At 49.6% G+C, this 56,807-nt stretch carries 50 protein-coding genes; 36 read left to right on the top strand and 14 right to left on the bottom strand.

Going from position 1 to position 56,807, the window contains the following annotated elements:
• Window positions 1-386: 386 nt before the first annotated feature.
• Together Q0499_RS07360 and Q0499_RS07355 are read left to right on the top strand one after the other, a co-directional pair.
• Window positions 387-3,314 carry a chemotaxis protein CheB gene (locus Q0499_RS07360; RefSeq protein WP_299197799.1) on the top strand — a complete coding sequence of 976 codons (2,928 nt, stop codon included), beginning with the start codon at window positions 387-389 and terminating at the stop codon, window positions 3,312-3,314.
• 21 nt (window positions 3,315-3,335) lie between these two features.
• On the top strand, window positions 3,336-5,552 hold the full coding sequence (locus Q0499_RS07355) for an EAL domain-containing protein (protein WP_299197797.1): 2,217 nt from the start codon (window positions 3,336-3,338) through the stop codon (window positions 5,550-5,552).
• 51 nt (window positions 5,553-5,603) lie between these two features.
• On the opposite strand, the gene Q0499_RS07350 is transcribed toward Q0499_RS07355, so the two are convergent.
• The 7 genes from Q0499_RS07350 to Q0499_RS07320 all read right to left on the bottom strand — a co-directional run bounded on the left by Q0499_RS07350 (window position 5,604) and on the right by Q0499_RS07320 (window position 13,169).
• Window positions 5,604-6,059, bottom strand: coding sequence for a TerB family tellurite resistance protein (locus Q0499_RS07350; RefSeq protein ID WP_299197795.1), 456 nt, complete (start codon window positions 6,057-6,059; stop codon window positions 5,604-5,606).
• A 130-nt stretch (window positions 6,060-6,189) separates the two neighbouring features.
• Window positions 6,190-7,152 (bottom strand): 2-oxoglutarate and iron-dependent oxygenase domain-containing protein, encoded by a 963-nt coding sequence (locus Q0499_RS07345; RefSeq protein ID WP_299197793.1) that lies wholly within the window; start codon window positions 7,150-7,152, stop codon window positions 6,190-6,192.
• A 92-nt stretch (window positions 7,153-7,244) separates the two neighbouring features.
• Window positions 7,245-8,336 carry a BMP family ABC transporter substrate-binding protein gene (locus Q0499_RS07340; RefSeq protein ID WP_299197791.1) on the bottom strand — a complete coding sequence of 364 codons (1,092 nt, stop codon included), beginning with the start codon at window positions 8,334-8,336 and terminating at the stop codon, window positions 7,245-7,247.
• 257 nt (window positions 8,337-8,593) lie between these two features.
• Window positions 8,594-9,520, bottom strand: a complete 927-nt coding sequence (locus Q0499_RS07335; protein WP_299197788.1) for an ABC transporter permease — start codon at window positions 9,518-9,520, stop codon at window positions 8,594-8,596.
• Between the two features lie 4 nt (window positions 9,521-9,524).
• The gene (locus Q0499_RS07330) at window positions 9,525-10,634 is read right to left on the bottom strand and encodes an ABC transporter permease (RefSeq protein WP_299197787.1); all 1,110 of its coding nucleotides are present in this window, start codon (window positions 10,632-10,634) and stop codon (window positions 9,525-9,527) included.
• Window positions 10,631-12,178, bottom strand: coding sequence for an ABC transporter ATP-binding protein (locus Q0499_RS07325; RefSeq protein ID WP_299197786.1), 1,548 nt, complete (start codon window positions 12,176-12,178; stop codon window positions 10,631-10,633). Before Q0499_RS07325 ends, Q0499_RS07330 begins: the two co-directional genes overlap by 4 nt.
• Window positions 12,179-12,521: 343 nt before the next feature.
• The gene (locus tag Q0499_RS07320) at window positions 12,522-13,169 is read right to left on the bottom strand and encodes a TetR/AcrR family transcriptional regulator (protein ID WP_299197785.1); all 648 of its coding nucleotides are present in this window, start codon (window positions 13,167-13,169) and stop codon (window positions 12,522-12,524) included.
• Between the two features lie 216 nt (window positions 13,170-13,385).
• Here Q0499_RS07320 and rfbD point away from each other — a divergent pair, with 216 nt between their 5' ends.
• Window positions 13,386-14,318 (top strand): dTDP-4-dehydrorhamnose reductase, encoded by a 933-nt coding sequence (gene rfbD / locus Q0499_RS07315; RefSeq protein WP_299197783.1) that lies wholly within the window; start codon window positions 13,386-13,388, stop codon window positions 14,316-14,318.
• A gap of 6 nt (window positions 14,319-14,324) precedes the next feature.
• Here rfbD and Q0499_RS07310 read toward each other — a convergent pair whose 3' ends face one another.
• Complete coding sequence (locus tag Q0499_RS07310; RefSeq protein WP_299197781.1) at window positions 14,325-14,696, bottom strand: SirB2 family protein; 372 nt, start codon at window positions 14,694-14,696, stop codon at window positions 14,325-14,327.
• A 91-nt stretch (window positions 14,697-14,787) separates the two neighbouring features.
• Here Q0499_RS07310 and moaA point away from each other — a divergent pair, with 91 nt between their 5' ends.
• The 4 genes from moaA (at window position 14,788) to Q0499_RS07290 (ending at window position 18,322) form a co-directional block, all read left to right on the top strand.
• On the top strand, window positions 14,788-15,801 hold the full coding sequence (gene moaA / locus Q0499_RS07305) for a GTP 3',8-cyclase MoaA (RefSeq protein ID WP_299197778.1): 1,014 nt from the start codon (window positions 14,788-14,790) through the stop codon (window positions 15,799-15,801).
• A gap of 126 nt (window positions 15,802-15,927) precedes the next feature.
• Window positions 15,928-17,052 carry a 1-acyl-sn-glycerol-3-phosphate acyltransferase gene (locus Q0499_RS07300; RefSeq protein WP_299197776.1) on the top strand — a complete coding sequence of 375 codons (1,125 nt, stop codon included), beginning with the start codon at window positions 15,928-15,930 and terminating at the stop codon, window positions 17,050-17,052.
• Window positions 17,049-17,528 (top strand): cyclic pyranopterin monophosphate synthase MoaC, encoded by a 480-nt coding sequence (moaC, locus tag Q0499_RS07295; RefSeq protein ID WP_299197774.1) that lies wholly within the window; start codon window positions 17,049-17,051, stop codon window positions 17,526-17,528. The genes Q0499_RS07300 and moaC overlap by 4 nt, the downstream gene beginning before the upstream one ends.
• The gene (locus Q0499_RS07290) at window positions 17,525-18,322 is read left to right on the top strand and encodes a lysophospholipid acyltransferase family protein (protein WP_299197772.1); all 798 of its coding nucleotides are present in this window, start codon (window positions 17,525-17,527) and stop codon (window positions 18,320-18,322) included. Before moaC ends, Q0499_RS07290 begins: the two co-directional genes overlap by 4 nt.
• A 92-nt stretch (window positions 18,323-18,414) precedes the next feature.
• Here Q0499_RS07290 and fabB read toward each other — a convergent pair whose 3' ends face one another.
• Both fabB and fabA read right to left on the bottom strand, forming a co-directional pair.
• Entirely contained in the window at window positions 18,415-19,632 is a 1,218-nt protein-coding gene (gene fabB, locus Q0499_RS07285; RefSeq protein ID WP_299197770.1) for a beta-ketoacyl-ACP synthase I, read from the bottom strand.
• An 80-nt stretch (window positions 19,633-19,712) separates the two neighbouring features.
• Window positions 19,713-20,228, bottom strand: coding sequence for a bifunctional 3-hydroxydecanoyl-ACP dehydratase/trans-2-decenoyl-ACP isomerase (gene fabA / locus Q0499_RS07280; RefSeq protein ID WP_091361787.1), 516 nt, complete (start codon window positions 20,226-20,228; stop codon window positions 19,713-19,715).
• A gap of 136 nt (window positions 20,229-20,364) precedes the next feature.
• Between fabA and Q0499_RS07275 the strand changes: the two genes are divergently transcribed.
• Window positions 20,365-20,997: a thiopurine S-methyltransferase gene (locus Q0499_RS07275; protein WP_299197767.1), complete on the top strand. Its 633-nt coding sequence runs from the start codon at window positions 20,365-20,367 to the stop codon at window positions 20,995-20,997.
• Between the two features lie 540 nt (window positions 20,998-21,537).
• On the opposite strand, the gene ispB is transcribed toward Q0499_RS07275, so the two are convergent.
• Window positions 21,538-22,506 (bottom strand): octaprenyl diphosphate synthase, encoded by a 969-nt coding sequence (ispB, locus tag Q0499_RS07270; RefSeq protein WP_299197766.1) that lies wholly within the window; start codon window positions 22,504-22,506, stop codon window positions 21,538-21,540.
• A 231-nt stretch (window positions 22,507-22,737) separates the two neighbouring features.
• Between ispB and rplU the strand changes: the two genes are divergently transcribed.
• From rplU to proB, 4 genes are all read left to right on the top strand, one after another.
• Window positions 22,738-23,049: a 50S ribosomal protein L21 gene (rplU, locus tag Q0499_RS07265; RefSeq protein ID WP_299197763.1), complete on the top strand. Its 312-nt coding sequence runs from the start codon at window positions 22,738-22,740 to the stop codon at window positions 23,047-23,049.
• A 16-nt stretch (window positions 23,050-23,065) separates the two neighbouring features.
• Window positions 23,066-23,323, top strand: coding sequence for a 50S ribosomal protein L27 (gene rpmA, locus Q0499_RS07260; RefSeq protein WP_299197761.1), 258 nt, complete (start codon window positions 23,066-23,068; stop codon window positions 23,321-23,323).
• Window positions 23,324-23,483: 160 nt separating this feature from the next.
• Window positions 23,484-24,680, top strand: a complete 1,197-nt coding sequence (gene cgtA / locus Q0499_RS07255; RefSeq protein WP_299197759.1) for an Obg family GTPase CgtA — start codon at window positions 23,484-23,486, stop codon at window positions 24,678-24,680.
• A gap of 71 nt (window positions 24,681-24,751) precedes the next feature.
• Window positions 24,752-25,876: a glutamate 5-kinase gene (proB, locus tag Q0499_RS07250; RefSeq protein WP_299197757.1), complete on the top strand. Its 1,125-nt coding sequence runs from the start codon at window positions 24,752-24,754 to the stop codon at window positions 25,874-25,876.
• An 85-nt stretch (window positions 25,877-25,961) separates the two neighbouring features.
• On the opposite strand, the gene rpsT is transcribed toward proB, so the two are convergent.
• Entirely contained in the window at window positions 25,962-26,228 is a 267-nt protein-coding gene (gene rpsT / locus Q0499_RS07245) for a 30S ribosomal protein S20 (protein ID WP_299197755.1), read from the bottom strand.
• A 356-nt stretch (window positions 26,229-26,584) separates the two neighbouring features.
• Between rpsT and murJ the strand changes: the two genes are divergently transcribed.
• The 18 genes from murJ (at window position 26,585) to thiO (ending at window position 47,442) form a co-directional block, all read left to right on the top strand.
• A complete protein-coding gene (gene murJ, locus Q0499_RS07240; protein WP_299197801.1) occupies window positions 26,585-28,105 on the top strand; it encodes a murein biosynthesis integral membrane protein MurJ in 1,521 nt (506 codons plus the stop codon).
• Between the two features lie 93 nt (window positions 28,106-28,198).
• Window positions 28,199-29,131, top strand: coding sequence for a bifunctional riboflavin kinase/FAD synthetase (gene ribF, locus Q0499_RS07235; RefSeq protein WP_299197753.1), 933 nt, complete (start codon window positions 28,199-28,201; stop codon window positions 29,129-29,131).
• Between the two features lie 37 nt (window positions 29,132-29,168).
• Window positions 29,169-31,973, top strand: coding sequence for an isoleucine--tRNA ligase (gene ileS, locus Q0499_RS07230; protein WP_299197750.1), 2,805 nt, complete (start codon window positions 29,169-29,171; stop codon window positions 31,971-31,973).
• 10 nt (window positions 31,974-31,983) lie between these two features.
• Window positions 31,984-32,478 carry a signal peptidase II gene (gene lspA, locus Q0499_RS07225; protein WP_299197748.1) on the top strand — a complete coding sequence of 165 codons (495 nt, stop codon included), beginning with the start codon at window positions 31,984-31,986 and terminating at the stop codon, window positions 32,476-32,478.
• Between the two features lie 12 nt (window positions 32,479-32,490).
• The gene (locus tag Q0499_RS07220) at window positions 32,491-32,958 is read left to right on the top strand and encodes a peptidylprolyl isomerase (RefSeq protein ID WP_299197746.1); all 468 of its coding nucleotides are present in this window, start codon (window positions 32,491-32,493) and stop codon (window positions 32,956-32,958) included.
• Between the two features lie 153 nt (window positions 32,959-33,111).
• Window positions 33,112-33,645 (top strand): type IV pilus modification protein PilV, encoded by a 534-nt coding sequence (gene pilV / locus Q0499_RS07215; protein ID WP_363317779.1) that lies wholly within the window; start codon window positions 33,112-33,114, stop codon window positions 33,643-33,645.
• The gene (locus Q0499_RS07210) at window positions 33,642-34,388 is read left to right on the top strand and encodes a PilW family protein (RefSeq protein WP_299197742.1); all 747 of its coding nucleotides are present in this window, start codon (window positions 33,642-33,644) and stop codon (window positions 34,386-34,388) included. Before pilV (Q0499_RS07215) ends, Q0499_RS07210 begins: the two co-directional genes overlap by 4 nt.
• A complete protein-coding gene (locus Q0499_RS07205) occupies window positions 34,388-34,972 on the top strand; it encodes a PilX N-terminal domain-containing pilus assembly protein (protein WP_299197740.1) in 585 nt (194 codons plus the stop codon). The genes Q0499_RS07210 and Q0499_RS07205 overlap by 1 nt, the downstream gene beginning before the upstream one ends.
• Window positions 34,973-34,974: 2 nt before the next feature.
• Window positions 34,975-37,728: a PilC/PilY family type IV pilus protein gene (locus Q0499_RS07200; protein WP_299197737.1), complete on the top strand. Its 2,754-nt coding sequence runs from the start codon at window positions 34,975-34,977 to the stop codon at window positions 37,726-37,728.
• A complete protein-coding gene (locus tag Q0499_RS07195) occupies window positions 37,728-38,153 on the top strand; it encodes a type IV pilin protein (protein WP_299197735.1) in 426 nt (141 codons plus the stop codon). The genes Q0499_RS07200 and Q0499_RS07195 overlap by 1 nt, the downstream gene beginning before the upstream one ends.
• Before the next feature lie 22 nt (window positions 38,154-38,175).
• Complete coding sequence (locus tag Q0499_RS07190; protein WP_299197733.1) at window positions 38,176-38,667, top strand: GspH/FimT family pseudopilin; 492 nt, start codon at window positions 38,176-38,178, stop codon at window positions 38,665-38,667.
• 226 nt (window positions 38,668-38,893) lie between these two features.
• Window positions 38,894-39,391 carry a GspH/FimT family pseudopilin gene (locus Q0499_RS07185; protein ID WP_299197731.1) on the top strand — a complete coding sequence of 166 codons (498 nt, stop codon included), beginning with the start codon at window positions 38,894-38,896 and terminating at the stop codon, window positions 39,389-39,391.
• Entirely contained in the window at window positions 39,385-39,834 is a 450-nt protein-coding gene (gene pilV, locus Q0499_RS07180) for a type IV pilus modification protein PilV (protein WP_299197729.1), read from the top strand. The genes Q0499_RS07185 and pilV (Q0499_RS07180) overlap by 7 nt, the downstream gene beginning before the upstream one ends.
• A gap of 3 nt (window positions 39,835-39,837) precedes the next feature.
• Window positions 39,838-40,791: a PilW family protein gene (locus Q0499_RS07175; RefSeq protein WP_299197727.1), complete on the top strand. Its 954-nt coding sequence runs from the start codon at window positions 39,838-39,840 to the stop codon at window positions 40,789-40,791.
• Complete coding sequence (locus Q0499_RS07170; protein ID WP_299197725.1) at window positions 40,788-41,231, top strand: PilX N-terminal domain-containing pilus assembly protein; 444 nt, start codon at window positions 40,788-40,790, stop codon at window positions 41,229-41,231. Before Q0499_RS07175 ends, Q0499_RS07170 begins: the two co-directional genes overlap by 4 nt.
• Before the next feature lie 30 nt (window positions 41,232-41,261).
• On the top strand, window positions 41,262-45,851 hold the full coding sequence (locus tag Q0499_RS07165) for a PilC/PilY family type IV pilus protein (RefSeq protein WP_299197722.1): 4,590 nt from the start codon (window positions 41,262-41,264) through the stop codon (window positions 45,849-45,851).
• The gene (locus tag Q0499_RS07160; protein ID WP_299197720.1) at window positions 45,848-46,249 is read left to right on the top strand and encodes a type IV pilin protein; all 402 of its coding nucleotides are present in this window, start codon (window positions 45,848-45,850) and stop codon (window positions 46,247-46,249) included. Before Q0499_RS07165 ends, Q0499_RS07160 begins: the two co-directional genes overlap by 4 nt.
• A gap of 101 nt (window positions 46,250-46,350) precedes the next feature.
• The gene (gene thiO, locus Q0499_RS07155; RefSeq protein WP_299197718.1) at window positions 46,351-47,442 is read left to right on the top strand and encodes a glycine oxidase ThiO; all 1,092 of its coding nucleotides are present in this window, start codon (window positions 46,351-46,353) and stop codon (window positions 47,440-47,442) included.
• A 226-nt stretch (window positions 47,443-47,668) separates the two neighbouring features.
• On the opposite strand, the gene nadE is transcribed toward thiO, so the two are convergent.
• Both nadE and Q0499_RS07145 read right to left on the bottom strand, forming a co-directional pair.
• Window positions 47,669-48,502, bottom strand: a complete 834-nt coding sequence (gene nadE / locus Q0499_RS07150; protein ID WP_299197716.1) for an ammonia-dependent NAD(+) synthetase — start codon at window positions 48,500-48,502, stop codon at window positions 47,669-47,671.
• Window positions 48,503-48,663: 161 nt separating this feature from the next.
• Window positions 48,664-49,593 (bottom strand): outer membrane protein assembly factor BamD, encoded by a 930-nt coding sequence (locus Q0499_RS07145; RefSeq protein ID WP_299197714.1) that lies wholly within the window; start codon window positions 49,591-49,593, stop codon window positions 48,664-48,666.
• Between the two features lie 187 nt (window positions 49,594-49,780).
• Between Q0499_RS07145 and rluD the strand changes: the two genes are divergently transcribed.
• From rluD to clpB, 6 genes are all read left to right on the top strand, one after another.
• The gene (gene rluD, locus Q0499_RS07140; RefSeq protein ID WP_299197711.1) at window positions 49,781-50,749 is read left to right on the top strand and encodes a 23S rRNA pseudouridine(1911/1915/1917) synthase RluD; all 969 of its coding nucleotides are present in this window, start codon (window positions 49,781-49,783) and stop codon (window positions 50,747-50,749) included.
• A complete protein-coding gene (gene pgeF, locus Q0499_RS07135) occupies window positions 50,746-51,474 on the top strand; it encodes a peptidoglycan editing factor PgeF (protein ID WP_299197709.1) in 729 nt (242 codons plus the stop codon). The genes rluD and pgeF overlap by 4 nt, the downstream gene beginning before the upstream one ends.
• A gap of 87 nt (window positions 51,475-51,561) precedes the next feature.
• Entirely contained in the window at window positions 51,562-51,789 is a 228-nt protein-coding gene (locus tag Q0499_RS07130; protein ID WP_299197707.1) for a FeoA family protein, read from the top strand.
• On the top strand, window positions 51,789-53,756 hold the full coding sequence (gene feoB / locus Q0499_RS07125; protein ID WP_299197705.1) for a ferrous iron transport protein B: 1,968 nt from the start codon (window positions 51,789-51,791) through the stop codon (window positions 53,754-53,756). The genes Q0499_RS07130 and feoB overlap by 1 nt, the downstream gene beginning before the upstream one ends.
• A 16-nt stretch (window positions 53,757-53,772) precedes the next feature.
• A complete protein-coding gene (locus tag Q0499_RS07120; RefSeq protein ID WP_299197703.1) occupies window positions 53,773-53,961 on the top strand; it encodes a FeoB-associated Cys-rich membrane protein in 189 nt (62 codons plus the stop codon).
• Window positions 53,962-54,128: 167 nt separating this feature from the next.
• Window positions 54,129-56,705 (top strand): ATP-dependent chaperone ClpB, encoded by a 2,577-nt coding sequence (gene clpB / locus Q0499_RS07115; RefSeq protein WP_299197701.1) that lies wholly within the window; start codon window positions 54,129-54,131, stop codon window positions 56,703-56,705.
• Window positions 56,706-56,807 lie beyond the last annotated feature (102 nt).

The raw sequence follows: 56,807 nt of genomic DNA, 5'->3' as shown, positions 1-56,807 counted from the left end.
GATGGTAAGGTATTGAAATTGTTATGCTTTCACTCACTCACACAGTCGAATGAGCGCCTTTCTAGGTGTTTATTACCCTTCTAAGGGGCTATGTAATACGAAAGTGTAGATGTTGTTGATCTGAAAGCCCCTGTTTTAGGGGCTTTCTTGTTTTCATCTGTTGAATAAAGTGTGTTAATGAACCACTATTTATCGTTTAAAAATAGCAGTTTTTTTGCTTAAACCAGATTTGAAATGCTGGCAGTAGATGCTTTATGTATTTGTAGTGATCTGGCTCTATTGCTTGTAATCAACCGGAAAATTAAACTGGGCCAGCAATATACTGTAAAAAGATGGGTATATGATTGACCTGGTAGTAATCTTTTAGCTAGTAAAAAGATGTAGATATGACTTCTAAACAAAAAAGTAGTAGCCGTTATTTCGTTGGAATTGGTGCATCGGCGGGTGGTTTGGAGGCTATCAGTTCTTTTTTCAAGCATATGCCGCTAGATACTGGTCTGACCTTCATTGTCATTCAGCATTTATCGCCTGATTACAAAAGTATGATGGATGAGTTGCTATCGAAAGTGACCGCTATTCCCGTTCATGTGGTCAAAGATGGCGTTGAGGCTCTGGCAAATAATATTTATTTAATCCCTCCCCGCCAGAATATGACTATTTTCCACGGCAAGTTGTTGCTAGAAACACAGGACCGTGCAGATACGATGGTGAATCTGCCTATCGATCTTTTTTTACACTCATTAGCCGAAGATCAGAAGCATAATGCAATCGGTGTGATTCTATCAGGTACCGGCAGTGATGGTACCCGAGGCTGCCGTGCCATTAAAGAAGCCGGTGGGCTTGTCATGGCCCAGAGCGAAGCGTCTGCTAAGTTCACTGGGATGCCTAAAAATGTCGTTGCTAATGGTCTGTCAGATTTTGTGTTACCGGTTGAAGACTTGCCAGAGCAGCTATTAAATTTTGTAAAACACCCTCTGGAAGCAAAGCTTATTTCAAACGAGGTTGTACCGAAGGATACCAGCTCGCTGACTAAGCTATTCGCTATGCTGCGGCAGAAGACAAAGATTGACTTTACCTTTTATAAACCGCCGACCATCATGCGAAGAATTGATCGAAGGATGTCAATCAATCAGGCCTTCTCTATCGATGACTATGTTCAGTTTGTCAGTAATAATCCAGCTGAGTTAACGGCTCTCTACCGTGAGTTATTGATTGGTGTTACCAATTTCTATCGGGATCCTGACGTTTTCGACTCCATTCTAAATGAATATTTGCTCGATTATATCAGTAAGATGGAGGGCGATGAGCTGCGTATCTGGGTAGCAGGGTGCTCCACCGGAGAGGAAGCTTATACCTATTGCATGCTGGTTCAGGAGATCCTCGAACGACTGGATAAAACAATAGACCTGAAGTTATTTGCGACGGATATTGATCAGGAAGCGCTGAATAAAGCCAGTCAGGGCATTTACCCGGAAAGTATCGCTGCTGATTTGCCTAAGATTCTGATTAATAAGTATTTTATACGTAAGGATGATCACTATCAGATAGCCAGGCACTTACGTGAAATGGTGGTATTTGCACGACATGATCTAATCAAAGACCCGCCGTTCACAAACATGAACCTTGTGAGTTGTAGAAACCTGCTAATTTATCTACAACCTGTGTTGCAGCAACGCATCTTTGAAAGCTTTAATTTTTCTCTGAAACAGGGCGGAATGCTGGTGCTTGGCAGCAGTGAATCATTAGGCCAGGCCGAGGCTTTTTTTGAAGTCATCGATCACCGGAAAAATATATTCAGGTCTCGTGGACATCGTCGTTCACTGCTTACCTCAGAGCGATACAAGCTTCCGGAACCTCAGACAGGTATCACACAACCTGGCAGGTCTCATGCATTTGAAAATCGAAATAATGATGAGTTAAGAGTTCTCGAGTCTTATATTGATTCACTTGCTGGAGAGTTTATACCTGTAAGTTTTATTGTGAATGATTCTTTTGAGTTAATACGTGTAACCGGAAATGCAAGAAATTATCTGGCACCGCTGTCCGGGAAAGTGAGCACAGATGTAACGAAAAACCTTATAAAAGACCTGAGTGTTCCTGTTGCAACCGGTCTGACTAAAGTATTTAAAACCTCATTGGCTATGAAATTCTCCAATATCAGAATTAAAGTCGAGGGTGAAAATAAAAAAGTAAATGTCGACATCAAGCCTTTAGAGATAAGGCGTCATGTGCCGATCATGGCTGTGGTCATTATCTCAGAAGTGAAAACGTTAGATCTTAGCCCTGACAACGAGAGCATTAAATATGACGCGGATGCTGAAGTTCATCAAAGGGTTTCCGATCTGGAGCAGGAACTTCAGTTTAGTCGCGAAAATTTGCAGGCGACCATTGAAGAGTTAGAAACTTCGAATGAAGAGTTGCAGGCAACTAATGAAGAGTTGCTTGCGAGTAATGAAGAACTGCAAAGCACCAATGAAGAGCTGCAATCTGTAAATGAGGAGTTGTTTACGGTCAATGCTGAATATCAGAGTAAAATCTCAGAACTGAGTGAGTTGAACGCAGACATGGAAAACTTCATGGGTGCATCTGAACTTCTCTCTATATTCTTAGATACAAACTTGCAAATTCGACGGTTCATGCAAAGTGCTAAGCAATTATTTAATATCCTCGATCATGATATTGGCCGTCCCTTTGAGCACCTCTCTCATAGGCTACCCGGGGTAGACCTTGTGTCCATGGTGAGGCAGGTTGCTGACACTGGGTTAGCAATCTCTATGGATGTTAAAGCAGAGGATTTGAACTGGTATTTACTGCGTATTTTACCCTATAAGCTGAATCATAATGTTCATGGGGGCGTGATTATCGCCTTGCACGATATCTCTGAGCTCAAAGCATCACAAGAACATATCGCCAGAGCGAATCAGCGGAAATTGTTAGCACAAAAAATGACCCAGTCTACCTATTGGGAGATGGACCTGGCCGATAGATCCGTAAAATGGTCTGAGGGTGCCGAGGATCTGTTTGGGGTAGACATATTGCAAATTAATATAGATAACGATTTCTTAACTAAGATAATTCAACCGGATGATTCAAAAAGGGTTCAGGCAGAGATCGCTAAGATCCTTAGTGATGGACAGCCTTTTAAAACAAAGTTCTCTGTTGTAATAAATTCAGAGAATTATTTAATTGAACAGAACTGTATGATGCTGAAAAATGAGTCAGATGAAAAAACACATCTGCTCGGAGTAATTCGGCGTATTGATGAGTTGTCGTGCCCCAAAGCAAATAGTTGTGAACTCAAAGATACTGAGTAACTATTTTAGTAAAGGTTTGTTATGTTTGATGATCCGGTAGTTAAAGATTTTAAAAATATAGATTTAGATCTTCAGCGTGTATCAGAAATGAACGATGAGGAGATTATTGAAGTATTACAGAACTTATCGGTTCATCAAACAGAGTTGGAGATGCAGAATGAACAACTGCGTCTGACCCAGGAAGATCTGAAAATTAGTCAGCAACGAGCTTATCAGATCTTTTATAACGCCCCGACCGGATATGTTACGCTCGATGATCAGGGGATTGTTAAACAGTGTAATAGAAAATTTACTGAACTTGTCGATATACAAGATGTTGATGTTATCGGCCATGCCTTTATTGAGTTTCTGTCTCAGTCTGATCGTGTAACCTATAATGTTTGGAAACGTTCTTCTTCTGTCGATAAAGTACAGACGTTTCAATTTCATACTTCAAATGTAAAAGCTCTTTTTTTAAGCATCTCTATGTCTGAGTTAGTCGTCGACAAAGCGGAAAAGGTTACATTAGTCACCTGTAGCGATGTGTCTGAACTGAAAGCATCAGAAGAAGCATTAAAGATTTCCTCTATCGTTTTTGAAAACGCCAATGAAGCGGCAATGGTTGTTAATAGCAATTTTGAAATTATCAGTATCAATCCGGCGTTTACGAAAATTACCGGTTATACAAAAGAGGAGATTATTAATCAGAACCCAAGTCTGCTCAGTTCGGGTCAACATGACAGCGCTTTCTATCGGGATCTCTATAACGCCCTGAATAAAAAAGGGTGTTGGGAAGGGGAGATCTGGAACCGGAGAAAAGATGGGCAGATCTATCCAGAATGGTTATCTATCAATGTTATTACTGATCTTTATGATAATCCCTATCAGTATGTATGCGTGTTTAAAGATAATACTCAGTATAAAACTGATCAGTACATCATACATAAACAAGCGACTCATGACGCATTAACAGACCTGCCTAATCGAGTTTTATTTAATGACCGGCTTGAGCAGGCGATTTTGCATTCGATTCGAAATACCAATGAGATGGCGGTGCTATTTATTGATCTTGATGGCTTTAAGGATGTTAATGACACCCTCGGACACCACTCAGGTGACCTCTTACTAAAAGAGGTCGCTTTAAGGTTAAAGAACAGTATCAGAGAGACTGATACCGTGGCGAGATTAGGTGGTGATGAGTTCGCAATTATTCTGCTGGACATTAAAGCGCAGGAGGATATTAAAAGAACACTCTTTAATATACTCGAGATTGTGAAACATCCGTTTGTGTTATCTGATGACAGAGCCTATGTCACAGCCAGTATCGGTGTGACCCTCTATCCACATGATGGCGATAGCTCTCAAGAGCTGTTGATGAATGCTGATCAGGCCATGTATTCCGCCAAAAGAATGGGTAAAAATTGCTTCAAATTTTTTACTGAGCAGATGCAGGCTTCTGCTTCTGTAAAACATCAAATATCCAATGATTTACGCTCTGGGGATACCAGTGATTTTTATCTAAACTATCAGCCAATAGTTGATATTTTATCCGGCCAGATTGTAAAAGCGGAAGCGCTGCTTCGATGGAAGCATCCTAAGGGAGAGACCATCGGCCCCGATGTTTTTATCCCAATTGCTGAAGAAAATGGTTATATCTTAGAGTTAGGTGATTTTGTATTTGATCAGGTTACGAATGATTTGGCGTCCTGGCATAAACGCTATGGTATCAACATTCAGATTGGCGTTAATACATCCCCTATGCAGTTTAAAATTAATGCTAAGAGTGCACAGCGATGGATACAAAAGCTACTTGATCTGAATCTGTCGGGTGCAAATTTAGTGATAGAGATAACGGAAGGCTTGCTGCTTGAAAGTACTCACGTGGTGGATGAGGTATTGCTTGCGTTTCGGGATTTCGGTTTGGAGGTTGCCCTGGATGATTTTGGTACAGGTTACTCCTCCTTGGCTTACCTTAGAAAATTCGATATTGACTATCTGAAGATCGATAAGTCCTTTGTTTCACTGTTAGAAAGTGACCCGGATAGTCTCGTTTTATGCGAAGCCATTATTTTAATGGCGCATAAATTAGGCATGAAAGTGATCGCAGAGGGTGTTGAAACTGCGTTTCAGCGTGAGCAGCTCATCTCGGTTGAGTGTGACTATGGCCAGGGCTATCTGTTTTCATACCCTTTACCTAAAGATCAGTTTGAACAGCTATTGCTGAACGAGTCCACTCCTTTTTCCCCGATACAGGCATAGCCGATTCCGTTATTCTGTTTATGGTTTTGTTTCCCTTTTAACGGCACTACTTCAATTGTTTTCCACAACCCTCAGCTTGGCGGTAATAAAGTCAGTGTGTGAGACGTAGATCAGGTCGGCAATACGGCGAATCACATGCTCTTCGTAATGGTGTAGTTCACCATCCGCATAGGCAACTCGCCAGAGGTTTTGGATCAGGGCTATCTTTTCCTCCGGGGTGCACAGGTCGTTGATTTGGGAGGTGAAGCGAAAATAATCGGTCGCTTCATGCTGAGCCTTTTCTGCTTGCTTCAGAAGTTGGTCTGCGGTGGTTGGATCCAGTGAAAAACTCGATTTGAGTAATGTCAGCAGCGTCTGTTTCTCTTCCGGTTTGCGCTCATAGTCCGACAGCAGCACCTCGACCATTAGGGCTGCTGAAGCTAGCGATATTAGCTTTTTCGGATCACACTGCGAGCCGCTATCGGGCGGTAAAAAGGTGTCGAGAAAGGATTTCAGTTTTGTCATCATGTTAAATACTCCATCATGATGGTAGACAAGTGATTGATTGTATTAGTTCATAGAGGATATTAATCAGCATTCAGTATGGGGAACGACAGAGTAAGGAGAGGTGTCGCGCTTTAAACGGGAAAGGACCGCATTAAGCGGTCTCTTCGGTCCGGTAGGCGTAGGTGTTGTTAAAACAGTAGATCATCCAGTCACCGGCAGAGATCGGCTCATATTTCGGCGTTTCGCCCGCAGCGCAGCAGTTTTCTAAACAGCTGACATCGGTATCAAAGTCCGGCTCAACAAAAAAGGGCATCGAGTAACGTTCCCGTCCGCTGGGGCTGAACACCCGGTGAGCGGTAGATTTGTAACGGTCGTTACTCCAGCGCGCCATCATGTTACCGATGTTGATGACAAAAGCATCTTCGATGGGCGGCGCATCGATCCATTCACCAGTTTTATCCTGCACTTGAAGGCCGCCGGTCTCATCCTGCCAGAGGATAGTGATGCAGCCATAATCGGTATGGGTGCCAGCACCGATATGTTTTTCGCCATTCACGGGTGCTACTTCGGGGTAGTGTATAAAACGCAGCACACTTAACGGATGCTCAAATTTGTCGGCAAAAAAATCCTTGTCGATCCTCAAGGCCATCGCCAGCGCGCTGAGTACCGTTTTACCCAGTTCCAGCATATCCCGGTAATGACGCTCCATCTTTTGCTGAAAGTCGGCGGGAATCTGAGGATATTGGTTGGGGCCGTACAGGGGACGATCCGGTCCGATCAGCGGATGATCAGACGGCAGATTGAGGCCCATATCAAAGGTCTCTTTTATATCCCCCGGACGTTCCGGGTCCAGTTGTTCTGCCATCATCTTGCCATAGCCGCGATGGTTGGCTGACAGGGTGATATCAATTTTTACTTTCTCGGTTTCCGGGAGGGCAAAAAACGCTTGCGATAGTTCGTGCATCTCCTGAATCCGTTGTCTGCTGATCGGGTGTCCCTGAATATAGAAAAAACCGCTTTCCCGGCAGGCAGTATCGATCGCGTTGGCAACCTTTAGCTTTTCTGTCTCATTATCGGAATATAAGCTGGAAATGTTGATCAGAGGAATATTCATAAGAGTCTCGGGCTTCTGTAAAAAGTAGACTTCCCGTCACCAGGGGTGAGGGGAAGTCGAAGATCTATCAGAGTTAAACGATCTGTTTAGCCTTATTTAGGAATGTCGGAGGAGATACCTTCAACGTACCAGTTCATTTTTTCCAATTCTTCGTAACTCATGCGCTCGCCTTCAGCGACGACTACTTCCCCTGCTTTATTCTTGATCGGACCGGCAAATGGATACACGCTGCCATCTTTAATGCCGGCAATCAGCACTTCGGCGTGGGTGACAACTTCAGCAGGGATACTTTTATTAAACCCAGGGATAACAATTGCGCCCTCTTTCATACCCTCAACGTTTGCTTTGGGTTTCCAGGTGCCGTCCATAACGGCTTTTACTGTGTTGATGTAGTGAGGGCCCCACTCATCAACAACGGATAACAGGTGGGCGTTAGGACCAAAAGATGACATATCGGATGCCTGACCTACCGCATAAGCACCGCGGCGTTCTGCTGCTTGCATCGCCGCAGGGCTGTCGGTATGTTGCAGGATAACATCAACACCCTGATCCATCATCGCATTGGCTGCGTCGGCCTCTTTGCCTGGATCGAACCAGCTGTTCACCCAGATGATTTTGAGTTCAGCCTCTGGGTTGTATTCATTCAGTGCCAGTTGTACCGCATTGATATCGCGGATAACTTCGGGAATTGGGAACGATGCGATGTAACCGATCTTGTTGCTCTTGGTTACCTGAGAGGCGACATAACCTGCGACGTAGCGCCCTTCAAAGGTGGTGGAGATGTAGGTACCCATGTTTTTGGCGGTTTTATAGCCGGTAGCATGTTCAAATACGACGTCAGGGAACTGTTTGGCCACCTTCAGGGTTGGGTTCATAAACCCGAATGATGTCGTGAAAATCAGGTCATGGCCTGTTTTTGCCAGGTTATAAATGACCCGTTGCGCATCAGCACCTTCGGCAACGTTTTCAACATAGGTGGTTTGTACTTTATCGCCAAATTCGGCTTCAACTGATTTACGTCCCTGATCATGCTGGTATGACCAGCCGTGGTCACCGACAGGGCCCACATATACAAAGCCTACTTTGAATGGGTCGGCGGCCTGAGCTGAGAAAGTGGAGAGTGCAGAGATGCATACCCCGGCAGCAAGACCGGTAACCAGTTTGTTAAATTGACGACGTTTCATGCGTCATTCTCCTGTTGAGTCATTTGGGTGTGACGGTCGGTAAAAGTTGACCAATCGGTTAGTTGTTATTGTTTAAGCAATTTTCTGACCAATCGGTCATCTTTCAGTATTTTTTCTGTAATCTATGATACGCGTAGACGCGGGCCTCAGGTTTTTGCCTTTAGCTGACTGTAATTGATCCATAATGGTGCATTCGCCCTGAGAATGCTTTAATTAAGATCACAAAAACAGGGCGTCGCTCAGATAATTGTCTTGTCCTAACCCCTGGCATGAAACGGATTGCCAAGTGACATCGGTGCGACCAGTCGGCTGCGGGTCTGATTGCTCGATAGTATCACCAGAACCACAACCGTCGCCAGATAAGGCAGCATTGCCAGCAGGTTGGGAGAAACCGAAAAGCCCAGTCCCTGGAATACCAGGTGAAGGATGCTTGCCAGACCAAATAACCATGCACCTAACAGTACGCGTTCTGCCTTCCAGCTGGCGAATACGACCAGTGCCAGGGCGATCCAGCCGCGTCCGGCGGTCATGTTTTCTGCCCAGAGCGGCGTATACGCCAGCGACAGGTAACCGCCCGCCAGCCCCGCCATCGCGCCACCAAAGATGATTGCCAGATAGCGGGTTTTAAATACCGGAAGGCCGATAGCATTGGCCGCGTGCGGATTCTCTCCCACCGCTTTGAGTATCAGACCCGGGCGGGAATAGTTGATAAACCAGTACACCGCGCCAAACAGGATAAAGGAGAGATAGACGACCAGGTCCTGGCCAAACAGCATCCGGCCGATAATCGGCAGATCGGTCAATACCGGAATAAACACCGGGTCTAGCCCCTCAATCGGTTTGCCGACAAATTCACTACCGACAAATGCCGATAGGCCGGTACCAAAGATGGTCAGCGCCAGCCCGGTGGCAACTTGGTTAGCGCTTAGTTCCATAGTGATGAGGCCGAAAATAAGTGACATCAGGACGCCTGCAACCATCGCCAGAATAAATCCAAGCAGCAGACTGCCGGAGAGCAGTGTGACGATAAAGCCGACGACTGCGCCCATCAGCATCATGCCCTCCTGACCGAGGTTAAGCACCCCGCTTTTCTCACAGACCAACTCTCCCAGTGCCACTATAAGTAGCGGTGTGCCGGTGCGGATCATGGCGTAGAGTATGTTGGTGATCAGATCAATATCCATGTGTTTATCCTTGAGTCTCAGACGCTAACGATGGCAGGGGAGAGGAGGGGGGAACCTTTCTCGGTTTGAGTCGAATGCGGAAGGTGATCAGCACATCGCAGGCCAGCAGGTAGAACAGTAGCATCCCCTGAAACAGTCCTGTGAGTGCCAGAGGCAGGCCCAGACTGATCTGTGCCATCTCGCCACCCATGTAGAGCAGCGCCATCAGCAGACTTGCAAGCAGTATACCCACCGGGTGCAGGCGACCGAGAAATGCCACGATAATCGCGGCATAACCATAGCCGGGAGAGATCTGCGGGATCAGCTGACCAATAGGGCCGGTAACTTCGCCGACACCGGCGAGACCGGCTAAACCACCGCTGAGTAACAGGGCAAAATAGACCAGCCGTTTCTCTTTGAATCCGGATAAGCGTGCGGCACCGGCATCCATCCCCATGACCTTAATCTGAAAGCCATAAAAGCTGCGGCTCATCAATACCCAGACAGCAACAACAGCCAGCAATGCCAGTGCCATGCCAAAGTGCACCCGGGTGTCCTCAATCAATATCGGTAGCAGTGCTGAATCACCAAAGAGTGCTGATTCCGGGAAGTTAAACCCTTCCGGGTCTTTAAGTGGACCATGAACCGCCCAGAGCAGAATATTCAGAGCGATATAGTTCATCATGATGGTGGTGAGAATCTCATTGGTATTGAAACGTACTTTCAGTAATGCGGCGATACCGGACCAGAACATGCCACCCAGTACGCCGGCGATCAGCACCACGGGCAGCACCCAGAAACCCTCTGTTTCAGTCAGCTGCAGCGCGATATAACTACCGAACAGACCGCCCATTAAGAGCTGTCCTTCGGCGCCGATATTCCAGATTTTTGCTTTGAACACCACTGACAGGCCGATGGCGCAAAGTAAAATAGGGGCGGTTTTTACGCAGAGTTCAGCAATTCCGTGGGTGTCTGAAACAGGCACATAGAGAATCGTGATCAGTGCTTCAATAGGATCAACCCCCAGCAGCGTAAACAGTATCAAGCCGGTAAACATAGTTAGCAATGCCGCTAATACCGGTGACAGATACGCCATGGTGCTGGAGCGTTCACCGCGCGGTTCCAGTTTGATCATAGGGCTGCACTCCTTTCATTGGCAGGCTGTTCAAAGTCGCCAGCCATCATCCGGCCAAGCTCCTGAATCGATGACTCTGGTGTGGGTTTAATCGGTGACAGGGCGCCGTCACAGATTGCGCCGATGCGATCAGAGATGAGGAATAGTTCGTCGATATCCTCCGACACCACCAGAATCGCGGCACCCTGATCACGCAGGGTGATCAGTGCTTTATGGATCGCCGTTGCCGCACCGATATCGACCCCCCAGGTCGGATGAGCCGCAATCAGAATTTTCGGGTTTTGCATGATCTCCCGGCCGATAATGAATTTTTGCAGGTTACCACCGGAGAGGCTGTCAGCCTGGGCATGACGACCCGCTGCCTTGACCTTATACCGGTCGATAATTTCATCGGCGAAGGCTTCCGCCTTTTTCCAGGCAACCATGCCGTTATTCACCAAGCCCGTTAAGAATCCGGTCAGCAGGGCATTTTCTGTCAGGCTCATTTCGGGCACTGCGCCACGGCCAAGCCGTTCCTCGGGTACAAAGCCCAGCCCCCACTGACGACGCTGATCGGGGGGCAGGCTGCCTACCTGAGTGTCCGCAAAGCAGATGGTGTTTGCCACCGGACAGAGATGTTCGCCACTCAGGCTGGCCAGCAGTTCTTCCTGGCCATTACCTGCAACACCGGCAATCCCGACGATCTCGCCGGCATTCACGGTGAGGTTAATGTTTTTCAGATGCACGCCGAACGGGTCAGGGCTATGCAGGGTGAGGTCGTTAATGCTGAGTAGCGGGGATGTGCCCAGCCGTTTTGGATAAGTCGTGCTGACCGGGGTATCATCGCCGACCATCAGTTTAGCCATGCTGGTAGTGTCTTCTTCGGCGGGGATGCACTCACCGGAGACTCGTCCCGCGCGTAAGACGGTGGCTTTATGGCACAGGGCTTTTACTTCGTTGAGTTTATGGCTGATAAACAGAATCGAGCAGCCCTCGCTGGCCAGTTTCCGCAGGGTGATGAACAGAGTATCGACTTCCTGTGGTGTTAATACCGAAGTGGGTTCATCGAGAATCAGCAGCTTGATGTTTTGCACCAGGCAACGAACGATCTCAACTCGCTGCCGTTCGCCGACCGACAGCGTATGGATCTCCCGGTCGGGATTAATCGCCATGCCATATTTTTCCGACACGGTGCGAATTTTTATTGCCAGTGGCTCCAGTTCTCCGGCATCGTCGCCTAGCGCCAGGGCGATGTTTTCGGTGACCGTCAGGGTCTCAAACAGCGAAAAGTGCTGGAATACCATGCCGATGCCCATCTTGCGGGCATGGGCAGGATCCTTCACCTCGATGGGCAAGCCATCCCAAAGCACCTCGCCCTTATCGGGCTTTACCAACCCGTAGATGACTTTCATCAGGGTGCTTTTCCCTGCGCCGTTTTCACCCAGCAGTGCGTGAATCTCGGCCGGAGCGATATCCAGGTGGACGTCATCATTGGCTAGACATCCTGGATACTGTTTCGTAATACCGCGTAGTGTGAGTCGCGGAGGGGTGGGATTCTGCTGCACGCTGGCTACCTCGCCGATAATGAAGCTAAAAGAAAACTATACCCAAACACGGTGGTTGAGTCTTGTAGATATGGAAAGAGAAGCAAAAAACTGGCCAAGTGGTCAGTATTTGTCAGATGTCATCAGGTCTGGTGTAGATAAGTTGTGCAATCTTCACCAGTGATTCACTATCCTCAGAGTTTTGAACGGTCTGTTTGATGGTAATTTGGTTCAGCGCACCAGATCTGCTCGCTGGTAGAAAGTCTCTGCACTTTTGCGAGGCATTAAAAAACAGGGCGTGTCAGACGAGGGCATCACCATTGTGATGCCCGGAACAAGGGAGCGCCGGATTATCTCTGTCGGGTCACTTAATACCACAGCCTTTAAGAATAATGTGGGTAAGCGTGGTGATCGCCTGTTCATAGTCCTGGTTATCCAGCGATTTTTTACCCAGTGCTGACGATACCTGGAGTGCAAAGTCTGCATAGTGCTGTGTGCTCGACCAGAGCAGAAAGATGAGATGACTCGGGGCTATGCTGGCATCGAGCTTTCCCTGTTGTTGCCATTGTTCGAATACCGCAGTGCGGGATCTGAACCACTCTTCGTAGCCTTCGGTGAAATAACGGTCCAGATTGGGACCTCCGCTGATGATTTCACTGGCGAAGATACGTGAAGCCAGAGGATGGTCGCGGGAAAATTCGATCTTCTTGCGCAGATATTTGGTCAGACTGCTGGCGGCATCGTCTTCGGCCCTGAGGTTGCTCAGGGTGCTATCCCATAGATCGATTATGTCACTGAGAACGGCGAAATAGAGTCCCAGTTTATTCTTGAAGTAATAGTGAATGTTGGCTTTAGGCAGGTTGGCACGCTCAGCAATGTCGCGCATGCTGGCGCCTTTGAACCCACAGGCCGCAAACTCTTGCTCTGCAGCTGCCAGGATCTGTTGCTCGTTCTTCTGGCGGATTCGTCCGGCGGGTTTTTCGCCCGTATGTGAGCTGATGTCTAGCGGCATGAACGCGTCTCGTGTATCAAAATTTGCTGCAATTATAGCGAAAAATAATCGTCAACTGACGGCTTTTTCTTCACAGTAATGCAGATACTTAAAATCTTCACACAGGGTTTCGGTTGCTGCTAACAAACTTTGCCCCTATTCATCGTTTTTTTGCTTTCGCTGCTGGTTTGATATGGTATCGTTGATTTGCAAGCGAAATAGTTGGAGCTTTAGTCAATGACACAAAATTTTCTGACCACCCCGGCAAAAATATTAATTACCGGTGTTGATGGACAGATAGGTTATTTTTTAAACCAGGTGACGCAGAATGATCCATTCTTTTCTGTGGTGGCCTTTACGGATAAAAAACTGGATATCAGTAGCCGTGAGCAGGTCCAGAAACAGCTGGATGAGCATCTGCCTGATTATGTCATTAACACGACTGGCTTTAATGCAGTTGACCGGGCTGAAGCCCAGACTGAACGTTGCTATGAGCTGAACAGAGATGCCGTAGAAGTGCTGGCGACAGCCTGTGGCGTGTTGTCTATTCCGCTGATTCACCTGTCGTCTGATTACGTTTTCGATGGTCACTATGAGAGTGGTTATAAAGAGGATGATCAGGCGCGTCCACTGGGGCTGTATGGTGACAGTAAATGGCAGGGCGAAGAGGTGTTGCGTGCCGCGTTGCCGCAGCATGTGATTCTTCGGGTGAGCTGGGTATTCAGTACCATTGGCGACAACTTTATGCGCCGCGCGTTGCGGCAGGCGCGGCAGGAAGAGGAAATTGTTGCTGCTGATGATCGCCGCGGTTGTCCAACGTCGGCCAGTGATATTGCCCGGGTGATCGTCGCTATTCTGAAACAGCTTCATAATGGTGCCGATAACTGGGGCACTTATCATTATTGTTGTGCAGAGATTACCACCCGTTACGGCTTTACCGAAGCGGTACTGGCTGCAGCGGGGCAGTATGAAAAACTGAAAGTGGAGAAGCTGGTGCCGATCAGTTCTTCCGAATTAGGCAGCGATGCTGAGCGCCCAGCCTCTTCAGTGCTGGTGTGCACTAAACTGCTAAATCATTTTGGTATCCGCCAGCTACCCTGGCGGAGTCAGCTGGTGGCGATGATTCGTGAACAGTACCAAAATGAGGAGATCAATGATATCACCGCTTAACTGATTTCAGGGTAGCGGCGTGTGATGCAGAGCTACCCAGACGATATAGGCGGCACAGGCCAGCGCCATCACCAAAGCCACTGTACGAATACCCCTCGTTTTTCCCCGCTTCAGAGCGATAGTGCCCAGCACAATATACGCTACCAGAGCGATCAGCTTTGCTGTCAGCCAGCTATGGGTAAAGGGATACTGGCTGACGGTAATGGTGAGGGCGATGGCGCTTACCAGCAAAAGCGTGTCGATAATATGTGGTGTAATTCTGACCCAGCGTCGTTTTAATTTTTCCGGTGTTGTCAGCATCCAGTAACCCCGCAGGGTGAAAAAAAGTATGCTCAGAGCGGCAAAGGTGATGTGGGTGTGCTTAAGTACCATGTACATTGTTGCAAAACTCGCCTAACAATTAAGTGAATAACTGACTAAAATAATCAGGTATATTTTTACCTAAATACACAAGAGATGCTAGCCAGGTATGCAGATAAATCAGAACAGCAATGCAACCACTCAACTGGTTGACCGGTTTGGCCGGCGGGTTGAGTATATCCGTTTGTCGGTGACGGATCGTTGTGATTTTCGCTGTGTGTACTGTATGGCCGAGGAGATGCAGTTTCTACCGCGCAGTGAAGTCTTATCTCTGGAAGAGTTGTATTTCGTGGCCCGTGCATTTGTTGAATTGGGGGTGAATAAGATCCGTCTGACCGGCGGAGAGCCTCTGGTTCGTCGGGGTATTCTGACGCTGGTGGAACAACTGGGGCAGTTGCCTGCTGAACTGCTGATCACCACTAATGGTTCCCAGTTAGCCGGTATGGCGGCGGATCTTAAACGGCTGGGGGTTGATCGTCTGAATATCAGTCTCGATAGCTTGCAGGAGGATAAGTTTAAACGACTGACCCGTACCGGACGCTTGTCGCAGGTGCTGGCGGGGATTGATGCGGCAATAGCGGCAGGCTTTAAAAGGATTAAGCTGAATGCGGTGGTGTTAAAAGGTCGCAATGATGATGAAGTGCTCGACCTGATTGCATTTGCCCGTACCAAGGGGCTGGATATCACCTTTATTGAGGAGATGCCGCTGGGGGCGATCACCGAGCATGACCGGGCGGAAGTCTACTGTTCCAGCGATGAGTTGCTGCAGATGATTATGCCTGTCTATCCTTTGATAGACTCTGCGGATAAAACCGGAGGGCCATCCCACTATTATCGAATGAGTGATAGCGACAGCCGGGTTGGCTTTATCTCTCCGCACAGTCATAACTTCTGTAGCGAATGTAATCGGGTGCGAATGACAGTTGAGGGACGGTTGTTACTCTGTCTGGGTAATGAACACTCGATGGATTTGCGCCAGGTTATCCGCGATCATCCCGGTGATATTGAGGTGCTGAAACAGCATCTGATCCGCGCAATGGATCTTAAGCCCGAGCAGCACTATTTTGATCTGGATGATGAAACACCGCAGATTGTTCGCTTTATGAATATGACCGGCGGCTGATCACAACAAAGGTGTAAAGCGTCTGTTTACACCGATTAATCTAAAGAATGCGTAATGTGCGCTGAAATTATTCCCATCTCCCTGTAAAATACCCGGCTTATTATTCGCAGTGCCTCAGGAGGCAGAATGGCAGCCAGCTCAATCAATGATCCATTTCAGAATATCCGCCCCTATTATGATAGTGAGGTAAGTGATGTCCTGAACCGGCTGATCCATGATGATGAACTTATCTCAGTGCTGACCCGCTATCAGTTTCCCCAGATGGCATCCCTGTTTGGCTGGCTGTTAAAGCCCGCCGTGCGCATTTTTCTGGCGCAGAAAACTGGCGAGATCGAGAGTATTCAGGACTTTCAGACGCTGATTGCGGGTTATATGACCAAGATGATCGGCCGTACGACCACCCGTCTTTCCTGTAGTGGTATTGAAAATCTTGAGCATGATGAGGCGTATCTGTTTGTTTCCAACCACCGTGATATAGCTATGGACCCGGCGTTTGTTAACTGGGCGCTGTATCAGAATGGTTTTGATACCCTGCGGATCGCCATTGGCGACAACCTGCTGCGTAAGCCTTACGTCTCAGATCTGATGCGCCTGAATAAAAGCTTTATTGTTAATCGTTCAGCAAAAGGGCGCGAGGTGCTTACTGCGCTGGGGCAGTTGTCGGCCTATATTGATCATTCACTGGTGCATGATGAAGCCAGTGTCTGGATCGCCCAGCGGGAAGGCCGGGCAAAAGATGGTAACGACTTTACTGATCCCGCCATTCTGAAAATGTTTTATATGTCGCACCGCAAACAGCGTAGCTTCGCAGAGTTTCTCGAGCGGGTAAAAATTGTTCCGGTTTCAATCTCCTATGAGTATGACCCCTGTGACCGGGCTAAAGCGCAGGAACTTGATGCCAAGCAGCAGGGGGTTAAGTATCAGAAATCCCAGTTTGAAGATATTGACAGTATCGTCACCGGGATCACCGGTAACAAAGGCCATGTGTATGTGGCGTTTGGTGATGTGATCACCGGTATGAATACCCCTGAAGAGCTGGCTGCCGAGATCGACCGCCAGATCATCGACAACTACTATCTGCACCCCTCTAATATGCTAGCCGCGGGGGTTGATGACGGCAGTATTGATGCGGAGCAGCAGGCCCTGTTTGCCGCCCGAAGCGAGGGTTTGTCTGACTCTGCTGCGAATATCCTGCGGCAGATGTATGCTAATCCGGTATTGAATAAGAAGAAGCCGCAGGAGGCTGCATGAGTCGACTGACACATCTGGATGATAAGGGTCATGCGAACATGGTGGACGTGTCTGAAAAGGCAGTAACCACCCGCGAGGCGACCGCTCAGGCGGTGGTTAACATGCTGCCAGAAACGCTGCATATGATTACCGCCGGAGAGCATAAAAAGGGCGATGTGCTGGCAGTGGCAAGAATTGCTGGTATTCAGGCCGCTAAACGTTGTTCTGATCTGATTCCGCTGTGTCATCCGCTGATGCTGAGCAAAGTGGCGGTTGAATTGATACCCCAACCGGAATCTGCTTCGGTGCTGATCCTGGCGACCTGTAAGTTAGCTGGCCAGACCGGGGTTGAGATGGAAGCGCTGACCGCCGCATCGGTGGCGGCGCTGACCATCTATGATATGTGTAAAGCGGTGGATAAAGGGATGGTTATCTCTGAGATCAAGCTGTTGGAAAAAACAGGTGGAAAAAGTGGTCACTGGAAGGTGAGCCCTTGAAGCCCCCAGTTGAGGTCGATGTTAATACCGAAAAGGATAGTGATCAGGCGATGAGCAGAAAACCTTCTCTGTTGTTATATCTGCGGGCAACGCTCTTTTATATTGGCTTTTACCCGGTGACGCTGGTGTTTGCTGCGTTTTGTTTGCTGGTGGGCTGGGCGTTACCCTTTCGTCCCCGTTTTAAGCTGTTTACCCTGATGAACTATTTCAGTATGGCCTGGCTGTATCTGTGCTGTGGTGTTAAATACCGGATTGAAGGTCTGGAAAACTTGCCCAGGGATAGCGCTTATGTGGTGGTTGCCAACCACTCCAGTGAGTGGGAAACGCTGTTTCTACAAACCCTGATCCGCCCGCAAAGCGCGGTTCTGAAACAGGAGCTATTAAAGATACCTTTCTTTGGCTGGGCGCTGGCGATGTTGAAACCGATTGCGCTGGATCGCAGTAAGCGCCGGGGTGCACTTAAAGATTTGCTGACCCAGGGTAAAGCGCGTCTGGAAGAGGGGATTAACGTGGTGATCTTTCCTCAGGGAACCCGGGTAGAAACCGGTAAGCTGGGTAAATTTAATAAGGGTGGGGCGATGCTGGCGGCCAGTGCTCAGGTGCCGGTGGTGCCGCTGGCACATGACGCAGGTCTGTTCTGGCCGGGTAAAAGCTATGTCAAATACCCCGGTACCGTTACCGTGCGTATCGGCGTGGCGGTGAATTCAGTTGATCGCAGTGTGGATGAGATACATACCGACTCGGTTGGCTGGCTGGAAGCGCAGATGCGTGATCTTAAAGTGGTGGATGAGTAGCTCTCAGCTCACAAGCGAAGCATCTGAGAAGCAGCTAAAACGCTCAATAAAAAACCCGCCGAGGCGGGTTTTTTAATCTGCGCTATCCAGGATTAACTAGTGTATTTCTGGAATACCAGCGTCGAGTTAGTGCCGCCGAAACCAAAGCTGTTCGACATGACGCGCTGCAGGTCAACATTGTCTCTGCGCTCAGTGACAACGGGAAGACCTTCTGCTGCAGGGTCAAGCTCGTCGATATTGGCCGATGCACAGATGAAGTTGTTTTCCATCATCAGCAGACTGTAGATCGCTTCCTGTACGCCGGTTGCACCCAGTGAGTGGCCGGTTAGGGACTTGGTCGAACTGACCGGAGGCATCTGCTCGCCGAAGGTCTCTTTCATCGCCTTCAGCTCCTGGATGTCACCCGCAGGTGTTGAGGTGCCGTGAGAGTTGATGTAATCGATGCCCCCATCAACGGTGCTCATCGCCAGCTTCATGCAGCGCACAGCGCCTTCGCCGGATGGAGCAACCATGTCATAGCCATCAGACGTCGCGCCATAGCCGACCAGTTCGCCATAGATTTTTGCGCCACGGGCTTTAGCGTGTTCCAGCTCTTCCAGAACCAGCATGCCGCCACCGCCAGCGATAACAAAACCATCACGGTTGGCATCGTAGGCACGGGACGCTTTTTCCGGGGTATCGTTGTATTTGCTGGACAGTGCGCCCATCGCATCAAACATAACGCTCAGGGACCAATGAAGTTCTTCACCGCCGCCAGCGAAGACGATGTCTTGCTTGTTCAGCTGAATCTGTTCCATCGCATTGCCAATACAATGGGCGCTGGTAGCGCAGGCAGAGGTGATGGAGTAGTTAACGCCCTTAATTTTAAATGGCGTTGCCAGACAGGCTGATACAGTAGACCCCATGGTGCGGGTGACGCGGTATGGACCGACCCGACGAACACCTTTGGTGCGCAGGATATCAGCGGTTTCAACGATGTCTGCGGATGATGCGCCACCAGAACCTGCCACCAGACCGGTACGCACGTTAGACACCTGATCTTCACTCAGGTTGGCGTCTTTAATCGCCTGTTCCATAGACAGATACGCATAGGCTGCAGCATCACCCATGAAACGCACCAGTTTGCGGTCGATAAGGTCGGTATAATCCAGATCAATACTTCCCGCTACATGGCTGCGAAAGCCCATCTCTTTGTACTCTTCCTGAAATTTGATGCCTGAACGGCCCTCTTTCAGTGAGTCCAGGACGGCTTCTTTATCAGTACCCAGGCAAGATACGATACCCATTCCGGTAACAACGACACGTCTCATAGGATGCCTCTTTTATTCAGTAAAAACATTGTAATTATAGATCTACAGCCGAGCTAAAGCCTGTATCCAGACTTATAAGATTAGAAGCTATCGGTAGATACGAACAGGCCAACACGCAGATCTTTTGCAGTGTAGATCTCGCGGCCATCGACAGAAACGGAGCCATCGGCGATGCCCATAACCAGTTTACGCTCGATAACCCGTGACAGATCGATACGGTAGGTCACTTTTTTAGCGGTAGGTAAAATCTGCCCGGTAAATTTCACTTCACCACATCCGAGTGCACGTCCGCGCCCTTTATTGCCGCGCCAGCCAAGGAAGAAGCCAACGATTTGCCACATAGCATCCAGGCCTAAGCAGCCAGGCATAACCGGGTCGGTTGGGAAGTGGCAGTCAAAGAACCAGAGGTCAGGATGGATATCCAGCTCCGCTTCGATATAGCCTTTGCCATATTTGCCACCTTCACCGGTGATCATTGTGACGCGGTCCATCATCAGCATGTTACCGACAGGCAGTCGTGCGTTGCCTTCGCCGAACATTTCGCCGTGACCACACTGAAGAAGTTCTTCTCGATTGAATGAGGAAGGTTTTGTCATCTGAGCTGTATATCCACTTTTTTTTAAGTCAAAATATCGGGGGATTATACCGGGTTAGTGGGCTGGGATCACGACCTGTATCACCAAAAACTAAAAATAGAGCGGTTAAGGTCGTTTTTCAGGGGTTTCAAAGAAGATGCACAGTGAGTTTTGGCATGAGCGCTGGCGTAGTGGCCGGATAGGTTTTCATCAGCAGCAGGTTAACCCTTTACTGCAGCGTCACTGGTCTCAGTTGCAAGGCTCTGGTGAGGGGCGGGTGCTGGTGCCCCTGTGTGGTAAAAGTCTGGATATGCTCTGGTTACGAGAGCAGGGGCATGAAGTCGCCGGCGTTGAGTTGAACCCGCTGGCATGCGAAGCGTTCTGGTCTGAACAATCGGTAGCGGTTGAAGCGCAGCAGGTGGGTGAGTTTGTCGTGCGTCATAAGGACGGACTACGGCTATTTTGCGGAGATTTTTTTGCGCTGCCAGCTGAAGAGTTTGAGTCGATCGCCTGGGTGTATGATCGCGCCGCACTGATCGCCTTTCCTGAACCGATGCGTAAGCGTTATGCAGGGACACTGATTGAAAAGCTTCCCGCAGGCGTTGGCATGTTGTTGATAACCCTTGAGTTCGATGATGTTGAAGGCCCGCCCTTTTCGGTAACAGAAGATGAAGTCCGGTCGCTTTATAGCGAACGGTTTGAGATTGAAGAACTATCGGCGGAGCGGGGTGCCGGTCGGGGAGGGCGTGCGGAGGTGGAGACGGTTTATATCTTGAGGGATAGGATATAGTGGCTAGATCGTCACAAAAAACGTGACTAGCTAGACGCTTCGCTTGCTAGAAAAATCAAACTCAAAGCAGCTATCAGGCTGCTTTGAGTTATAAGAGCAAATCAGCGGTGCCCACTTACTATGCACGTTATCATTAGAGCTTGTTAAGAAGGGTTTTTCTGACAACTAGCCAGTCGCGCCTTTTGCGACGATCTAGCTAGACGCTTCGCTTGCTAGAAAAATCAAACTTAAAGCAGCTATCAGGCTGCTTTGAGTTATAAGAGCAAATCAGCCGTGCCCACTTACTATGCACGTTATCATTAGAGCTTGTTAAGAAGGGGTTTTCTAACAACTAGCCAGTAACGTTTTTTGTGACGTTCTAGCTAGACGCTTCGCTTGCTAGAAAAATCAAACTTAAAGCAGCTATCAGGCTGCTTGTAAGTTATAAGAATAAAGAGCGACCATCCTCACTTACTATCCACGTTTTTATCAAAGCCCATTAAGAAGGGTTTTTCTAACAACTAGCAAGTCACGTTTTTTGTGACGTTCTAGCCACTGCCCTTAACTGCTCCGCTTAACCGCGAGGTCTGCCAGCTGAATCATGGTCTGTTTGAATGAGCTGTCCGGCAGGGTGTCCAGTGCTTGAATCGCTTTGTCCGCTTCGGCGCAAGCGATGTCGCGGGCATAATCTATTGAGCCGGTAGCGTGGACGATCTCCATGATCGGTTGCAGATCATCGAGGCCGCCTTTACGGATCGCCTGACGGATCAGCTTGCGCTGCTCATCGCTGCCTTCGCGCATGGCGTGGATCAGTGGCAGTGTTGCTTTGCCTTCAGCCAGATCGTCGCCGACATTTTTACCCATCTCTTCAGCACTGCTGAGGTAATCCATCACATCGTCGATGATCTGAAAAGCGATGCCGATATGGCGGCCATAGAGGCGTAGCGCTTCTTGCTGGGTTTTATCCGTGCCGGCCAGAATTGCACCGGTCTCGGTGGCAGCTTCAAAGAGCATGGCAGTTTTACCCAGAATCACCTGCATATAAGATTCTTCGGTGGTGTCCGGATTGCGGGCATTCAGTAGTTGCAGTACTTCACCCTCAGCAATGATGGTGGTGGCGTTGGAGATAACCGCCATGATCTCCATCTTATTGATCTCAACCATGATCTGGAATGAGCGGGAGTAGAGAAAGTCGCCTACCAGAACGCTGGGGGCGTTGCCCCATTTAGCGTTAGCTGTATCATTGCCACGGCGCAGTTCTGAGTTGTCCACGACGTCATCGTGCAGCAGTGTCGCAGTGTGGATAAACTCGATGACCGCCGCAAGGTGGATGTGCTGGTCACCCTGATAGCCCGCCGCATTGGCGGCCAATAGCACCAGCAGGGGTCTGATCCGCTTGCCGCCACTCTCTACGATGTAGTGTCCTATCTTCTCAACGAGAGGTACGCCTGAGTGTAAGTTGTTGATTATATAATCGTTTACCGCTTCGAACTGCGGCTCAATAACTGGATTTAACTGATGTGGCAGCATGGGAACTGTTACCAGACTCTGAAATTTGTATTGCCGCATGCTAGGGGGTGCGTATCCGGGTGTCAAGAATGTCAGGTTATTATCTATATTTATGCTTGAGTCGTCTCTTATGTTTCTATATAATCTCGCGCCCTAACCCATCCAAATTCGCTCCCTATTATATGGTTGATAATTTCCATTAGACGTAGGCGTGTTATTAGTAGCAGGGCGGGTTGTAAATTGGAGATTAAAATGTACGCAGTAATTGTGAGCGGCGGTAAGCAATACCGAGTTCAGGAAGGCTTTACGCTGAAACTGGAAAAGCTGGCTGTAGAAGCTGGTTCTAATGTTGAGTTTGACCGTGTTCTGTTGGTTGCTAACGGTGACGATGTTAAAATCGGTGCACCAGTAGTTGAAGGTGCTAAGGTTACAGCTGAGGTTGTAAGCCATGGTCGCGCTAAGAAAGTTCATATCATGAAGTTCAAGCGTCGTAAGCACCACATGAAGCAGATGGGTCACCGTCAGCACTTCACTGAAGTAAAAATCACTGGCATTAGTGCCTAAGATAGGAGAGTGACAAATGGCTCATAAGAAGGCGGCAGGTAGTACCCGTAACGGTCGTGATTCCGAGTCGAAACGCTTAGGTGTTAAGCGTTTCGGTGGTCAGGTAGTAACAGCAGGTAACATTCTTATTCGTCAGCGCGGCACTAAGTTCCACGCTGGTGTAAACGTAGGTATGGGTAAAGACCATACTCTGTTTGCAACTGCAGACGGCGTTGTTAAGTTTATCGTTAAAGGCCCGCAAAAACGTAAATACATTACTGTAGAAACCGTTTAATCCGGCTTTTGTATTAAAAAAGCTCCGCGGTTGCGGGGCTTTTTTTGTTTCTGATGGCTGATTGAGCTAGTTGTTGAAAGGGTCTGCAGGGCGGGCGTTATCAACAGCCAGTTTATTGGCGAGTGTGTGCACAGAATACCAGTATGACTGGGGGTGTAAAATGAAGTTTGTAGATGAAGCGACGATTACGATCGAAGCAGGTAAGGGTGGCAATGGCTGTATGAGCTTTCGCCGCGAAAAATTTATCGCTAAAGGTGGTCCTGATGGTGGTGATGGCGGTGATGGCGGATCTGTTTATGTAGAAGCAGATGAGTCGCTGAATACGCTGATAGACTATCGCTTCCAGCCTCGTTATAACGCCCAGAATGGTAAGGGTGGCCAGAGTCGCGGCTGTACCGGTGCTAAAGGTGATGATCTGATTATGAAGGTGCCGGTAGGCACCACTGTAGTCGATATCGATACCGATGAAGTACTGGCGGATATGACTAAAATCGGCCAGATTGAGAAAATCGCCCAGGGTGGCTTTCATGGTCTGGGCAATACCCGTTTTAAAAGCAGTGTGAACCGTGCGCCTCGCCAGACCACTAATGGTAGCCTGGGTGAGACCCGCAACGTCAAGCTGGAACTGAAAGTGCTGGCGGATGTGGGTTTGCTGGGTTTACCGAATGCGGGTAAATCGACCTTTATCCGTTCAGTCTCTGCGGCAACACCGAAAGTGGCTGATTATCCCTTTACCACGCTGGTGCCAAACCTGGGTGTGGTGAGTACCGAGAAGCATAAGAGCTTTGTGATTGCTGATATTCCCGGCATTATCGAGGGTGCTGCCGAGGGTGCCGGGCTGGGTATTCAGTTTCTTAAGCATCTGGCGCGTAACCGTATTTTGCTGCATCTTGTTGATATGGCACCTTGGGATGATGTGACTCCGCCAGCGGCTGCTCAGGTTATTGTCAGAGAGCTGGAAAAGTTTAGTCCGACGCTGGCAGCGCAGCCTCGCTGGCTGGTGCTGAATAAGCTGGATATGGTTCCTGAAGAGGAGCAGGAAGAGCGCTGTCAGGCAGTGGTTGATGCGCTGGGCTGGGAAGGCCCTGTTTATCGTATTTCGGCTATCAATAAAATGGGTACTCAGCAGTTGGTGCAGGATATCCAGGTGATGCTTGATCAGCTGGCGCTGCAGTTAGTGGAAGATCCTGAGTTGGTTGAAGCTGAGCTGCAGGTGCGTCGCGCAATTGATCGTGAAGGTCGTGAGCGGATTGAGCAGATGCGTGATGAGATTCGTGCTAAGCGCCGTGGCGATGATGATTTTGATGACTTTGACGATGATGATTACGACGTTGAAGTCGAATATGTGAAAAATTAAAACCTGTCCAGGTTGCCTGGGTTGATCGTGAAGCTCAGGTTGGAGTGGGTCTTTCAAGAGAGTAATGGTCAGTGAGTCAAGCGCGTAATAGACTGAAAACATCCCGGCGGTGGGTTGTTAAGATTGGCAGTGCGTTACTTACAAATGATGGTGAGGGGCTGGATCTGGCGGCTATTGGTCGCTGGGTTGATCAGCTGGCTCAGCTGCGCCGCGAAGGCGTTGAGATTGTGTTGGTGTCCTCCGGTTCAATAGCGGAAGGGATTGTCCGTCTGGGCTGGAAAGAGCGTCCTCATGAGGTCTATAAGTTGCAAGCTGCGGCGGCGGTTGGGCAGATGGGCCTGGTGCAGGCTTACGAAACCAACTTTAAGCGGCATAACGCCCTCACGGCTCAGATCCTCTTAACCCATGAGGATCACTCAAATCGTAAACGTTACCTTAATGCTCAGGCGACCCTGAAGACATTGCTGTCGGTGGGTGTGGTGCCGGTAGTGAATGAGAATGATACGGTGGTCACCAAAGAGATCCGTTTTGGGGATAATGATACCCTGGGGGCTCTGGTGGCGAATCTGGTTGAGGCGGATGCGTTGATTCTGCTGACTGATCAGAGTGGCTTGTATACCGCTGATCCGCGCTCGAATCCTGATGCAACCCTCATATCTGAAGCGATGGCGGATGATCGTTCGCTGGAGGCAATGGCGGGCGGTGGCGGTCGGTTGGGTCAGGGCGGTATGGCGACTAAAGTGCGGGCAGCGAAGCTGGCTGCCCGTTCCGGTGCGATTACAGTGATTGCCAGTGGTCGCGAAGACGATGTACTGCTGAAGCTGCGTCGTGCTGAAGATCTCGGTACCGTGCTGGTGCCTGAGCAGCTGCCAATGGCTGCGCGTAAGCAATGGATTGCCGGGCATCTGCAGGCGCGGGGTACCCTGACGCTGGATGCAGGGGCTGTGACAGCGCTGGTTGAGCGCGGCAAGAGTCTTTTGCCGGCAGGGGTGCGAGCGGTTACCGGATCGTTTTCCCGTGGTGAGATGGTGGTGATCTCTGATGAGCATGGCCGGGTGATTGGTCGGGGTCTGGTCAATTACGGAGTTGAGGATGCGCAGAAAATAATTGGTCGTCCAAGCTCACATATAGAAGCGGTGCTTGGATTTGTCGGTGAGCAGGAGCTGGTGCACCGGGATAATCTGGTTTTAGCCTGAGTTGTTTTCTTTAAATGAGTAATGCAGAAACAAAAAAAAACCGGCCATGGCCGGTTTTTTTATTGCAGGTTGCATCTCGGGGAGATTATGCAGCCAGCTTTTTGATAGAGGCATTCAGGCGGCTTTTCTTGCGAGCTACCTGGTTCTTGTTGAAAATGCCTTTAGTTACAGCGCTGTCCATAATTGGCTGAGCGGTAACGAATGCTGCGTTTGCTGCTGCATGGTCGCCTGCTTCGATAGCTGTCACTACTTTTTTAACGTAAGTGCGAACCATGGAACGCAGACTCGCGTTATTTTGACGGCGCTTCTCGGCTTGGCGAGCGCGTTTACGGGATCCTGCGGAATTTGCCACAATCCGACTCCTCTAAACAGTTAGGATGTTGATCGATATAAATTAATCGATATTGAGATGCCCCGGGGTTCATTTTTAAACTTCTGGACATCGAAAATTAAGACGCGAGATTATTCATGTTTGTGCTGCAAGTGTCAACAGCTAATTATGAAAAAGCCACGTAAGTCGGGCGGCTTTATTGCGCTTTGAGCAAGCATTTTAGCAGGTTAATCGGTATTATCAGCAGCAATCTATTTTGGCTGGCAGGAAAGCGATCATTGAGCAGAACAGAAACATCTCCGGAAGGCGCTCAGCCCAATAGCCCGGACCCTGATAACACTCAGCCGCCAGAGAACCATCCAAAAGCGCGCGGTTTGTTGCGTTCCAGTGCGTTGGTTGGGTTGATGACGATGTTTTCCCGGGTGCTGGGGTTGGTTCGGGATGTTGTGGTGGCCAACTATTTTGGTGCTGGCAGCAGTGCTGATGCGTTTTTTGTCGCCTTTAAAATTCCTAACTTTCTACGCCGCTTGTTTGCTGAGGGCGCCTTTTCCCAGGCGTTTGTGCCGGTGTTGTCGGAATACCGCAGCCTTAAAGATCTTGCTGCAGTAAAACAGCTGGTTGATCGGGTGGCCGGTAGTCTGGGGCTGGTGTTGATTGTGGTGACGTTACTAGGCGTATTGGGTGCCCCGGTGCTGGCGGCTATCTTTGCCCCCGGTTTCTATCTGCATGACCCGCTGCGTTATGGACTGGCGGTGGAGATGCTGCGCTATACCTTTCCCTATCTGCTGCTGATATCGCTGACCGCGCTGGCCGGCAGTATTCTCAATAGTTATGAGCGTTTTGCAGTGCCCGCGTTTACCCCGGTACTGCTGAATCTGTCGCTGATCGGTGCGGCTATCTGGATGCAGCCGCTGTTTGAACAGCCGGTGATGGCGCTGGCGTTTGGGGTGTTGATCGCCGGTTCTGTGCAGTTGCTGTTTCAGTTGCCGTTTCTCTGGCGCATTCAGTTATTGCCTAAACCTGTTCTTGGGTTCCAGGATGAAGGGGTTAAGCGGATACTGAAACTAATGCTACCTGCGCTGTTTGGGGTGTCGGTGAGTCAGATAAACCTGTTGCTGGATACTCTGCTGGCCTCATTTTTACAGACCGGTAGTGTTTCCTGGTTGTACTATTCGGATCGCCTGGCTGAGTTGCCGCTAGGGGTGTTTGGTATTGCTATTGCGACGGTTATTCTACCCAGTCTGTCGCGCAGACATGCGGAGAAAAGTACCGAGCATTTTTCCCGGACGCTGGATTGGGCGATGCGGATGGTGCTGCTGATCGGTCTGCCTGCGGCCATGGCACTGCTGGTGTTGGCTGAACCATTGCTGGCGACACTGTTTCATTATGGTGAGATGACTGACCGGGATGTGGCCATGGCGGCGATGAGCCTGCGGGCCTATGCTTGTGGCCTGGTTGCCTTTATGCTGATTAAAGTGCTGGCGCCAGGGTATTTCTCCCGTCAGGATACCAAAACGCCGGTTAAGATCGGTATTGTTGCCATGGTGGTGAATATGGTGCTCAACCTGATGCTGATCTGGCCTATGGCGCATGCCGGGCTAGCACTGGCAACGACCCTGTCAGCATTTCTGAATGCCGGTCTGTTGCTTCGTGGTCTGCTGAAAGAGGGGGTGTTCAGCTGGCAATCCGGCTGGCCTAAGTGGCTGTTGCGGGTTGGCTTGGCTAACATGGCGATGATCGCTTTTCTGCTCATGATTGCGGGAAGTCCTGAACAATGGCTGGGCTTTGATATGTGGCAGCGGATAACTCAGATGGGTATTCTGGTAGGCGGCGGTGTGATTATCTACCTGCTGGTGTTGCTGGTCATGGGGATGCGGCTGCGGGATCTGCGCCATTAATCGGCCTATATCGATGCTGACCGATGGCGAATATCGCCGTAACTGGGGTATAATTTCGCGCTTATTTTTATTTGTTGATGAGACTGGGGTGACATGGAGCTAATTCGGGGTCTGCATAATCTGCGTGACAAGCATAAAGGCTGTGTTGCAACGATCGGCAACTTTGATGGCGTGCATCTTGGGCATCAACAGGTATTAGCTCAGGTTCTGCGTAAGGGTAAAGAGCTGGGGCTGCCGGCTGTCGTGATTATTTTTGAGCCTCAACCGCGCGAGTTTTTTTCCGGCACCCAGGCGCCGCCACGGTTAACCCGTTTTGATGAAAAGGTTCGCTTGCTGAAGGCCAATGGCGTCGACCGGGTGCTCTGCCTGACATTCAATGAACGGTTGCGCACCATGAGTGCCGATCAGTTTGTTGATGAGCTGTTGTTGAAAGGCTTGGCCGTACGGCACTTTGTGGTTGGTGATGACTTTCGTTTTGGTTGTGATCGCAGTGGCGATTACAACATGCTGCGGCAGAGCGGCGAACGTTATGGTTTCAGTGTTGTAAACACCGAAACCTTTGATGTGGATGGCGAACGGGTGAGTAGCACCCGGATCAGAGCCGCATTACAGAACAATGATTTGTTGCTGGCTGAACGGTTGCTGGGACGGCCCTATAAAGTGACTGGCCGTATAATGCATGGTCAGCAGATTGGGCGCACGATTGGCGTGCCGACCGCGAATGTACGAATGCACCGTTTTCACTGTCCGCTGAACGGTGTTTATGCGGTGACGGTGACGGGTAAAAACCTGTCAGCGCAAGGCATAGCCAATGTGGGGATGCGCCCAACCGTGAATGGTAAGCAACCAGTGCTGGAGGCGCATCTGTTCGATCTGGACAGTGACCTTTATGGCCAGTTGCTGAGTGTGGAATTTAAGGCCTTTATCCGTCCGGAAAAAAAGTTTGAAGGGCTGGAAAAGCTGAAGCAACAGATAGAAACCGATATTAAACAGGTCAGGAACTATTTTCTGACAGGTGCCTTGTAAGCAGGGCCAAATTAGACGATCCAGAAGCGATACGACAATGACCGATTATAAACCGACCCTGAACTTACCGAATACTAGGTTCCCGATGCGCGGCAATCTGGCTCAGAAAGAGCCTCAGATGCTGAAACAGTGGCAGAAGATGGATCTCTACCAGAAGATTCGTGAAGTCAGCGCAGGTCGTAAGAAATTTATTCTGCACGATGGCCCTCCCTATGCGAATGGTGATATTCATATCGGCCATGCAGTGAATAAGATTCTTAAGGATATTATCGTTAAGTCCCGCACCATGGCAGGCTTTGATGCCCCGTATGTGCCGGGCTGGGATTGTCATGGTCTGCCGATAGAGCACAATGTTGAGAAGAAGATCGGCAAAGCTGGAGTGAAGGTATCTTACGGCGATTTTCGTAAGAAATGCCGCGAGTATGCTGCCCGTCAGGTGGATGGTCAGAAAAAAGACTTTATCCGTCTTGGCGTGTTGGGCGACTGGGATAATCCCTATCTGACCATGAACTTCGAAACCGAAGCCAATATCATCCGTGCGCTGGGTAAAATCGCTGAAAACGGCCATCTGGTAAAAGGCTATAAGCCGGTTTACTGGAGTGTTGTCGGTAGCTCTGCGCTGGCTGAAGCGGAAGTCGAATATCAGGATAAAACCTCGCTAGCGATTGATGTGCGTTTTGCGCCGGTTAACCAGGATGCCTTCCTCAGCTGCTTTACCGATCTCTCCGGTGAGGGTGAAGCCTCCGTCGTTATCTGGACAACAACCCCCTGGACGCTGCCTGCCAACCAGGCGGTATCCCTGAATGCTGAGCTGGACTATGTGCTGGTGCAGGTGGGTGGCGAGCGACTGTTGATTGTTGAGGCGCTGGTTGAAGATGCGTTGCAGCGCTATGGCATCGAAGAGTACAAAATTGTCGGTCGTTGTAAGGGCGAGGCGCTGGAACACCAGCAGCTGCAACATCCGTTCTATGACAAACATGTTCCGGTTATTCTCGGCGACCATGTTACCGTTGAAGCGGGTACCGGTGCTGTGCATACCGCACCGGATCATGGTGTGGAAGACTTTAACGTCGGCCGTGTTTACGGTATCGGCACACTGAACCTCGTTGGGCCTGATGGTGTTTACACTGAGAATGCCGGAGAGTTTGCCGGTCAGCATGTCTACAAGGTAGAAGATGCCATTGTTGCTGCGCTGGAAGCGAATGACCGTCTGGTGTTGAAAAAACACTTCAGCCACAGTTATCCCCATTGCTGGCGTACTAAAACCCCATTGATCTACCGTGCCACGCCACAGTGGTTTATCAGCATGGAAGAGAAAGGGCTGAAAAAAGACGCACTGGCTGCGATTAAACAGGTTGAGTGGTTCCCCGGCTGGGGCCAGAACCGTATCGAGTCAATGGTTGAACAGAGCCCTGACTGGTGTGTGTCCCGTCAGCGTACCTGGGGTGTGCCGATCGCATTGTTTGTCAATAAGATCACCGCTGAACTGCATCCGGAAACCCCTCGGCTGATCGAAGAAGTTGCGCTGCGCGTGGAGAAAACCGGCATCGATGCCTGGTTTGATCTGAATGCCACTGAGTTGCTCGGCGATGCTGCGGATCAGTATGAAAAAGTGCTGGATACCCTGGATGTCTGGTTTGATTCCGGCGTGACCCATTATTCCGTGCTGGACCAGCGAGAGGGTTTGCAATTCCCGGCAGATATGTATCTGGAAGGCTCTGACCAGCACCGTGGCTGGTTCCAGTCCTCGCTGAAAACCAGTATCGCCATCAAAGGGTGTGCGCCTTACAAGCAGGTGCTGACCCATGGTTTTACCGTCGATGGTGATGGCCGGAAGATGTCCAAATCCGTGGGCAACGTGGTTTCTCCGCAAGAGGTAATGAATAAGTACGGCGCTGATATTTTGCGTTTGTGGGTGGCATCCACTGACTTCAGTTCAGAGATGACCGTCTCTGATGAGATCCTGAAGCGTACCGCGGATGCATACCGTCGAATCCGAAATACCGCGCGCTTCCTGCTGGCTAACCTGGAAGGCTTTAATCCGCAAACCGATATGGTGGCACCGGCTGATATGGTGGCGCTGGATCGCTGGGCGGTCGATCGTGCTGCCCGTCTGCAGGAAGAGTTGGCGGGTCATTATGATCAATACCAGATGCTGCAGGTTTATCAGAAAGTGTCCCATTTCTGTTCGCTGGATCTGGGTGGTTTCTATCTGGATATTATTAAAGATCGTCAGTACACCGCTAAGTCAGATTCGGTTGCCCGTCGCTCCTGTCAGACTGCCCTGTATCACATCGTTGAAGCGATGGTGCGCTGGATCGCGCCGATCCTCAGCTTTACTGCCGATGAGATCTGGAGTGAGCTGCCCGGCGAGCGCGCTGAATCAGTACAGCTGAGCACATGGTATACCGATCTGGCGTTGCTTGATGCATCTGAGGAGCTAGGGCGTAACTACTGGCAGCAGGTGCTGGCGGTTAAAACGGCGGTTAACAAAGAGCTGGAAAATCAGCGAAATGCTGGCCATATCGGCGGCAGCCTGGAAGCTGAAGTCACCTTGTTCTGTGCGCCTGAACTGAAGACGCAGCTGGAAAAGCTGGCGGATGAACTGCGCTTCGTACTGATCACCTCTAAGGCGGCCGTGCGTTCGGCTGATGAAGCGGTTAATGCTGTTGCTACCGAGCTGGAAGGTTTGAGTATCAGCGTGGTTAAGAGTGAACAGGCGAAGTGTGGCCGTTGCTGGCACCACCGTGAAGATGTGGGCAACACGCCGGAACATGAAGAGCTGTGTGATCGTTGTGTTGACAACGTTGCCGGTGACGGTGAGCAGCGTAGCTTTGCTTAAGGCTGACCCGATGGTTAAGTCGCGCACAGCATTGGCCTGGCTCTGGTTGGTCGTTGTGGTTATCGTGCTGGATCTGTTTACCAAGTATCAGGCCAGCACGTTGTTACCCTATGGCATCCCCCATCCTCAGTTGCCGGTGTTTGATCTGACGCTGCTGCACAATACCGGGGCCGCATTCAGCTTTCTCGCCCAGGCGGGGGGCTGGCAACGCTGGTTTTTTGCCTTGATTGCGATGGTTGTTAGTATCGTCCTATTGGTGTGGATGGCCCGTACTCCCTATCAGCAACGCTGGCTGGGCGCGGGTCTGGCGCTGGTGCTCGGTGGTGCGTTAGGAAATTTGTATGATCGGGTCGTGCAGGGGTATGTGATCGATTTTATCTCTTTGCATTACAACGGATATTACTTTCCTGCGTTTAATCTGGCGGATACGGCGATCACCATCGGGGCAGGCATGCTGATTATTGATATGCTATGGTTCAGTGAAACCAAGAAGAAATCTAAATAAAGGTTTGTACTTATGTCAGAACATACGTTACAAAATTCGTCATCAGAGGCTGTATCACAGATAGTTGCTCCAGATGCTAAAGTAACTCTGCATTTCGCTATCAAGCTTGCGGATGGGCAGGTAGTTGATTCCAACTTTGAAGGCAGCCCAGCCACCTTTATTGTTGGTGATGGTCAGTTGCTTGAAGGTTTTGAGAAATCTCTGTTGGGAATGCAGGCCGGTGATGAAGCGGTGATTGATATTCTTCCTGAGCATGGCTTTGGTATGTCAAACCCTAACAATATGCAGCGTCTGCCGCGCAGTCAGTTCGGTGATATGACGCTGGAACCGGGACTGGTCGTGTCATTTGCCGATGCGGCCAATGGTGAGTTGCCGGGTATTGTCGCTGGATTTGATGAAAAAATGGTCACGGTGGATTTTAACCATCCACTGGCGGGAAAGAATCTTAAATTTGAGGTTAAGATTCTCTCGGTTGAATAAACGTTTAACCAGGTTGGTGCGTCACTCATTCACTGCTTCCTGTGTCAGATCACGTTTTATAGAATGAAGTGGCGCAATAGGTCTGGAAAAATTTACTAGCCTTGGCTAGTATACTGCCTGTTCGGCGCAAAAAATTTCTCTTCAATAATCAACATGGATGTTGGTATGTATACTCAGGGACAGAGCGTATTCCCCTTTTGTAAGGCCTCTACCCGGTCAGATTTAATCAGACCGTATCCTCATCTTTATAGATTTTCGCAGGGGTCCTCCCTTATCGAAGTGCTGGTCACTCTGGTGCTTGTGGCTATCGGTCTGTCAGGCATGATGATGATGCAGGCCCGTGGTCTGGAACAAAATCAAAGCGCTTATTTGCGCACTCAGGCGATCGCGATGGCCAGTGATATGGCTGACAGGATGCGTCTGAACAAGCAAGCGGCGCTGAATGATCGCTATCAGCTAGCCAAAAGTGACGCCTCGACTGACTTCGCAACCCCCGCTGCTACACCTGCTGATAAAAAACTCGCGTATAACGACCTTTATGTCTGGTTGGGCTGGGTAGAGCTAAGCCTTCCTAAAGGGGATGCCGTGATCACCCGGAATAATCAGTTGGTAAGTATCACGGTAAGCTGGGGCGGCGCCGACGGCAAACCCGCCGCCAGTTACGTCCATGAGATGGACCTGTTATGAAACCTCTTCGTTATCCGCGCAACAATCAGTCCGGCTTTTCGCTGATAGAGCTGATGATCGCATCGGTGATCGGTTTGTTGCTGACCTCTGCAATGTTGGCAGCCTATGTCGCGTCTGCGCGCACTTATCAGATACAGGATGCGATGTCCGAAGTGCAGGAAAACGGGCGGTTTGCCATGCGTATTCTGTTAAAAGACCTTCGCCAGAGTGGGATAGATGTAACGGGCAGTCAGATAATTCTTGGAGTTAAAAATAGTGCTGCTGATATCAGTGACTTTGAAACCAACTGGTCAGATCTGGTCATCGCAGAGGCAAACGTACTGAGCGATATAGTCTATCTTCCAGGTCTCGATCCCGATGGTCCTTCAGGCCCAAAGGGAGATGATGGGGTTGCTTATTATATCGGCTCGACAGATGGGGTGCGCCCTTCGTTGTATCACAATAAGGATGCTCTGGTTGAAGGCGTGGCCGGGCTGATTATTGAGTACGGGGTTGATAGCGATGGGGATAAGCTTGTCGATAGTTACGAAAAGCTGACCGCTATGACGGCCGCTGACTGGGACGATGTGATCAGTGCCCGATTCTATCTCTTGATGAGTAGCTCCGGAACGGGAGTGACTGAGCAGGCACAGCAGTTGATCGCCCCCTTTAATACGGTAGATACATCTGACCGGCGTCTTTATCAGGTGTTTACGGCGACCGCGTTGTTAAGAAATGCGTTGGTCGTGAGTGAGGGTAGCTGATGAATAGAAACACTAAGCGTTATACAGGTTATCAACGAGGCGCAACCCTGGTGGTTGCACTTATTTTGCTATTAGTGATGGCAATGATGGCGTCCACCGCACTGCAAAGTAATGTTTTACAGTCGCGGATGGCGGCCAATATGCAGGATGAGACCATCGCCTTTGAAGCAACAGAAACGGTGTTGCTCTACTCAGAAGACTGGTTGTCAAAGCAGACCGCGCTGCCCGATTTGATTCTCTATGATGACTGGAGTGCCAGCAGTAGTGAGTTTGTATTTGATGGCAGAACCTCTTCGAAGCTAAAAAAGCAGCTGGAGGATGCCAGTCTGGTTAGTGGTTGGGAGAGTAGGGCAAAGCAAGTCACTTTTTTTGACGCTCATGCCTCTATTCCAAGCAAGCTACATACACAGCCAAGAGTTTCCCTGGAGTTAACCGACTTTGATCTGGATAACAAAAAAGTGACAGGTGCATATGCCACGGGTGGCAGCACTGCGTTGTTTCGTCAGCTAAGTCGAAATACCGGCGCAACAGGTGATAGCGAAGTGATTCTTATAGCGGAATACCGTAAACGGTTTGAGTACTGATTATGAATAGAACAGGGATGTTATTCTTCGTGACGCTGGCGGCTGTATCTGCTGCTCAGGTAAATGGCGCTGATTATAGTCTGAGCTCCGTACCCATCGGCACAACCGAGGTTGCTGAACCGAATGTGATGATTCTGATGGATAATTCGGGAAGTATGAAGGATCGTCCTGCTGGTCAGTCTGGTGGTAAGAAAAAGATCGATCAGGCGAAAACGGCTGCCAGGACGGTTATTGAGTCTGGCTCGGGTATGCGGTTGGGGCTGGCGAGCTTTAACACAGAGCAGGGGGGTAAAATCGACCGTGTTTGTGGCAGCAGTCAGGCAGATCTACTATCAACACTTGATGGGTACAGGGCGGAAAACTGGACGCCGATGTCTGAGGCGTATTATGAAGTTACTCGCTATTTCAGAGGGATGAAAGGGCATTTTGCGCATAAGTCCAGTGCATACGCCTCACCGATTACCAGTCAATGCCAGAAGAACTTTACGATTGTCATTACTGATGGCGAGCCGACTAAGGATGGCGACTTCAATAATCTCAAGGATCCTGATGCGGGGAATAATCTGCCGAACTGGGATAAAAATGATCAGGATAATGGTAACAACTATCTGGATGATCTGGCTAAATTTGCCTGGGACACCGATATGAGTGGTGAGATAGGTGTGCAAAATATGCATACCTATACGATCGGTTTCGATATTAATCTGCCGATGCTGAAGGATGCGGCCTCCAATGGGCATGGGCAGTATTTTCAAGCGGGTAATGAAAGTGAGTTGTTAGCGTCGCTGACGAGTATCTTTGCTGATATCAGTAAAAAAACCTTTACGGAAACCCGCTTGAGTGCCAATAGTGGGTATGTGAATACCGGGTTGAAACTCTACCAGGCAAGTTATAATACGGTAGGCTGGACTGGAGAGTTGAGTGGTTACAATGCGGTAATCGATCCCACGTCCGGCGATCTTAGCTTTGCTGCAACGCCCTCCTGGGAAGCCTCTTCCTCTATACCTACTCAGAATTCCCGCATTGTGATTACCAACAGGGGCTCTCTGGGCATTCCTTTTCGTTCGGCCAACCTGAACGCAGCGGAAAAATTGTTGCTCAGTAGTTCCAGTGTCAATAACTACATTGAATTTATTCGCGGTGAAGAAAAAGTCGGGCTGCGCTCACGTTCAAAGCGACTCGGCGATATTGTTCACTCAAATCCTATCTATGTTGGTGCCTCAGCAGGATTCGGAGGTTCGAAATCCTACCGGACCTTTAAAAACAAAACTCAATTGCGAAAGCCGGTGATTTACGTTGGCGCTAATGACGGCATGCTCCATGGTTTCAGTGCGGCAGATGGTAAGGAACTTTTGGCTTATATTCCGTCGGTTTTGCTACCAAAGCTCAAGTTATTGGCGGTGGGAGAGTATGCGCATCAGTACTATGTTGATGGTACGCCGATGGTCAATGATGCCATTGTCGGCGGTAAGTGGCGGACGATGCTGGCGGGTGGGCTTAATGGCGGCGGTCAGGGTGTCTATGTTCTGGACGTGACGGACCCCGATGATTTTACGGAAGCCAACGCTGATAAGGTATTTGCCTGGGAGTTCACTGACCGGGATGATGCTGATATGGGCTATAGCTATGCACAACCTGCGATAGTGAAGCTGCAGGATGGTAAGTGGTATGTGGTGTTTGGTAACGGCTATAACAGTACTGCAGCGGATGGGCATGCAAGTACAACCGGAGATGCGGTCATCTATATCGTTGATCTGGAAACCGGCCAGAACGTTATTAAGTTGTCCACTGAAACCGGCCTTGATGAAGCGCCTGTGGGGTTAAAACGGCCGAATGGCATGTCCACACTAGCACCAGTCAGTGATGATGGCGAAACCGTCAATGTTATCTACGGGGGCGATCTTTACGGCAATGTGTGGAAGTTTGACCTGAGAGATCCAGACTCCACTAAGTGGAAGCTGGACTATAAGCTTTTTCAAGCTTGCCGAAGTTCAACGATGAATAAACCCTGTAGTGCTGACGATATTCAGCCGATTACAGCCAGCATCGCTGTGTCAGAGGACAAGCAAAAGCACAATATGCTGTTTTTTGGTACCGGTAAAGATTTTGAGTTGTCTGATAAAACGGACAGTCGATTACAGACGCTCTATGGCGTTATTGATACAGGTTCTCAAATTACCGCAGGGCGCTCAGCCTTATTAGAGCAGAGTATCTATTATCAGGGCTCTGCTAACTTTGACGGTGTTACCCGGGACATTCGTCTGACAACCAATAGTCAGACCAGTACTAGTCAGAAGGGCTGGTTTATGGATCTTCAGGTTCCGGGTGGGAATGGCGGTTGGGTCGTTTCCGGTGAAAGGGTTCTTTCTGAGCCTCGGCTTACCAGTCAGAAGGTGGTCTTTGCCACCAAGGTTTATACCTCCGATCCCTGTGCTGCTGGGGGAGAGGGCTACGAAATTATGCTGGATAAATACTCAGGCAGCCGCCTCAGCTATGTCACTATTGATAACAACAGAGATGGTGTGTTTGACGATAAAGACAAAGTTACTGATGACAAGGGTAATAAGGTAGCGGTTTCGGGAGAGAAAGTCGGTAATGGGGCCGGTACAACCACGATTGTCGGAGATAGTTATAACTTCCGGGTCAATGCTGATGATTTGTCGGACTCAGGTGGTAATGCTAACCCGCCAGATAAAGGTCAGAAGGATCCAAATGTAAGCGGGCGCACCAGCTGGCGCTATCTGGAGCGTAACTGATGAACACTGCGTCAACCAGAAAGCAAAGAGGCTTTACGCTGATTGAACTGATGATAGCAGTGGCAATCGTCGGCTTGCTGGCAGCCATCGCATACCCTTCATATATGCAACACATTCAGCGAAGCTGGCGCGAGTCGGCAAGGCTCTGTTTGCTGGATATGACCCAGCAGATGGAGCGGCGCTACGCTGCTGATCTGGCCTATAACTTAGTTGATGCAGATGGGGATGGGAATGATGACCAGCTGATGGCGGTTTCATGCGCGAATGAGGGAGGTATGACCCCTCGATATCAGTTCAGCGGTGGCCCTGATGCGAATGGCTTTAGCTTAACAGCTACACCCATTGGTGGTCAGGCGAATGATGAGTGTGGTGCGCTGGGTATCGATCAGGCGGGTACCAAGACCCCGGCTGTTGGCTGTTGGTAATGAGTGAAAAGGGATGTCATCGATGATCAATAGAGCCGAACAAGGATTTACCCTGATAGAACTGATGGTGGCGCTTAGCATCCTGGTTATTCTTCTCACTATAGGTGTGCCCTCGTTGATTGGGTTTGTTCATGCTCAGAAGATGGATTCGGCCGTGCAGTTGCTCAAAGATAGTTACAATCAGGCCCGTTATGAGGCGGTTACCCGTCATCAGTCAGTTACACTCTGCCCTTTGGACAGCGCCACTAATCAATGCGGCAATGTCTGGGGCGGCGGAGTCTTGCTCTATATCGACCAGGACGGCGACAGCCTCTTCGATAAAACTAAGGATCTGCGACTGAAGCAGGTCGGATTCTCCGATGGCGTCACCATCACCACTAAAAGTCGTACCCAGATTACGATTAGTTCAGCGGGCACTACTTTCGATACCGATACGTTTAAAATTACTGTCTCAGGTAGCGAAGACATAAAAAACCTGACAATATCCTCAGCCGGGCGCATCAAGTTAGGCTGATGCCTGGTTCAACGTAAATATAAGACCCAAATCAGTTACAGATCCGTTAGATTTGGTTTAATCTTATCTCTTTCTTACAATTGTTTGACTTAAAGTCACTGTTTTGGGTAGTTCCTGCGTATGGATAGTTGCAGGAGTGGCTAAAATATAGTCAATACAGAGCGCAAATGGATTTGCTTCTATAATTCTATTCAATATTCAAAGATGAATGGGTGGGGTGATCTTGTTGCGTAATGTTAAACAGCGCGGATTTACGCTGATTGAACTGATGGTGGCACTTGTTGTGCTGGGTATCCTGTTGAGTATCGGTATTCCCAGCTTTAATTCGATTATTGAATCAACCAATCTACGATCAGTGACTCACAGTTTGAATTCCGCGACTCAGTTAGCCCGGTCAGAAGCCCTTGATCGCAGGAATGAAGATGTTGCTGTTTGTCGGGCTAACGGTGCCTTTTCGGCTTGTAGCTTTGGTGCAGATTGGAGCAGTGGTTGGGTAGTGGTAGCGCTGACAGGTGCTGATTTAGAGACAAATACGGACGTCGAGGTTATCCGGGTTTGGGAGGCTGTTGATATTACTGTCTCTGGTGCCGCGAATGGCTTTGTTTTTAATGGTTCCGGCAGAGCCCCGACCAACGGAGATCTTCAGATCCAGAATAATACTGAAAGTCGCTGTTTGAGAGTTAATGGAAGTGGGCGTGCTGCGGTAGTAGAGGGTGGATGCTGATGATATCTGGCCATAATAGAAAAAAGCGCGTGCATGAGCGTGGTTCATCCCTGATAGAGGTTTTGATTGCTGTTGTCATCATCTCAGTTGGACTTCTTTCAGTCGCGGCGCTCCAGACGATGGCGCTTAAGAGTAATCAGGGTTCTTATTATCGGTCTCAGGCAACCTTTCTGGCCTATGATCTAGCGGACAGAATCCGGGCAGCCCCTGATTCAGCATTGAATGACGATTATGATGATGGTAAGGGGGGCGACCGAGCTGATTGGGATAATAAAGTGACTGCTGCATTGGGTGCGGGTTCAGCTGGGACTGTGACCTGGGATAAACCTAACAGAGAAGCGACTATTACAATTACCTGGAACGATAATCGCGCCCGTATCAGGGCTGAGAATGATGTCAATGATGCAACATTGACCAGCTTTAGCTATTTTATGGAGTTTTAAACGATGTCGGCTCAGTTACAGAATAAGCATCAAACGGGCTTTAGCTTAATCGAGCTGATGATCGCTCTGGTATTGGGTTTGTTTATTATCGGTGGAGTGATGGCTGTTTTTATCGGCAGCTCCGCAAGCTTTAGTAGCAATGAATCGCTCTCACGGGTTCAGGAAAATGGCCGCTTTGCGCTAGAGATTTTAGCGGAAGATCTGCGTAATACCGGGAATAAAGGTCTTTGTTGGAACTCAGTAGTCGATGTGATAAATACAGCTGATAGTGATTATGAAGCAGATGCCTATGATCTTGATGACCCGATCAAAGGCTGGACAGATGACGCCGGAACCTTTTTTGATGGCACTCTGAATGGTTATAAAGCTGGTACTGATCTGGTGTTGGTAAAGCATGCTGCAGAGTCTTCAGATGCAGTTGTATCGGTAGATATTGCCAAAACTGATACAATATTCAATATCACTGGAGGTGTTGTTCCCGGAGCCATTATACTTTTATCTGATGCGGCAGGTTGTGATCTTTTCCAAAATACTGCGGCTCTGAATACTTCCACTGTCGAGCGTGCTGCTGGGGGCGTGACGATTGGCAATAAATCCGTCGCAGCTCAGGAACTGAGCCATGATTATTCAGTGAGCTCTGGTAATATTGTCGAAATTTCAAAGTTATCCAGCACACTCTATTACATTGGATCAGGGACAACGACGGCTAATGCTTTGAGAAGTATGAGCTTTGATTATGGAGTTGCAAGTGATCAGGAGTTGATAGAGGGCGTCACAAATATGTCCGTTCTTTATGGGATTGTGTCTGGTGCAGGCCCAGCTTTAGGTTATAGCGCTGATGCTAATGGTGGTAGCTGGGATGATGTTGATGCTGTCAGGGTGACACTGACAGTTGAAGACGGAAATATAAGTCAGGACTTTTCCACAACGGTAGCGCTTAGGAACCGGCTGCGATGATGACGAGTAGACATACATTAAACAAAGAGCAAGGCGCAGTGCTGATTATCGCACTGATCTTTCTGCTGGTTTTATCCTTTATAGGTGTTAGCTCAATGCAGGGCACCACCATGCAGGAGAAGATGTCTGGCAACCTGCGTGATCGAAACTCGGCCTTTAATGCTGCCGAGGCTGGGTTGAGAGAGGGAGAAGCGCAGGCCCGAAGTGATTATTACAGTGGTGCTTTAGATGCAGATAACTCAAGTACTGGCTCATATACTTCGTCATTTTCTTCGAGTGAGGCACCTGAGTGGAATGCTGAGCTGATGGCAGATATCTATGTCAGTTTGAAAGCGGGGGAAGATCCAGCAGGCGCAGTTATAAAAGTGCAATCTTCGTCAGAGGGCTTTTCAGGCAAGTCGAATGTCCTGCTTGAATCAATATATGTTGTGGAACAGTAGATTATCTTCTGGTCTACGAGGGGTTTTTCAATGAAACGTTCAATGAAACTACAATCAATTACACTGCTTTCTGGCAACAAAAGTGGATTTGCGAACTCATATTGGCCGACTTTTTTCTTTGCTGTTTTCGGGCTGACTTCTTCTAATAGCCTTGCTTCCACTGTCGCTCAGGTGCCTCTGTTTCTTGGACAGGGTAATGTTCCGGGTAACCTTGCTTTGGTGCCTTCGGTTGAGTGGCCGACCGTTTTAAGCGCCGCGAATATCGGTAGCTATGATGAAGACAGTGAAAGTATCGGATATTTCGATCCAAAAAAATGTTATCGCTTTCAATATGATGCTACAGAAACAGATCGACATTTTTATCCTGTTAGCACTAATACCAATTTTAAATGTCCGGGTGATGTCTGGAGCGGCAATTTTTTAAACTGGGCGACTACGCAGACAATCGATCCGTTTCGCTGGGCACTAACCGGTGGTTATCGGGTTGTAGACACAACGACTGAGACCTGGCTGGAAAAAGCAAGGCATACAGGACAGAATAACTATTTTGATGTACGTAGTATTAGTGGTACCTCTGTCGTTAACAACGCCACTCCTTTTTCGACATCCACCTTTTCGACAAAAATAGGTGGGTTGGGCAATAAGATGCAGTTCACTTTGCCTTCCGGACATGGTTTTACCAATACAACTGGAGCAGCCTCATTTGCCGAGCTGTTGAGCGACACCGATTTCAGTTCTGGCTGGAGTAAGTATTCCGATGGGAATGTCGTTCGTAGCTCAACAGAATCGGTTGAATCAGGTGGATATTCACTTAAAAAAATCGATAACAATGACCCTCATGGTGGTTATAAAAACCTCTCCGCATCTGGGAATTACGATAGTTTTGTGTTTGAAGGCTGGATCTATAGACCAACCGTGGGTACTCAGAACGGTCAGGCTGACCGTCTGGCGTTGTCTGATAACAGTGCCAATGGTTACGGTTTTACTATCAGTGCAGGTAGTATAAAGATTGAAAAGAGAAATGGTGGTTCTGCCAGTGGTATTAGCAGCAGTGTTTCCTGGACCCGCCCTAGCGATCAATGGTATCGGTTTGTTTTCGAGAGTTCTACTGGCGATCAATTTAAGCTAACTGTCTACAATAGTTCGGGGGCTCAACTCGCTACAGTAACCAGTAATACCGATACCAGCTACAACACCTTTAGCCGGTTATATGTCCACGGCGGTCATGAGTATTACGTAGATAAGTTACGTGTGGCTTCATACTCAGGAGGCGGAACTATTGCCTATGATCCGATCTCAACCAATACTTTTGGCACTTCGGTTCGTGTAAAAGTCTGTGACCCCAGTGTTGGAGTTGAAGCGAACTGTAAGCAATATGGTAGCAACTGGAAACCTGAAGGCTTGATTCAGCGGTATTCTGAACAGATTCGCTACAGTATGTTTGGTTATTTGAATGATTCCAATATGTTGCGGGATGGAGGCGTATTGCGCGCAAGACAGAAGTTTGTCGGTCCGGTTAAGCTCGATCCGGCCTTAGGCGAAGTTGCAAATTCTAATATGGAGTGGGATCCGGCAACCGGAATAATAATTCAGAATCCAGACCCAACCGATAGAACTGATACTAACTCCTATTACGGCACAAGTATTTCACACAGCGGTGTTCTGAATTATTTGAATAAGTTTGGGCAGTTAAATAACAATGACTTGAAAAGTATTGATCCTGTTAGTGAGTTGTATTACACCGCGCTTCGTTACTATAAACACCAGGGCAGTATCGACGAGTATTATACAAGGTCTCCTAGCCATAACTCTTCACCGTCAACCAGTACAAAAGAGCAGTGGGTTGATGGCTTTCCTGTTATCAGAACCTGGGATGACCCTATTCAATACGCTTGTCAAAAAAATGTTGTATTGGGTATTGGTGATGTAAATACGCACCGGGATAAAAATCTGCCAGGTAATACCAGTGGAACGGATGAGCCTACCAAGCCTACCGAGGTATCGACTGATCTTTCGGTGAATGTGAGGACAGCCACAGATAAGATTGCAGCACTGGAAGGTATTTCTATTGATACCGGGGCCAGCAGCTATTCTGGACGGAACAACTCTGCTTTTATGGCGGGCCTGGCATACGATGCGAATACTGTAGACATCCGCCCAGTTGACTTTGCCGGCACGCAAACTGTGCAAACCTATTGGGTTGATGTGCTTGAAAACCAATATCTGCGTAATTTAAGAAATAACCAGTTTTGGCTAACCGCTAAATATGGTGGTTTTGTCGTTCGTAAACACCCGAGTTGTTCATTAGCAAGCTACACACCGACAGGTACGGAGTGCGATGATCAAAGTTTGGGTGACCCTTACCTACGCTCAGACCCGTTGCCTGAGTGGTGGTGGTATACCAATACCGATATGTTAAATCCTGATGAGTCAGGTAGTGATTACCCGCGAACCGATAATTTTTATACCGCAGGTGATGCCCGCAAGATGGTTGATGGCCTAACCGATGCGTTTGCCTCAATTTCTGCGTCTGTTAAAGGCTCTGCGGCAGCGCTAACGGCTAATAGCGCACGTCTGGGAACCGATTCAGCACTATACAATGCTCTGATGGATTCTACTCTTTGGTCTGGTGATCTGCTGGCGCGAGAGATAAGTTCTGGGGGGGTGTTGGCATCAACTGATACCTGGAGTGCGGCTGCAGTAATGGATGCATTGTCAGAATCTGATATAGCCAGCCGCAAAATATTTACCAGTACCTATGCCGCTGAAGATACTGTAACCGGCATCACACTAAACCTCAGTGGAGATGATTTTCAATGGGCAGAGCTGTCTGCTGAGCAGAAACTGATGCTGCGTTCGACTCCGGCAAGCGGTGCGCCCGTCACGGAGGCCGTTGCTCAGCTACGTCTGGATTATTTGCGTGGCAGTCGTGCTGAAGAACAAACATTAACCAATACATCAAAGTCATTTCGACGAAGAGGTAGCCGTCTGGGGGATATTGTAAACTCTTCTCCGCAATATGTAGCACAGAAAAACTATGGATTTAGTCGGCTCGGCTTACCGTTTTCAGCGCTTACAAAAGCAGCGTATGTTACCTATCGAAACTCAAATACTTATGTTAATAAGCCCCCGATTCTTCTGGTGGGAGCAAATGATGGGATGTTGCACGCATTTGATGCAAGCTTAGGCAGTGATGGCGGCAAAGAGTTGTTTGCTTATGTGCCTTCAGGGGTATTCAACAACCTTTATGAGCTGGTATACCCTGAATATAGCCACCGTTACTACGTTGATGGTGTCCCCAGAGTCACTGATGCATGGTTTGCTCCGACAGATGTCCCTACAGGTGTAACCTCCGGCTGGAAAACCGTTGTGGCGGTAACGCCAGGCGCCGGAGGTGCCGGGGTTTCACTACTGGATATCAGTGACCCTGAGAATATGACTGCAGCTAAGGTTCTCTGGGAGTTTAAGCATAAAGATATGGGCGTATTGATTCAGCAACCGGTGATAACGCCTCTGGCGAATGGTAAGTTTGGTGTTGTGGTCTCTAGTGGTTTTTCCCATGGTGCTGCTCAGGGACATATCTGGATATTGAATGTCGCAGATGGGTCAATTATTAAGGATATTGTTGTCCCAACCACAGGAGGATTGGGAGAGCCTGCGGTTATCGATCTTAATCTGGATAAGATAGCTGATCGGATCATTATTGGAGATACGCTGGGTAATGTTTGGCGTTTTGATATCAATAGTGCCTTGCCTGTTAACTGGACGCCTCCTGCTAACCTGTTAAGTGGAACGACGCCAGTGCCGTTCTTCGTGGCTAAAGATGCAGCAGGAGTTCGCCAGCCAATAACCGGACCATTAAATGCGGCTTATGACAGTAAAGGTCGACTGATGGTGCTGTTTGGGACTGGAAGTTATTATCTGAGTGGAGATAATGAGATTGGGTTATCTCCTCAGGTGCAGTCTTTTTATGGTGTGCAGGATATTGGTGTCGTAATTACTAGTCGCGCTCAGTTGTTGCAACAAGAGATTAAGTATGAAGGAACTATTGGTAGTAATGGTGTGCGGGTAACGAGTAACAATTCCCCGCAGCTATCAGACAAGGGCTGGTATCTCGATCTCGCTTGGGCAACCACATATGGAGGGCCTGGGCCAATAGGCGAGCTTATAAATACAGAGCCTGTATTGCGAATTGGCCAGGTGCTGGTGACAACGAAAATACCGTCATCTGACCCCTGTGCAGCCGGTGGTAGTAGCTGGATTATGGCGCTTGATTATGAATCTGGATCTGCGTTGAGCAATACGACATTTGATTATAATGGTGATGGTGAGTTTACAGCGGATGATATGGCAGAGGTGCCAACAACTGATGCTGATGGGAATGCCACATCAGTATTAACATCAGGCACCGGTATAATGATGGATGGAGGCAGCAATGGTTTTACTAACTTTGGTTCAGATTCGCTCGTGACATCAGTTGATGATGGGCAGGGTGGCGGACAGGCTGGAGATAGTAAAACTTACGCATGCTTTACGAATAGTGAAAATGGCAATATTGTCTGTCCTGAGTTTAATGGATCTTCCAGTGCTGGACGTCGTAGTTGGAGAGAGATCAGATGAGTCAGATGAAGCATCAGCGGGGCTTTACCTTAATTGAGCTGATGATCGTAGTAGCGATTGTTGGCATTATTTCGGCGATTGCTTATCCCAGTTATCGTGAGCAGGTAGCACAGAGTCGGCGGGTTGATGCTCAGGGGAGTTTGCTCTCTTTAGCTCAGTCTCTGGAAAGGCATTATACGGAAAATGGGTCTTATACCGGGGCTGTATTGCCATACACCTTATCGCCGAAAGATGGTGCGGATAAGTTTTATTTATTGTCTGTGCCAGCTTCAACGGCAACCTCCTATACGCTCCAGGCTGCTCCAATAAATGGTATGGTGGGTGATCGATGTGGCAACATGACGCTTACTCATACGGGACAAAAAACTGATCAGGATGCCGCAGATGACTGCTGGTAAATGATTTTTTGCAGCAGATCATATTTCAGTATAAAAAAACGCGCCCCCGGCGCGTTTTTTTATATACTCAACCCTCCTTGTACCAACCATAAGGCTCAACTATGTCTGACTACCTGATAATTGGAGCAGGTGTGATCGGTATGCTGACCGCCAGAGAGCTGGCGCAGTCGGGTGCTGAGGTCACGCTGGTGGATATGAATAACTGCGCGCAGGAAGCATCCTGGGCGGGTGGTGGTATTGTTTCACCTCTCTATCCCTGGCGTTATTCCGATCCGGTGACCGCACTGGCGACCTGGTCGCAGACCAGTTATATCCATCTGGCGCAGCAGTTGCTGGATGAGACCGGTCTGGACCCTGAGTTGCGCCAGAAAGGGATGTTTATGGTCGGGGTAGATGATGAAGATGAGGCGCTTGCCTGGGGGCGGCGCTATCAGAAGCCGATGGAGCAGGTCGGAGCTGATTTTATCTATCAGCAAGAACCTAACCTGGCGCCCGGTTTAAGCTCAGCACTTTGGATGCCGGAGGTGGCCAGTATCCGTAACCCTCGCTTAGGCCGTTCCTTGCGCCGTAGTATGGAGATTACCGCTAACATCAATCTGATTGAGCAGGCGCGGGTCGAGGGGCTGGTGGTTGAGAACTATGCCGTCACCGGAGTGCAAATAGCCGATCGCGTGTTACAGGGCGATCAAGTGATTATCGCCGCCGGAGCCTGGAGTAGTGAGCTGCTTGCGCCGCTGGAGGTAGAGCTGCCGGTCGAGCCGGTTAAAGGGCAGATGATGCTGTTCAAGGCTCCGGTGGGTCTGATCAATCGGGTGGTGTTGATGCAGGGGCGCTATCTGATCCCCCGTAATGATGGCCGTATTCTGGTGGGGAGCACGCTGGAACGAGTTGGTTTTGATAAACAGACCACAGCGGAAGCAAAAGCGTCGCTGTATCAAACCGCTTTGGAGATCTGTCCTGAGCTTGAAAAATATGAACTGGAACATCATTGGGCCGGATTGCGCCCGGGCTCACCTGAAGGGGTTCCCTATATTGGCGCAGTGCCAGGGTATGATAATCTGTATCTGAATGCCGGGCATTTTCGCAATGGTTTGGTGCTGGCCCCGGCGTCAACCCGTTTGTTGGCCGATATTCTGCTGAAGCGTCAGCCGGTGATCAATCCCTTACCTTATGAGCTGTTCGGGCGTGTGTGAGCCGGTCGATAGGGCGCCGTTGTCAAAAAGGCTTCATTGAACTTTATCGGGAATGGGGTTTATCGTTATATCCTGCAGGCCCCTCAGAAGCTAAAGCAGACTCACCACAGAGGACACTGAGAACACAGAGAAAACCCAATGAGTAGTGTTTCTCCGTGACCTCTGTGCACTCTGTGGTAAAGCGTTTTCTGTGCCCTTTAGATAAGTGCCTTTTAGATAATTCAGATCAGTCGTAGATCGTTGGAATCGGCTGCCGTTTATGTTGTGTGCGACTATAGATACCAATCAGTTTTTCTTCCACGTCTGCGCTGACAGGCTTACCTTCAAGAAAGTCATCAATCTGATTATAGGTTAATCCTAATGCTACCTCGTCTGCCAGTTGTGGTGTGTCGCACTCAAGATCGGCAGTCGGTGTTTTGTGAACCAGTTGTTCCGGTGCCCCCAGTGCTTCGGCGACGGCACGAACCTGGCGTTTACTTAAACCAAACAGTGGCGCGAGATCGCAGGCGCCATCGCCGTATTTGGTGTAAAAACCGGTGATGTTTTCAGCGGAATGATCGGTACCTAAAACCAGTCCACCCAGTAGTCCGGCAATCTCATACTGAATCGCCATACGGATGCGGGCTTTGACATTGCCTTTGGAAAAATCGATATGTGCCGGGCTGCCCGCATCAAGTCCGGCTGCTTCAAGCGCGCTGAGTGTTGCTGAGTGAACACCATCAGCACCTGGCTGAACGTTAGCGGTGACGCAGGCAGAGGGTGAGATAAAGGCGACCGAGGCCTGTGCGTCATCTTCATCCTGCTGGGTGTTATAGGGCAGGCGTACCGCGATAAAGCGGTAACGGTCCGAGTCTGTTTCCTGATTGAGCTGCTCAACGGACAGCTGCGCCAGGCGGCCGCAGGTGGTTGAGTCAACGCCGCCACTGATTCCCAGAACCAGATGTTTACAGCCGCTGGCCAGCAGAGTCCTCTTAATGAAATCTATTCGGCGTTGAATCTCTGTTGTGGTATCGATCTGCGGCTGAACCTGCATCGCTGCAACAATTGAAGCTCTGTCCATTGTTAACTCTCATGGTGTTTTACGGGGTCTGCTATTCATTCTAAGGGAAAATAACGGAGCCTGTGAAGTGCTTTTCTGAGACTATCGGTCTGTGCACTATGAACGGGCGCAAGGAGAAACAAAAAAGGCGCCCATTGGCGCCTTGATCAGATTTGGTGCGGTTATTTGGCAGGTTCTGCTTCGCTGTCGAAGACACCAAAGGTTAGGCGACTGAACCATGAGCGTTCCTGTTCTGTCGTCTGATTAGGTTTTGATGTCTGAACCGGACGCGGCGTATCGTTGCTGCCCAGCAAGCCAAATGTCGCTGTACTTAGCAGAGATTCCTTTTTCGCCAGCTGTATATTTGACTGATAGCCGGGAAAGTTGGCATCCAGTACCGCTTGGGAATCAGCGGCCAGATCGGTCATGCCTAATTCGTTATATGCCAATACCATCACCGAAAGAGCGTCAGGAACAGCGGGTGTTTGCTGATAGCTTTCAACCACATAACGGCCCCGATTTGCGGCTGCAACCCAGGCTTCGCGTTTTACATAGTAGCGCGCTACATGCATTTCGTGAGTCGCAAGGCGGTTTTTCAGATAGGTCATCCGTTTCTGCGCATCGGGCGAGTATTTACTGTTAGGGAAGCGGGATACCAGTTGCTGAAAACTCTGAAATGATTCCAGTGCGCTGCCCGGGTCACGCTGGGTTTCATCGATTGGCAGGTACTTCTCAAAGAAGGTCCGGTCCTGTTCGAATGCGGTCAGGCCTTTCAGGTAGAGAGCGTAGTCGAGGTTCTCATGGTTAGGATTGAGGCGGATGAATCGATCAGCGGTCGCCCGCGCGGCTTCCGGTTCGTAATTCTTGTGGTAGGCGTAGATCAGTTCCAGCTGTGCCTGCTCAGAGAATCGGCCGAACGGATAGCGTGCTTCCAGAAGTTGTAGCTTCTCAATTGCGGCAACGTAGTTGGCGCTTTCAAGCATATCCAGAGCTTCCTGATAAAGCTGTTGCTCAGGAACATCCGGTGCCTCTTTGTCGTCACCGCCAAACCATGAACAGCCAGATGCGATCAGGGTGATCGAAACAATTGCGAGCAACTTTGCCAGGCGCATAAACATTTATCCTGCTATTAGTGAGAGTTTCCCGTTAGTTAACAGCGGCTACTGTTCGTTTCGGGTATACTGTGCAAAATTAATTCGGCCTATTTAACCATAACCGAATGGCAAGCCAAAGCGTCTCTGCGCTTTCCTTGCGATAAAGCCCTATATTTTCTTAATTTTTCCGAGACTTAGATAAATCATGACTGAGAAGGTTCAACTTAGCGCAACAGTTTCCGATGATCTGATTAGTAAACGATTAGATCAGGCTGTTGCCGAACTTTTCCCCGAGTACTCCCGTTCACGACTGCAGGGCTGGATTAAAGATGGCCAGCTGACCGTCGACGGTGAGGTTAAACGTCCCCGGGATAAATTATTAGGGGGCGAGCTGTTAGTTATATCCGCAGAGCTGGACATAATCGACCAGTACAAAGCGGTCGAGATGTCGCTGGATATCATCTATGAAGATGACGATATTATGATTATCAATAAGCCTGCTGGTCTGGTTGTTCATCCGGCGGCAGGGCATTGGGAAGATACACTGCTCAATGGGCTGCTGCATTATTATCCTGACATTGCGCAGGTGCCGCGGGCGGGTGTAGTGCATCGGTTAGATATGGATACGACCGGGTTGATGGTGGTTGCTAAAACTATTCAGGCGCAGACAGAACTTGTTTCCCAGCTGCAAGACCGTTCCATGGGGCGGGAATATGAAGCGGTGGTCGCAGGTGTGATGACCGGCGGTGGCACGGTAGATGAGCCATTGGGACGACACTCGCGCAACCGGCAAAAGATGGCCGTGGTTGGTATGGGTAAAGAAGCGGTCACCCATTACCGGGTGCTGAAGCGGTTCCGTGCCCATACGCAAATTCGGCTGAAACTTGAAACCGGTCGGACCCACCAGATCCGTGTGCATATGTCCCATATTAACTACCCGCTGGTCGGTGATCAGATGTACGGAGGTCGTTTCCGTCTGCCAAAAGGGGTGAGTCCGCAACTGCTGGCTAAATTGAAAGGTTTCAATCGTCAGGCACTGCATGCAAAGCGGTTAGAGCTTTTTCATCCGGTCAGCGGTCAGCTGATGGCCTGGGAAGTTGATCTTCCTGATGATATGCAAAGCCTGCTGAATAGCCTCAAGAGAGATGCGGAGCATCACGAGGTCGATCTGTGAAACTGATCACTGCAGACTGGTGTGCGCCTGATCATATCAGTGCGTTCACTACCACCCGGCTGGGCGGATGCAGTGAGGGGATTTATAGCTCGTTAAATCTGGGTGATCATGTGGGTGACGCCCCTGAACGGGTCGCCGCAAACCGTCTGGCACTGTCTGAGCAGTGTGCATTCGACAAACAGCCGCAATGGCTGGCTCAGGTGCATGGTACCCAACTGGTCAAGGCCCGCAATGACGGTTTGGTCCTTGAAGCAGATGCCTGCTGGAGCGATGAGGCTGGTCAGCCTTGCGTGGTTATGACCGCCGATTGTTTGCCGGTTTTCTTTACCAATAAGCAGGGAAACCGGGTCGCCGTGGCCCATGCAGGCTGGCGCGGTCTGGTTGATGGCGTGCTTGAACAGGCTCTTTCTGTCTTTCCTGATCCAGCTGAGGTGCTGGTCTGGTTTGGGCCAGCTATTGGTCCCTCGGCATTTGAAGTGGGTGATGAGGTGCGGGCACAGTTTTGTGCTGTCATCGAAACATCAGCGTATGCCTTTGTCCCGTCACCCAATCCCGGCAAGTGGATGGCTGATATCTTTGAGCTTGCCCGGCTGCGTCTCAATAGAGCAGGCGTGCAGAGCATCTCGGGTGGGAAGTACTGCACCTTCTCTCAGTCGGAGCTGTTTTACTCCTATCGTCGCGAGGGCGTGACCGGGCGAATGGCAAGTGTGATCTGGATTAATTGATCTGCGTCAATAAAAATTTATCGTTGCAGCTTGATTGATTTTGATTACCATATAATAATGGTTCTCATTAACTTTTGAGATGTGCCGATGACGCTGATCGAACTGAAAACCCGCCAGCAGGCAAAAATTATGTCTATTGCAGGCCCTGAATCTCTGCGCCAGCGGCTTGTGGCGCTGGGTGTATTAAAGGGGTTGCAGGTTTCGGTTGCGGCAACCTCGCTGTTGGGCAATCCCCGGGTTTATTTCATTGGTAAACAACAGATCTGCCTGCGCACTGAAGAGGCGGGCTATATTCAGGTGGAGCTGCAGTCCTGATGTTAGATTCTATCCCGCATACTAAGCCCTCATATACCATTGCGCTCATCGGTAATCCGAACTGTGGAAAAACCTCATTATTCAATCAGTTAACCGGTGCCCGGCAACGCACCGGGAATATGGCGGGTATTACGGTTACCAGCCGTGAAGGCCAGAAAGAGTGGCGGGGTATAATTTTTCATTTTATCGATCTGCCGGGTATCTACTCGCTAGCGAATAGTCGGGTAGAGGAGATGGTTGCCCGTGACTACCTTATTGATACCCCGCCGGATCTGATTCTGAATGTTGTCGATGCCAATAATCTGGCACGAAACCTCGCACTAACAATGCAACTGTTGGAGCAGGGTTTGCCAGTGGTGGTTGCCCTGAATATGCTGGATGAGCTTGAAAAACAGGGCGATACGGTTGACCTGGCTGAGCTGAGTATTGGGTTATCAAAGCCGGTGATCGGCAGTGATGGTCGCAGCAATAGTCATATTCCTGCGTTAATGGACCTGCTGCTGGATAATATCGGGCAACAGTGTGAACCATTACTGATGACCTATGAGCCGCACATGGAGCAGGCTATCTGCTCGCTGGAGAAAGCAGGCATGAGTCGCTGGCAAGCGGTGCGTTGGCTGGAGTCGGCGGGGGACGGTGTAGCGCTGCTGAGTGACGATCAGACTCAGGCCGGACGTCAGGCGCTTGAGCTGCTTGCCAGCCGTCATGATGAGTCACCGGCAGAGATGGTGGCAGAGGGGCGTTATGGCTTTATCCATGGATTGTTGCATAAAAGTAGCAGTGAGCACCGGGATCAGTCAGCGGCTGATCATTGGCTTGATGCAGTTGCACTGAATCGCTGGCTGGGTCTTCCGGTTTTTATCATGTTGCTGTGGGTGATGTTTGAAGCGACTTTTACGCTGGGGAGTTATCCGGCAGATTGGATAGACGCTGGTGTAAGCTGGGTGGGTCAGCAGGTGGGCACATTTATGCCTGAGTCTCTGTTGAAAAACCTGATAGTGGAAGGTCTGATTGCCGGTGTTGGTGGGGTGCTGGTGTTTCTGCCGAATGTGGTACTGCTATTCTTTTTCATCGCTTTGCTGGAACAGAGTGGCTATATGGCCCGGGCTGCTTTCCTCACTGATAATCTGATGAGCAAAGTGGGGCTGCATGGTAAAGCGTTTGTACCCCTGGTGATGGGCTTTGGTTGTAACGTACCCGCGATTATGTCAGCGCGGACCATTGAAGAGCCTCGTGCAAGACTGATCACTATTCTGATTAACCCGTTCATGAGTTGCTCCGCGCGCTTGCCGGTTTATGTCTTGTTAGCGGGGATCTTTTTTGCCGATCATGCGGGTACCGTGCTGTTTGGTTTATACATGCTGGGGATTCTGGTGGCGTTTGCGATTGCGGCTCTGCTGGCCCGAACGATTCCTGAGCAGCATGATGAGACGTTTATCATGGAGTTGCCACCCTGGCGCTTCCCATCTCCGCGATCCATGTTGCTGCATGTGTGGGATAAAGCGGGTGATTTTCTGCGCAAAATCGGTGGTGTTATCCTGGTAGGCTCGATCCTTATCTGGCTGCTGCAAAGCTTTCCGCAGCAGGGGACGCCCTGGCTGGAGCAACTAGGTCACTTCGTCGCGCCGCTGTTTGCGCCGATGGGATTTGGTTGGCAGGAAACGGTCGCGTTACTGTCTGGATTTATCGCTAAAGAGGTGATTGCGGCATCGCTGGTGGTTGTCTATCAAACTGATATGAATGATATGGCAGGACTGCAAGCGGCGCTGGGAAGTGCGCTTGCCCCGGCCTCAGGTCTGGCGCTGATGGTATTTACGTTGCTGTATATGCCCTGCCTGGCGACGATTGCAACCATCCGCAGAGAAACCGGCAGTTGGCGCTGGGCGGGTGTGTCAATCATGATGGGGCTGGTACTCGCCTGGCTAGGATCATGGCTGGTGTTTAATCTGGCCTCGTTGTGGATGTAGTTGTAAAGGTGAATATATGACGCTGTTTGATTGGGTAGTGCTGGTTGCCGTTATTATCCTGCTGAGTATCTGGTTTGGTCGTTACCTCTACCGCACCTTTAATAAAAAGTGCAGCGGTGGCGGATGCAGCAATTGCTCTGGCTGCGGCGTTAATGACGGGCCGTCCTCGAAGTCGTTAAATAAAGTACGTAGTGAGACAGAGTAAGTCGCACTAGAAAACGCGCATAAATATATAAGCAAATACTGATATAGCCTTGAAATTCGCCTGATCTACCCATACTTATAAGTACACGCTAGTAAGTATCAAACAACCCGCCGTCCGCTTTAATGAAAGCTCAAAACCGGCAGGGTTCAACAGATCAGGAGGGGACTATGCAACCCGAACGTTTTACCAGTAAATTACAATCAGCCCTGGGGGATGCGCAGTCCCTTGCCGTAGGCAAAGACCATAACTATATAGAACCGGTTCACCTGTTGCTGGCGCTGCTGGATCAGCAGGGTGGCTCTGTCAAACCCCTGTTGGCGCAGTCCGGTGCCAATGTTAATCAGCTTCGTTCATCGGTGCAGTCGCTCTTCAATGAGTTACCGCAAGTGACAAACAGTGATGGTGAGCTGCGTTTCTCTCCCAATATGGGCAAGCTGTTTAATATGACCGATAAGCTTGCTCAGCAGCGCGGTGATCAGTATATCGCCAGTGAGCTTTTTATTCTGGCAATGCTGGAAGATAAAAGCGGCGTGGGTAAGCTTCTTAAGCAGGCCGGTGTGACAAAGCAACAACTGGAACAGGCAATTACGCAGATGCGGGGCGGTGATGGTGTGAATGATCCTAATGCAGAAGAAAGTCGGCAGGCGCTGGATAAGTTTACCGTCGATCTGACCGCTCGGGCTGAATCCGGCAAGCTTGATCCTGTGATTGGTCGTGATGACGAGATTCGCCGAACTATCCAGGTTCTGCAGCGACGTACGAAAAACAATCCGGTGCTGATCGGCGAGCCCGGCGTGGGTAAAACCGCCATTGTTGAAGGTCTGGCGCAACGCATTATTAACGGTGAAGTGCCAGAAGGGCTGAAAAACAAAAAGGTGTTGTCCTTGGATATGGGCGCGCTGATCGCCGGGGCAAAGTTCCGTGGAGAGTTCGAAGAGCGGCTTAAGTCGGTGCTTAACGAACTGTCTAAGCAGGAAGGTCAGGTTATTCTGTTTATCGATGAGCTGCATACCATGGTCGGTGCCGGTAAAGGCGAAGGCTCAATGGATGCTGGTAATATGTTAAAGCCGGCGCTTGCCCGTGGCGAGCTTCATTGTGTCGGTGCTACCACGCTGGATGAATACCGCAAATACGTAGAGAAAGATGCCGCGCTCGAACGTCGTTTCCAGAAAGTGTTGGTCGATGAGCCGAGTGAAGAGGATACCATTGCCATTCTTCGGGGACTGAAAGAGCGTTACGAGATTCACCACGGCGTTGATATTACCGACTCGGCCATTATCGCGGCAGCCAAACTGTCACAACGATATATCACCGATCGCCAGCTGCCGGATAAAGCGATCGACCTGATTGATGAGGCGGGTAGTCGTATCCGCATGGAGATCGATTCCAAACCTGAGAGTATGGATCGTCTTGAGCGACGTCTGATTCAGTTAAAAATGGAACGTGAAGCGCTGAAGAAAGAGAAAGATCAGGCGGCTATCAAGCGTTTAGAGGAGCTGCAAACCAATATCGAATCAGTCGAAAAAGAGTATTCCGACCTCGAAGAGATCTGGAAAGCAGAGAAAGTTGTACTGCAAGGCTCTCAGCAGATTAAAGAAAAACTCGATCAGGCACGTACCGAATTGGAGCAGGCAACCCGCTCGGGTGATCTGAGTCGCATGTCTGAGCTGCAATACGGTGTTATCCCAGAGTTGGAAAAGCAGCTGCAGGCTGCTGCCGATGTTGAAGATCTGCCCCAGCAAAATCGACTGCTGCGTAACCGCGTGGGTGAAGAGGAGGTGGCTGAAGTCGTTTCTAAGTGGACCGGCATTCCGGTCTCCAAGATGCTTGAAGGCGAACGGGAAAAACTGTTGCGTATGGAAGATGCCCTGCATAAGCAGGTCATCGGTCAGCACGAAGCGGTGCGGGCGGTTTCCAATGCGGTGCGCCGGTCTCGTGCAGGCCTGGCTGATCCTAATCGCCCCAACGGGTCTTTCCTGTTTCTGGGCCCAACCGGGGTCGGTAAGACCGAACTCTGTAAAGCGCTGGCGGGTTTTCTCTTTGATACCGAGGATGCGATGGTGCGGATCGATATGTCTGAGTTTATGGAGAAACATTCTGTAGCCAGACTGATTGGTGCGCCTCCGGGGTATGTTGGTTATGAGGAAGGTGGATACCTGACCGAAGCGGTTCGCCGCAAACCCTATTCAGTATTGTTGCTGGATGAGGTGGAGAAAGCGCATCCGGATGTGTTCAATATTCTATTGCAGGTGCTGGAAGATGGTCGCCTGACCGATGGCCAGGGTCGTACTGTCGATTTCCGTAATACCATCGTGGTCATGACATCCAACCTGGGTTCAGATCTGATTCAGAACTTCAGCGATGATGACGATTATGAGTTGATGCAGAGCGCAGTAATGGAAGTGGTGGGTAATCACTTCCGCCCAGAGGTGATCAACCGGATTGATGAGGTCGTCGTATTCCACAGTCTGCGCAAAGAGCAGGTTCGTGGTATTGCTGAGATTCAGCTGAATCGTCTGCGTCAGCGTCTGACGGAGCGCGAACTGACACTGACCTTAACCTCTACTGCAATGGATAAGCTGGTGGATGTTGGTTTTGAACCGATCTATGGCGCGCGACCTCTGAAACGAGCAATTCAGCAATGGATAGAAAACCCGTTGGCGCAGGAGCTGCTTGCGGGTAAATATCTTCCAGGCTCAGAGATTGGCGTTGACGTCGAAGCCGGGAAGTTTACATTCAGGTAAAAGCAGCTGTTAGAACGCGACTGCGTCGCTTGCTAGTGGCGAGAACGGAAACTGCGTTTCCTGCTAGAAAAAGCCAAGAAAAAACATAAAACCGCCGTGAGG

Origin of the sequence: uncultured Amphritea sp. (assembly GCF_937127095.1) — a bacterium.
Taxonomy (GTDB): domain Bacteria; phylum Pseudomonadota; class Gammaproteobacteria; order Pseudomonadales; family Balneatricaceae; genus Amphritea.
This window is presented reverse-complemented; position numbering and strand designations above follow the sequence as displayed.

Coding starts and splice junctions, on each gene's coding strand:
- Q0499_RS07360 (WP_299197799.1), top strand. CDS start 387: ATGACTTCTAAACAAAAAAGTAGTAGCCGTTATTTCGTTGGAATTGGT.
- Q0499_RS07355 (WP_299197797.1), top strand. CDS start 3,336: ATGTTTGATGATCCGGTAGTTAAAGATTTTAAAAATATAGATTTAGAT.
- Q0499_RS07350 (WP_299197795.1), bottom strand. CDS start 6,059: ATGATGACAAAACTGAAATCCTTTCTCGACACCTTTTTACCGCCCGAT.
- Q0499_RS07345 (WP_299197793.1), bottom strand. CDS start 7,152: ATGAATATTCCTCTGATCAACATTTCCAGCTTATATTCCGATAATGAG.
- Q0499_RS07340 (WP_299197791.1), bottom strand. CDS start 8,336: ATGAAACGTCGTCAATTTAACAAACTGGTTACCGGTCTTGCTGCCGGG.
- Q0499_RS07335 (WP_299197788.1), bottom strand. CDS start 9,520: ATGGATATTGATCTGATCACCAACATACTCTACGCCATGATCCGCACC.
- Q0499_RS07330 (WP_299197787.1), bottom strand. CDS start 10,634: ATGATCAAACTGGAACCGCGCGGTGAACGCTCCAGCACCATGGCGTAT.
- Q0499_RS07320 (WP_299197785.1), bottom strand. CDS start 13,169: ATGCCGCTAGACATCAGCTCACATACGGGCGAAAAACCCGCCGGACGA.
- rfbD (WP_299197783.1), top strand. CDS start 13,386: ATGACACAAAATTTTCTGACCACCCCGGCAAAAATATTAATTACCGGT.
- Q0499_RS07310 (WP_299197781.1), bottom strand. CDS start 14,696: ATGTACATGGTACTTAAGCACACCCACATCACCTTTGCCGCTCTGAGC.
- moaA (WP_299197778.1), top strand. CDS start 14,788: ATGCAGATAAATCAGAACAGCAATGCAACCACTCAACTGGTTGACCGG.
- Q0499_RS07300 (WP_299197776.1), top strand. CDS start 15,928: ATGGCAGCCAGCTCAATCAATGATCCATTTCAGAATATCCGCCCCTAT.
- moaC (WP_299197774.1), top strand. CDS start 17,049: ATGAGTCGACTGACACATCTGGATGATAAGGGTCATGCGAACATGGTG.
- fabB (WP_299197770.1), bottom strand. CDS start 19,632: ATGAGACGTGTCGTTGTTACCGGAATGGGTATCGTATCTTGCCTGGGT.
- fabA (WP_091361787.1), bottom strand. CDS start 20,228: ATGACAAAACCTTCCTCATTCAATCGAGAAGAACTTCTTCAGTGTGGT.
- Q0499_RS07275 (WP_299197767.1), top strand. CDS start 20,365: ATGCACAGTGAGTTTTGGCATGAGCGCTGGCGTAGTGGCCGGATAGGT.
- ispB (WP_299197766.1), bottom strand. CDS start 22,506: ATGCTGCCACATCAGTTAAATCCAGTTATTGAGCCGCAGTTCGAAGCG.
- rplU (WP_299197763.1), top strand. CDS start 22,738: ATGTACGCAGTAATTGTGAGCGGCGGTAAGCAATACCGAGTTCAGGAA.
- rpmA (WP_299197761.1), top strand. CDS start 23,066: ATGGCTCATAAGAAGGCGGCAGGTAGTACCCGTAACGGTCGTGATTCC.
- cgtA (WP_299197759.1), top strand. CDS start 23,484: ATGAAGTTTGTAGATGAAGCGACGATTACGATCGAAGCAGGTAAGGGT.
- ribF (WP_299197753.1), top strand. CDS start 28,199: ATGGAGCTAATTCGGGGTCTGCATAATCTGCGTGACAAGCATAAAGGC.
- ileS (WP_299197750.1), top strand. CDS start 29,169: ATGACCGATTATAAACCGACCCTGAACTTACCGAATACTAGGTTCCCG.
- lspA (WP_299197748.1), top strand. CDS start 31,984: ATGGTTAAGTCGCGCACAGCATTGGCCTGGCTCTGGTTGGTCGTTGTG.
- Q0499_RS07220 (WP_299197746.1), top strand. CDS start 32,491: ATGTCAGAACATACGTTACAAAATTCGTCATCAGAGGCTGTATCACAG.
- pilV (WP_363317779.1), top strand. CDS start 33,112: ATGGATGTTGGTATGTATACTCAGGGACAGAGCGTATTCCCCTTTTGT.
- Q0499_RS07210 (WP_299197742.1), top strand. CDS start 33,642: ATGAAACCTCTTCGTTATCCGCGCAACAATCAGTCCGGCTTTTCGCTG.
- Q0499_RS07205 (WP_299197740.1), top strand. CDS start 34,388: ATGAATAGAAACACTAAGCGTTATACAGGTTATCAACGAGGCGCAACC.
- Q0499_RS07200 (WP_299197737.1), top strand. CDS start 34,975: ATGAATAGAACAGGGATGTTATTCTTCGTGACGCTGGCGGCTGTATCT.
- Q0499_RS07195 (WP_299197735.1), top strand. CDS start 37,728: ATGAACACTGCGTCAACCAGAAAGCAAAGAGGCTTTACGCTGATTGAA.
- Q0499_RS07190 (WP_299197733.1), top strand. CDS start 38,176: ATGATCAATAGAGCCGAACAAGGATTTACCCTGATAGAACTGATGGTG.
- pilV (WP_299197729.1), top strand. CDS start 39,385: ATGCTGATGATATCTGGCCATAATAGAAAAAAGCGCGTGCATGAGCGT.
- Q0499_RS07175 (WP_299197727.1), top strand. CDS start 39,838: ATGTCGGCTCAGTTACAGAATAAGCATCAAACGGGCTTTAGCTTAATC.
- Q0499_RS07170 (WP_299197725.1), top strand. CDS start 40,788: ATGATGACGAGTAGACATACATTAAACAAAGAGCAAGGCGCAGTGCTG.
- Q0499_RS07165 (WP_299197722.1), top strand. CDS start 41,262: ATGAAACGTTCAATGAAACTACAATCAATTACACTGCTTTCTGGCAAC.
- Q0499_RS07160 (WP_299197720.1), top strand. CDS start 45,848: ATGAGTCAGATGAAGCATCAGCGGGGCTTTACCTTAATTGAGCTGATG.
- thiO (WP_299197718.1), top strand. CDS start 46,351: ATGTCTGACTACCTGATAATTGGAGCAGGTGTGATCGGTATGCTGACC.
- nadE (WP_299197716.1), bottom strand. CDS start 48,502: ATGGACAGAGCTTCAATTGTTGCAGCGATGCAGGTTCAGCCGCAGATC.
- Q0499_RS07145 (WP_299197714.1), bottom strand. CDS start 49,593: ATGCGCCTGGCAAAGTTGCTCGCAATTGTTTCGATCACCCTGATCGCA.
- rluD (WP_299197711.1), top strand. CDS start 49,781: ATGACTGAGAAGGTTCAACTTAGCGCAACAGTTTCCGATGATCTGATT.
- Q0499_RS07130 (WP_299197707.1), top strand. CDS start 51,562: ATGACGCTGATCGAACTGAAAACCCGCCAGCAGGCAAAAATTATGTCT.
- feoB (WP_299197705.1), top strand. CDS start 51,789: ATGTTAGATTCTATCCCGCATACTAAGCCCTCATATACCATTGCGCTC.
- Q0499_RS07120 (WP_299197703.1), top strand. CDS start 53,773: ATGACGCTGTTTGATTGGGTAGTGCTGGTTGCCGTTATTATCCTGCTG.
- clpB (WP_299197701.1), top strand. CDS start 54,129: ATGCAACCCGAACGTTTTACCAGTAAATTACAATCAGCCCTGGGGGAT.